At 46.7% G+C, this 51763-nt stretch carries 48 protein-coding genes (1 of these 48 running past the window's edge); 28 read left to right on the plus strand and 20 right to left on the minus strand.

The genetic code is table 11. The annotated features are described in order from the left end of the window. Both BEL04_RS23495 and BEL04_RS23500 read right to left on the minus strand, forming a co-directional pair. Positions 1–235 carry the 5' portion of a YifB family Mg chelatase-like AAA ATPase gene (locus BEL04_RS23495; protein WP_066008177.1) on the minus strand. It extends 1304 nt beyond the left edge of the window, so the window shows 235 of its 1539 coding nt (coding positions 1–235); it begins with the start codon at positions 233–235; the stop codon falls past the left edge of the window. 19 nt (positions 236–254) lie between these two features. Beyond that, positions 255–992 (minus strand): energy transducer TonB, encoded by a 738-nt coding sequence (locus BEL04_RS23500; RefSeq protein WP_066008178.1) that lies wholly within the window; start codon positions 990–992, stop codon positions 255–257. A gap of 160 nt (positions 993–1152) precedes the next feature. Here BEL04_RS23500 and BEL04_RS23505 point away from each other — a divergent pair, with 160 nt between their 5' ends. Continuing rightward, positions 1153–1518, plus strand: coding sequence for a hypothetical protein (locus BEL04_RS23505; RefSeq protein WP_066008180.1), 366 nt, complete (start codon positions 1153–1155; stop codon positions 1516–1518). A 103-nt stretch (positions 1519–1621) separates the two neighbouring features. On the opposite strand, the gene BEL04_RS23510 is transcribed toward BEL04_RS23505, so the two are convergent. From BEL04_RS23510 to BEL04_RS23540, 6 genes are all read right to left on the minus strand, one after another. After that, positions 1622–4114: a TonB-dependent receptor gene (locus BEL04_RS23510; protein WP_083228048.1), complete on the minus strand. Its 2493-nt coding sequence runs from the start codon at positions 4112–4114 to the stop codon at positions 1622–1624. Positions 4115–4271: 157 nt separating this feature from the next. Next, complete coding sequence (locus tag BEL04_RS23515) at positions 4272–4592, minus strand: hypothetical protein (protein ID WP_066008184.1); 321 nt, start codon at positions 4590–4592, stop codon at positions 4272–4274. 485 nt (positions 4593–5077) lie between these two features. Beyond that, complete coding sequence (locus tag BEL04_RS23525) at positions 5078–8812, minus strand: ATP-binding protein (protein ID WP_066008188.1); 3735 nt, start codon at positions 8810–8812, stop codon at positions 5078–5080. Between the two features lie 73 nt (positions 8813–8885). Next, positions 8886–9767 (minus strand): ACP S-malonyltransferase, encoded by an 882-nt coding sequence (gene fabD, locus BEL04_RS23530; protein WP_066008191.1) that lies wholly within the window; start codon positions 9765–9767, stop codon positions 8886–8888. Between the two features lie 118 nt (positions 9768–9885). After that, the gene (gene folE, locus BEL04_RS23535; RefSeq protein ID WP_066008193.1) at positions 9886–10524 is read right to left on the minus strand and encodes a GTP cyclohydrolase I FolE; all 639 of its coding nucleotides are present in this window, start codon (positions 10522–10524) and stop codon (positions 9886–9888) included. A 1-nt stretch (position 10525) separates the two neighbouring features. Then, positions 10526–10945 carry a 6-carboxytetrahydropterin synthase gene (locus BEL04_RS23540; RefSeq protein ID WP_066008270.1) on the minus strand — a complete coding sequence of 140 codons (420 nt, stop codon included), beginning with the start codon at positions 10943–10945 and terminating at the stop codon, positions 10526–10528. 109 nt (positions 10946–11054) lie between these two features. Here BEL04_RS23540 and mqnB point away from each other — a divergent pair, with 109 nt between their 5' ends. The 5 genes from mqnB to aat all read left to right on the plus strand — a co-directional run bounded on the left by mqnB (position 11055) and on the right by aat (position 17304). After that, positions 11055–11672: a futalosine hydrolase gene (mqnB, locus tag BEL04_RS23545; RefSeq protein ID WP_066008195.1), complete on the plus strand. Its 618-nt coding sequence runs from the start codon at positions 11055–11057 to the stop codon at positions 11670–11672. A gap of 7 nt (positions 11673–11679) precedes the next feature. Continuing rightward, complete coding sequence (locus BEL04_RS23550) at positions 11680–12525, plus strand: menaquinone biosynthesis family protein (RefSeq protein ID WP_066008271.1); 846 nt, start codon at positions 11680–11682, stop codon at positions 12523–12525. Positions 12526–12757: 232 nt separating this feature from the next. Continuing rightward, complete coding sequence (locus tag BEL04_RS23555) at positions 12758–14725, plus strand: DUF3857 domain-containing protein (RefSeq protein ID WP_175404143.1); 1968 nt, start codon at positions 12758–12760, stop codon at positions 14723–14725. Positions 14726–14728: 3 nt separating this feature from the next. Continuing rightward, the gene (locus BEL04_RS23560; RefSeq protein WP_066008199.1) at positions 14729–16663 is read left to right on the plus strand and encodes a DUF3857 and transglutaminase domain-containing protein; all 1935 of its coding nucleotides are present in this window, start codon (positions 14729–14731) and stop codon (positions 16661–16663) included. Between the two features lie 11 nt (positions 16664–16674). Then, the gene (aat, locus tag BEL04_RS23565) at positions 16675–17304 is read left to right on the plus strand and encodes a leucyl/phenylalanyl-tRNA--protein transferase (protein ID WP_066008201.1); all 630 of its coding nucleotides are present in this window, start codon (positions 16675–16677) and stop codon (positions 17302–17304) included. 180 nt (positions 17305–17484) lie between these two features. Here the strand turns inward: aat and BEL04_RS23570 are convergent, their stop codons facing one another. From BEL04_RS23570 to fucP, 7 genes are all read right to left on the minus strand, one after another. After that, positions 17485–18498 carry a zinc-binding alcohol dehydrogenase family protein gene (locus BEL04_RS23570; protein ID WP_066008202.1) on the minus strand — a complete coding sequence of 338 codons (1014 nt, stop codon included), beginning with the start codon at positions 18496–18498 and terminating at the stop codon, positions 17485–17487. Between the two features lie 182 nt (positions 18499–18680). Continuing rightward, a complete protein-coding gene (locus BEL04_RS23575) occupies positions 18681–19469 on the minus strand; it encodes an SDR family oxidoreductase (protein WP_066008203.1) in 789 nt (262 codons plus the stop codon). 22 nt (positions 19470–19491) lie between these two features. After that, entirely contained in the window at positions 19492–20322 is an 831-nt protein-coding gene (locus tag BEL04_RS23580; RefSeq protein WP_066008204.1) for an amidohydrolase, read from the minus strand. Continuing rightward, a complete protein-coding gene (locus BEL04_RS23585) occupies positions 20312–21166 on the minus strand; it encodes a fumarylacetoacetate hydrolase family protein (RefSeq protein WP_066008206.1) in 855 nt (284 codons plus the stop codon). Before BEL04_RS23585 ends, BEL04_RS23580 begins: the two co-directional genes overlap by 11 nt. A gap of 112 nt (positions 21167–21278) precedes the next feature. After that, positions 21279–22043, minus strand: a complete 765-nt coding sequence (locus BEL04_RS23590; protein WP_066008208.1) for an SDR family NAD(P)-dependent oxidoreductase — start codon at positions 22041–22043, stop codon at positions 21279–21281. Between the two features lie 100 nt (positions 22044–22143). Further along, positions 22144–22473, minus strand: coding sequence for an L-rhamnose mutarotase (locus tag BEL04_RS23595; protein WP_066008210.1), 330 nt, complete (start codon positions 22471–22473; stop codon positions 22144–22146). Between the two features lie 5 nt (positions 22474–22478). After that, entirely contained in the window at positions 22479–23759 is a 1281-nt protein-coding gene (fucP, locus tag BEL04_RS23600) for an L-fucose:H+ symporter permease (protein ID WP_066008212.1), read from the minus strand. Positions 23760–23936: 177 nt separating this feature from the next. Between fucP and BEL04_RS23605 the strand changes: the two genes are divergently transcribed. Next, entirely contained in the window at positions 23937–24809 is an 873-nt protein-coding gene (locus tag BEL04_RS23605) for an AraC family transcriptional regulator (protein WP_066008214.1), read from the plus strand. Between the two features lie 167 nt (positions 24810–24976). Here the strand turns inward: BEL04_RS23605 and BEL04_RS23610 are convergent, their stop codons facing one another. Continuing rightward, positions 24977–25789 carry an SDR family oxidoreductase gene (locus BEL04_RS23610; protein ID WP_066008215.1) on the minus strand — a complete coding sequence of 271 codons (813 nt, stop codon included), beginning with the start codon at positions 25787–25789 and terminating at the stop codon, positions 24977–24979. Between the two features lie 94 nt (positions 25790–25883). Here BEL04_RS23610 and BEL04_RS23615 point away from each other — a divergent pair, with 94 nt between their 5' ends. The 21 genes from BEL04_RS23615 (at position 25884) to BEL04_RS23720 (ending at position 47703) form a co-directional block, all read left to right on the plus strand. After that, the gene (locus tag BEL04_RS23615) at positions 25884–26573 is read left to right on the plus strand and encodes an OmpA family protein (RefSeq protein ID WP_139113165.1); all 690 of its coding nucleotides are present in this window, start codon (positions 25884–25886) and stop codon (positions 26571–26573) included. Positions 26574–26702: 129 nt separating this feature from the next. Further along, on the plus strand, positions 26703–27545 hold the full coding sequence (locus BEL04_RS23620) for a dienelactone hydrolase family protein (protein ID WP_066008221.1): 843 nt from the start codon (positions 26703–26705) through the stop codon (positions 27543–27545). Positions 27546–27710: 165 nt separating this feature from the next. Beyond that, complete coding sequence (rimP, locus tag BEL04_RS23625) at positions 27711–28187, plus strand: ribosome assembly cofactor RimP (protein WP_066008227.1); 477 nt, start codon at positions 27711–27713, stop codon at positions 28185–28187. A 4-nt stretch (positions 28188–28191) separates the two neighbouring features. Further along, entirely contained in the window at positions 28192–29427 is a 1236-nt protein-coding gene (nusA, locus tag BEL04_RS23630) for a transcription termination factor NusA (protein WP_066008228.1), read from the plus strand. A gap of 60 nt (positions 29428–29487) precedes the next feature. After that, complete coding sequence (gene infB / locus BEL04_RS23635; RefSeq protein ID WP_066008229.1) at positions 29488–32343, plus strand: translation initiation factor IF-2; 2856 nt, start codon at positions 29488–29490, stop codon at positions 32341–32343. A 155-nt stretch (positions 32344–32498) separates the two neighbouring features. Next, a complete protein-coding gene (locus tag BEL04_RS23640; RefSeq protein ID WP_066008233.1) occupies positions 32499–33485 on the plus strand; it encodes a DUF6427 family protein in 987 nt (328 codons plus the stop codon). A 45-nt stretch (positions 33486–33530) separates the two neighbouring features. Beyond that, positions 33531–34223, plus strand: a complete 693-nt coding sequence (gene purQ / locus BEL04_RS23645; RefSeq protein ID WP_066008235.1) for a phosphoribosylformylglycinamidine synthase subunit PurQ — start codon at positions 33531–33533, stop codon at positions 34221–34223. After that, a complete protein-coding gene (locus BEL04_RS23650) occupies positions 34223–34966 on the plus strand; it encodes a type III pantothenate kinase (RefSeq protein ID WP_066008237.1) in 744 nt (247 codons plus the stop codon). The genes purQ and BEL04_RS23650 overlap by 1 nt, the downstream gene beginning before the upstream one ends. Next, a complete protein-coding gene (locus BEL04_RS23655) occupies positions 34959–36284 on the plus strand; it encodes a hypothetical protein (protein WP_066008238.1) in 1326 nt (441 codons plus the stop codon). The genes BEL04_RS23650 and BEL04_RS23655 overlap by 8 nt, the downstream gene beginning before the upstream one ends. Positions 36285–36294: 10 nt before the next feature. Beyond that, positions 36295–36873: an LPS export ABC transporter periplasmic protein LptC gene (lptC, locus tag BEL04_RS23660; RefSeq protein ID WP_066008239.1), complete on the plus strand. Its 579-nt coding sequence runs from the start codon at positions 36295–36297 to the stop codon at positions 36871–36873. 108 nt (positions 36874–36981) lie between these two features. Continuing rightward, the gene (locus tag BEL04_RS23665; RefSeq protein ID WP_371327596.1) at positions 36982–39084 is read left to right on the plus strand and encodes a SurA N-terminal domain-containing protein; all 2103 of its coding nucleotides are present in this window, start codon (positions 36982–36984) and stop codon (positions 39082–39084) included. Positions 39085–39157: 73 nt separating this feature from the next. Further along, on the plus strand, positions 39158–39673 hold the full coding sequence (locus tag BEL04_RS23670; protein WP_066008243.1) for a DUF2480 family protein: 516 nt from the start codon (positions 39158–39160) through the stop codon (positions 39671–39673). Between the two features lie 28 nt (positions 39674–39701). Then, positions 39702–40478 (plus strand): DUF3108 domain-containing protein, encoded by a 777-nt coding sequence (locus BEL04_RS23675; RefSeq protein ID WP_066008247.1) that lies wholly within the window; start codon positions 39702–39704, stop codon positions 40476–40478. Between the two features lie 4 nt (positions 40479–40482). Then, a complete protein-coding gene (locus BEL04_RS23680; protein ID WP_066008249.1) occupies positions 40483–41046 on the plus strand; it encodes a DUF3109 family protein in 564 nt (187 codons plus the stop codon). 155 nt (positions 41047–41201) lie between these two features. Then, positions 41202–42074 (plus strand): glucose-1-phosphate thymidylyltransferase RfbA, encoded by an 873-nt coding sequence (rfbA, locus tag BEL04_RS23685; protein ID WP_066008251.1) that lies wholly within the window; start codon positions 41202–41204, stop codon positions 42072–42074. A gap of 13 nt (positions 42075–42087) precedes the next feature. Continuing rightward, the gene (locus BEL04_RS23690) at positions 42088–42372 is read left to right on the plus strand and encodes a hypothetical protein (RefSeq protein ID WP_066008253.1); all 285 of its coding nucleotides are present in this window, start codon (positions 42088–42090) and stop codon (positions 42370–42372) included. Between the two features lie 500 nt (positions 42373–42872). Continuing rightward, entirely contained in the window at positions 42873–43445 is a 573-nt protein-coding gene (locus tag BEL04_RS23700; protein ID WP_066008257.1) for a hypothetical protein, read from the plus strand. Between the two features lie 68 nt (positions 43446–43513). After that, positions 43514–45376 (plus strand): M61 family metallopeptidase, encoded by a 1863-nt coding sequence (locus BEL04_RS23705; RefSeq protein ID WP_066008259.1) that lies wholly within the window; start codon positions 43514–43516, stop codon positions 45374–45376. A 6-nt stretch (positions 45377–45382) separates the two neighbouring features. Continuing rightward, positions 45383–46726, plus strand: a complete 1344-nt coding sequence (locus tag BEL04_RS23710; RefSeq protein WP_083228050.1) for a M20/M25/M40 family metallo-hydrolase — start codon at positions 45383–45385, stop codon at positions 46724–46726. 4 nt (positions 46727–46730) lie between these two features. Next, entirely contained in the window at positions 46731–47408 is a 678-nt protein-coding gene (locus BEL04_RS23715) for a hypothetical protein (protein ID WP_139113166.1), read from the plus strand. 13 nt (positions 47409–47421) lie between these two features. Beyond that, positions 47422–47703, plus strand: a complete 282-nt coding sequence (locus BEL04_RS23720; RefSeq protein WP_066008261.1) for a pyrimidine/purine nucleoside phosphorylase — start codon at positions 47422–47424, stop codon at positions 47701–47703. Here the strand turns inward: BEL04_RS23720 and BEL04_RS23725 are convergent. The 4 genes from BEL04_RS23725 to BEL04_RS23740 all read right to left on the minus strand — a co-directional run. Continuing rightward, positions 47700–47912: a hypothetical protein gene (locus tag BEL04_RS23725; RefSeq protein WP_066008263.1), complete on the minus strand. Its 213-nt coding sequence runs from the start codon at positions 47910–47912 to the stop codon at positions 47700–47702. The two genes, BEL04_RS23720 and BEL04_RS23725, sit on opposite strands and share 4 nt — an antisense overlap. A 57-nt stretch (positions 47913–47969) precedes the next feature. Then, on the minus strand, positions 47970–48467 hold the full coding sequence (locus BEL04_RS23730) for a DinB family protein (RefSeq protein WP_066008279.1): 498 nt from the start codon (positions 48465–48467) through the stop codon (positions 47970–47972). Positions 48468–48547: 80 nt separating this feature from the next. After that, positions 48548–51112 carry a ligase-associated DNA damage response DEXH box helicase gene (locus BEL04_RS23735; RefSeq protein ID WP_066008265.1) on the minus strand — a complete coding sequence of 855 codons (2565 nt, stop codon included), beginning with the start codon at positions 51110–51112 and terminating at the stop codon, positions 48548–48550. A gap of 79 nt (positions 51113–51191) precedes the next feature. Further along, the coding region (locus tag BEL04_RS23740) for an OmpA family protein (RefSeq protein ID WP_139113167.1) at positions 51192–51763 on the minus strand (572 nt) is incomplete at its 5' end.

A 51763-nucleotide genomic window follows, 5' to 3' on the forward strand; every position in this document is an offset into this window, starting at 1 on the left:
AAGCCGAGCCTTCCTTGCGCACATCGGCCGGAGCCATATTGACCACCACCTGCTGGCGCGGCATTTTAAAGCCGCAGTTTTTCAAGGCCGATTCGATGCGGAAATAGCTTTCTTTTACCGCTACATCGGGCAGGCCCACTATAAAATATTTGGTGCCGGCAGCAATATTTACTTCAACGGTTATGGTTGTAGCTTCGATACCGTAAACTGCGCTGCCAAAGGTTTTTACTAACACGTATTATATTTTATATTTATTATCTATCAGCTAATGTAAAACTCAAAGGCAGTGTGCCTTCGGCAATTACAGGTTTGTTGTTTAAAATTGCAGGCAACCAATCACCCTCCACACTTTTTATAACCTTTAGGGCTTCTTCGCTCAAGCCATCTTTAATGCCCACTTTAACCTGGTAATCGGTTGGTCGGCCATCTAAGTCAACAATAAACGCAACTATTACCTTCCCTTGCGTATTGTTTTCCAGAGCTCGCGCCGGATACCTTACCCTCGTAACAAACAGCCTTGAAAGTTTGCCTTCCCCGTCAAGATATAGCGCAGGTTTATCCAATTTAGTTTTCAGTGTATCCGTTCCGTTTATTACAATATACTTTAAGGTATCCTCCGGCATATCCTTATGGAAAATATATATACCTTTATCAAAATCGTATTTATCACTCAACTCATATTTATAGTTGTAGCACTCCCAAACGCCTACCTTTTTGCCGTTTTTATATTGTCCGGATCCTGAGATCTTCCCCCTAAAACCATAACTTGTCCAAACGCTATCTTTTAAATTGTTTTTGTAATATCCCCGGGTAATTATACCGTAATTATCGTTTAGGGTATACAAGCCGTTTTTTACAGAGGTATCAGCCTCTAAAACTTCATATATCTCCCTCGTATGCAGTTGCGGGTTGGCTTTGGTTATTTTTTTGGTTTGGGCGCTTAGTCTACAAACCGCAAGCAACAGGCATAGCAATATTAAAAAGTACTTCATCAATCTATGGCTTTTTTATGACGAATAAACATAAATAAAATTTAGCATTCTAATACGTCCCTTTTGCAATAGGGTAATTTATTAATTACATTTTATTTTGAATTATGCCGTTTAAGCAAAAACTCTTTATTTAGAGCAAAACACATCAATACAATTCGATATGAAAAAGATCGGCATAGCTTTATTGATAGCCTTTGCGGCGATGAAAGCATCGGCACAAACCAGCATCAGCGCAAAAGACGCGGCCAAACACATCGGCGAAGAGGTAACCATCTGCGATAAGATCTTCAGCGGCAAATACCTGTCGAACTCGAGCCTTACCCTGCTCGATGTCGGCGGCAGCCATCCTAACGAGGTGTTGAGCCTGGTGATCAAAGGCGACGACCGCAAGAAATTCAGCACCGCCCCTGAAGATAAGTTTAAAGGCAGACAAGTTTGTATTACCGGTAAATTAGTCGACTATAAAGGCAAACCCGAGATCATGATCACCGATACGGCCCAGATCAAGATTGATCCGAGGATGTAAACCTGTTTTTTTAAGAAAGCCCTCTCCGGTTTAACTCGGGAGAGGGCTACAGGTAGATATAGGATCAAAAAATAGATGCTCTTTCAAAAACGCTTCGTCGTTTTTACGACTTCGCTTTAGGCGACAAATCAAACGGCACCACCAGCTTAAAGCTGATGTTGCGGCCCATGTTAAATATGCCCGGCTGTACGCCCGGGCCCGGGTCGGCATTGTCAAAATACTTCAGCCTGCTCATATTCGATTGGTAGTTCACATCGCCCAGGTTGGTGCCTTCGATAAACAGTTTAATCACCGGCTTACCAGCGGCGTCCATCAGGTTGGCTCCAAGCCCGGCGCTGATCAGGTTGTAGCCTGCAGTATAGGTTTCGGTGCCGTAGGCGGCAAAATACCTGTCCTGCGCGCTGTAATGATCAAAGCCAACACTCACATATACATTTTTCAGCCTGCCGAAGCCTTTGGTAAAATTACCGCGCAACTCGCTGTGTGTATGCAGCGGCGGTATAAACGGCAGGTATTTTAAACTGTCGGGAACTTTAGCGCCTGTGCCTTTGTTCTCGCCGTAGGTCAGGCCAATGGCATTTTCAAAATGCAGCCAGCTAAAGGGGTGTATATCCAGGTTGGCCTCTCCGCCATAGATGCGGGCATGGCTTTGTACATAGGTAAACTCGTTGTAGCCCTGGTTGGTCACGGGTGCCCCGGCAGCATCCAGTACCTGTTGCTGGAAGATATAGTTATCAATGTTGTTATTAAACGCCTCAATGCTGGCTGTTACGGTTGGCAGGGTTAAAAAAGCGCCCAGGTCTTCCTGTACACTAAATTCGGGTTTAAAATTGCTGTTGCCAACGTGGTATATCTGTGAGCCGGGATCGGGGCCGTTGGCCGATAGCTCGGCAATACTTGGCGCCCTGAACCCGCGGGCAATATTACCCTTCAGCAAAAAGCTGTTCGAGAAATTGTAAGTCGCGCCAAAACTGCCCGAGAATCCCGAAAAGGTTTTATTCAGGGCATCAAATTGCCTGGCCACATTGGGTGCCGTTTCGGGGCTGCTGCCGGTGTACAGTACCGGAAAGAAAGCGTTGGTGGTATCGATGTAAGCTGCCTGGCCGATAAACGACCGGCTGTCTATCCGGGCTCCCCCCGAAAGGTCAAGCTTACCGAAACTTTTCTTCACAATAAAGAACGGGCCCACATCAAACTGGTGATATGCAGGTATGGGGAATGCGGTAGCATCGCCGATGGTATTGTTCTGGTACTGCCCGTTTACGCCTAAAGTGGTTTCGTAATCGCCTAAGTTGAAGTTGTATTTTACATCATAGGTATACGTGGTCAGGTGCAGGTTCAATCCCGGTGTTTCGGGTTGGGTGGGATGGGTAAACTCGCGGCGGTGGCTAAACTGGTAACCGAGGTTCACCAGCAAGCTGCCTTTTCCCAAATTAAAGCTGCTGTTGTTGTAAATGCGGTAAAGCTGCACATGCTGGTGCAGTACCGGGATGGTGTACGAGTTCAGCTCATCTGCCGATACGATAGGCCTGAACAGGTCGGCCTCGGTTACCTGTTTGGTGAATGCCCGGCTAACCGAATCGCGGCTGCCATCGGGTATGGCCTGCTCATCGTCGAAAACCGAGGCATTCAGATATGAGTAACCCCACGATTTATTGATACCGACCATGAAGCGGGCGTCTTTTTCCTGATAGTTGGTGCCATACACGCGGCCGTCGTGCTGATCCCGGTAATCTTTGGCAGCTTTTGCCGATATCACAGTTCCCCAAACAAAACCGTTGTTATTGCCCTGCAACCTGAACGATCCGCCAAATAAACCTTGATTCGTACCGTAATTGCCGGATATATCGCCCTGTATCTTTCCTTCGGGCAATGGAGCGGCAGTAATCAGGTTAACCACTCCGCCAATAGCGTCTGAGCCGTACGATAAGCTGGCCGGGCCTTTCACCACTTCAATCCGGTCGATCGAGTTCTGATCAACCTCGATACCATGCTCGTCGCCCCATTGCTGGCCTTCCTGGCGTATGCCATCCTCAAGCGTTACCACCCGGTTATAGCCCAGCCCGTGGATGAACGGTTTAGATACGTTCGGCCCGGTAGTTACTGCGCTTACTCCGGGCAGGTTGGCAATCTCGTCTATCACGTTGCTGGCTGCGGCGCGCTCGTCGATAAAAGTTTTGCTTACGGCTGCCATGGGTATCGGGCTGCGTTTTATTTCTGTTGCTTTCGATACACCGGTGATCACTACCTCGCTCGCTTCGATAGAGGATACCTGTAACTGGAAATCGAGCGAGTTGGTTTTCGAAAAATCAACCTTTTGAGTAATGGTAGCATAACCAATATAGCGCACCTGCAACAGGTAAACGCCTTTAGGTACATGATTCAGTATGTATTTGCCGTTGGCATCGGTTACGGTGCCGTTGTGCAGGTCGGGTATAATAACGGTTACACCGATCAGGGCTTCACCGGTGGCTTTGTCGGTAACTTTACCGGTCAGGGTTCCGTTTCCTGCCGGGTCAGAATCTGTTGCCATGGCATGCAGCACCGGCAACAGCATCATATATAGTAGCGCTAATAATTTGAGTTTGAATTTCATTTTTGTTATATCATGATCAATGAGCGCATCAGCTTAAAAGCGTTGATCCCGGGGTAACCCGGAACGATGGTTCATTTACAATAAATAATGTGATTAAATAGCCGCTTAGGGCTGAAGTTTGTTCGGCATAACAATTAGCCAAACAATCAAACAAAAATTACGCAAGGGGCGGAGAGCGTCCCGCGGACAAGATAAGCGCAATACCGATGTAGTCGTGTTCACATTTGTATTGGGTATCGCTGACGGTGTAATCGGGTATCAACGGCAAATCGGTAAACAATGCCATTGGCGTATGGTGCATCATATCGCACACATAACATTTTTCGGCTACGGTTTGCTGTGGGAACTGCTTTGCTACATGATAAACCCGCTGGGTATAACCGGGTACGTGCTGGTGCACTATAGCGGTTATCTGGCCTGTAACAAAACAGATCAGCACAATCCATGCAAAGGTGATATGGCGCTTATAACTCTTCAATTAACTAAATGATGCCAGTGTTAACTCATTCAATTGATATCAAAATACATGTTCTGATATCAAATTGTTAACAAATATAACTCATAGTTTTAAACTTTGTTTTTTTAAGATTATACAACAGGTAACATTTTTGTGAATATGTGAATAGGTTGACACGGCGATGACAGTTATTATTTGTGCCAACATAGGGCAGGCAAAAAACACAAATGAACGAATGACCGGTGAACCAATGACCGGCCAACACAGGCTTCTTCGGTATTTTCGATCAGTTATTGATTTTTTACCGATGCAAATCAAAACAATCATTTATCAATTCAATCCCTGCCTGCCGGCAGGCAGGCTTCAATCATTGACAGCAGGGGGGAAATTGTAAGAAATTTTTCGGGGTTTCCGCAGCTTTTAACCTTGCGTTTTTAAGCATGCAGCCCGGTATACAATATACTCATTTTTTGCAGGAATTTCAAATATTTGCAGCCCGGTTCATGCTACGTCGCAGCCTGAAAACTGATATAAAAAGTGGTGCCCTTACCCAGTTCGGTATCAAACGATATGGTGCCGCCTGCATATTCGATGGCGTTTTTTACAAGCGCCAACCCAAGGCCGGTACCCGAGCTTTTGGTAGTAAAGTTCGGGGCGAATATCCGTTCGCGCAAAGCTTCGGGTATGCCGCTGCCATTGTCGGTAATCCGGATGTGTATTTCGTTGCCGGCTATGTTATAATCAATCCTGACCACGCCGCGCCTTTCGGCCGGAACGGCTTCAATGGCGTTTTTAAGCAGGTTGTTAAAGCAGCGCAATATCTGGTCTTTATCTGCCATGATATAAAAATCGCTGTTTGCGGGTTCGTAAACGATATCTAAATTATCGGTTTGTTTAAAAATGTTGGTCGCCTGGGTTATGATGTCAAAAATATTAAAACGCTCTACCCTGGTTTCGGGCATTTTGGCAAAGTTGGAGAATTCGCTCGCGATGCGCGACAGGCTGTCGATCTGCTCCACAAACGATTTACTGAAGCGCTCAAACTTCAGGTCGAATTTGGGGTCTTTATCCCGCCAGGCTTTTTCGAGCAATTGTAAACCTAATTTTAACGGGGTTAGCGGGTTCTTGATTTCGTGCGCTACCTGCTTGGCCATTTCGCGCCAGGCGTTTTCTCTTTCTGATTGGGCCAGCTTTTGGGCGCTGTTCTCCAGCGCAGCTATCATTTTATTATATTCTTTGATCAGCGACCCGATCTCATCATTATGCTGCCATTGTATCGGCTCGTTTTTGCGGCCGTAAATGGTGTTGCTTAAGCTTTGCTGGATAAGCGTTAACGGCGTAGTGATCTGCCGGGCCACAACTATCGCAAACAGGCCTATGGCAATAAATACCAGCGCATACACATTGATCATGGTATTTAAAAAGGCGCCCACGCGCTCGCGGTACTCGGCTTCATTGGCAAAATAAGGCAGCTGTAAAAAACCGATGATATCGTGTTTGGCGGTCCTAAGGGGCGCGTAAGCCGCCTTATAATCCAGGGTGCCTATAACCTCGGGGTTTATAAAGCCCGATTTTTGTAACCGGCTCGAATAAATAAATGCTTTGGCATTCATTCGGGGTTCGATCAAACCGGCTTCGTACAGCTTGGGTTGGGTGGTCAGCAGTTCCCTGCCTTCCTTATCATACAGGGTAAGGTCGGCCGAGTAAGTGTTGGCAAAAGTGTTGAACTCCAGTTGAGCCGATTCGGTACCGGCCTCCGAGATGTTTTTGGCGAGGCTTAATTTTTCGAATGCGATGGAAATGCGTGCCATCTTATCGTGAATGATCTCGTCCTGCTGGCTGATATACTGGTTACGGACTGACAAAAAGGTAATAACTCCAATGATAAACAGTGTGATCACTACCGCAAAAACCATCGAAACCTGGATACGCGTTTTGTACAGCACCTTGTCAAAGTTTTCCCAGAACATCCATTTAACCGATTTTATCTTGATCAGGGTCCGGTAGTTTTTCCATAAATAGATAAGCCCCAATAAGATCAGCGTGAATGCAAGGAACACCAGGAAGAAAAAGGTGAGCGATGTGATGCCGCTGTAAAACATATCGTCTTCTTTCGTGATCACAATAATATCCCGCTCCGATGGCTGGTAGATCAGGTGCGAATAGTGCGTCTTATCAGCGCCGGAGCCGCCATCACCAACAGTGCTTTTGTACACATATTGTTTAAGCTTGCCCGAAAAATCGAAGTTGGCGAGGCTGTAAATATACTTGCCGCTTTGATTAAGCAACTTGCCATCGCTGTAAAAGGCGTACGAGTATCCTTTAAAATCATCGGGCTGGTTTAGCGGGCTCTCGGTAAGCAGTTCGGGAAACGGTTCTGTACTTCTGAAAGGCTTCGATTCGAGCCCGATGACCAGTGTGCCCAGTGTCGACGAGTCGGTCTGTATCGGGATCATGGCGAAGTAGTTCTGAAACCCGAAAGTATTATTGGGCTGATAAAAATACCGGGTATGGGCAACTTTGATGGCACTTACCTGTACCAGCTGCTTAAAATCGTTCAGGTCGAACAGTTCGCTGCCCGATATCCACCTGTCCTGGTTGTCGTACTCGTAGGTTTTAACATCATATTTTGAAAGATAGCCATCAAAGTATAATTTTTGAAACCTGTTGTGCAGGTAGCCCTGGTTGTGCGAATGATCTTTAAAGTACTTAAAAACCACACTGTCGGTCAGTATCTGATCTTCTATCTGGGTAAAGAGGTATTCGGCGGCCGGATCGCTGGCCGATTCGAGCTTTTGTGCCAGTATTTTACGGGTTTCTTTTTCTTTGGCCGATTGAAATACATAAAGTTTAACCGACGAAACCGATGAGCAGATAATGATGATGCCGATATAGGTTAAGGCGCTGAACTTTCCCGAATCGTAAAAAACTGCGTAACCCCGGATAATAACCAGCAGCGACCATAGCAGGTAAAAATCCGAATAGTCTTTCCGGATGATCTGGTATGCTGTAACGGTAAAGATGAGCGACAGGAAAATGATCAGTTTGTGCACATGGGGCACATTCAGCTTCAGGTTCAGATATAAAACCGTCTCGCTAAAAAGGACAAAGATCAGAAACCCAAAGCATAAGGTGATGACCCCGACGATACTGAACGAGGTGAGATTGAGCACATTATTAACATCGAAATTGATATTCGAGTTAAATATCAGGGTTTTAAATAAGACAAGCAGCGCCGTGGAAATGCCTATTAAAAACAACACGCACCCGACGCATATGGCGTAACTGCGGACCTTGTCCTGCACCGGCCGGATAAGCCTCGTGCGGTTAAGGTAAACAAATACCGAAAACCAGGTGAGCAGCAAAACGTTGATGACAAAATCGCCGAGCGAAGGGAACCCTGTATTTGAACCGTAATAAGACGGGTCGAATAAAGGTAAGTCGCTATAGATATCGGGCCACTTGTAATACAGGTTAATAAACCGCAATGCGATGATAAAAACCCCGATAATACCGAATGAGCTGAATATGTATCCCCTTTTTGCTACGCGGTGCGCCAGGTTATGCGTAAGGGCGCAAAGCAGCAGCAGGCCGGATAACCAGAGCAGTATCTGGATACGGGAAAAAAAAGGATTCGGGTTGTTGGCGATCAGTTTTACCGAAAACAGGTAGCGATGATCATAACTATAAATATCGTAACCCTTTTTATCACTATCATCGGTAAGGGCAATATTATCGTCCTGCAGCAGGTCGGTCGAAAAGGTATTCCGCAGGTAGGTGTTCTGGTAATTATATTTGTTTTTAACCGGGATAAAAAAGATAGCCGAAAAATCGCCAGCCGTTTTTTTAATCGCTTCGTAATAACCATTCGGCTGCCTGATGAACGAATGCCCCTCGCTGACCAGTGATGCATCATCGGGCAGTACCCGTATGCCGCTCCAATAGCTTAGCTGGTTATGGTTATAGGTAGCGGCATATATCTTTTCGCTCTTGGCGACATCAACTAACTGCAAGGCGAAAGTCTCATCGTTATTGACGTTTTTTAAACGGTTAAAATTATCCGGATCGTTCAGGTAGCCGGCTACAAATTCTTCTTTCTGGTGTAAGTGCGTCTCGAGCGTTTTGGCGCTACTCGCGAGGTTATTGCCCGGGCTGTAGGTTTTGCGTGCTATAATCGCTGTTAAGAACAGGCTTAAGCAAATAAGCGCTAATAACCAGCGTATTTTAGCAGCAGAGTTCAATTGTTTTTTTACAAGATAGGCCGAATATAAACAGTACGCGATAAATTAACTAAAAGTTACCGCACCCTATAAACTACAAAGAGGCGCTTTCTGTTTGCACGGCACGGTCAACTTTTTTAACCAGGCCCTGCAAAACATTACCCGGGCCAACCTCAATAAACTGGGTGGCGCCATCCTGCCGCATGCGTTGCATGGTTTGGGTCCATTTTACGGGACCCGTCAGCTGTGCTATCAGGTTGGCTTTGATGCTATCGGCATCGGTATAAGGTTTGGCATCAACGTTTTGGTAAACCGGGCAAACCGGGCTCTTAATTTCGGTAGCCAGGATAGCGGTTTCCAGTTCTTTTTTGGCCAGCTCCATCAATGGCGAGTGGAAAGCACCGCCTACATTTAATTTAAGCGCACGTTTTGCACCGGCGGCAAGCAGCAGTTCGCAGGCATGGTCGACCCCGGCAATCGTGCCCGAAATAACCAGCTGGCCAGGGCAATTGTAGTTTGCGGGAACAACCACGTCGCTCACGCGTTCGCAAATGTCTTCAACCGTAAAATCGTCCAGACCTAAAATGGCTGCCATAGTTGATGGCTGCACCTCGCAGGCTTTTTGCATAGCGTTGGCACGTGCCGCAACCAAACGGACGCCATCCCCGAAAGATAATGCCCCGGCCGATACCAGCGCCGAAAACTCGCCCAGCGAGTGGCCGGCTACCATTTCGGGCTGAAACCTGTCGCCCAAAGTTTTGGCTAAGATTACCGAGTGTAAAAATATGGCGGGCTGGGTAACGTTGGTTTGTTTAAGGTCCTCATCGGTACCGTTAAACATCACGTCGGTTATCCTGAAGCCCAGTATCTGGTTGGCTTGTTCAAAAAGTTCGCGTGCGTATGCAGATGCTTCGTAAATATCTTTACCCATGCCCACAAACTGGGCGCCTTGTCCTGGAAAAATGTATGCTTTCATGTGTTAGTTAGCCCCCTAACCCCCTAAAGGGGGAACAAAAGAGCATAATTGGTTTAATATTTTGTTAGTTAATCATTGTTGATTTTCATATTACCCCCTTTAAGGGGTAGTGGGCCTTTTAGCTCAACTTAGACGATATCAAATGTAAAAATTCGGCGCGGGTTTTATCCTTCAAAAATTCGCCCGTAAATGCCGATGTGGTGGTTACCGAGTTTTGCTTTTGTACACCGCGCATGCTCATGCATAAATGCCTGCACTCCATAACAACGGCAACGCCCAGTGGTTTCAGCGTTCCCTGTATGCAATCGCGTATCTCGTTGGTTAAACGTTCCTGTACCTGCAGGCGGCGGGCAAAGGCATCAACCACGCGCGGTATCTTGCTCAACCCAACTACGTGCCCGTTAGGGATGTAGGCAATATGGGCCTTGCCAAAAAACGGCAGCATGTGGTGCTCACACATCGAGTATATTTCAATATCCTTCACTACAACCATCTGGCTGTAGTCTTCGGTAAACATGGCCGAGTTGAGTATCTCGGTCGGGTTCAAATCGTAGCCGTGCGTTAAATACAGCAGGGCCTTGGCTACGCGCTCGGGGGTTTTTAATAAACCTTCGCGTTGCGGGTCCTCGCCCACATGTTTTAATATCTCCTGGTAATGGCTCGATATGCTGCTGATCAGATCGGGGTTATAACGGTCTATCTTTACATAGCCGTCAAGTTCTTCGCCGGCTAAATGATGGTGGTCGTGATTGCTCATATTATTCTTCGCCAAAATACTCGGCGCTGTTATTTTCGGTTTCGTATAGTTTTACCGAGTGTAAAAACACGCCCTCGTGTGCCTCTATCGGTGCTTTTAACTGGTTAAATATTTCGATGCAAAGCAACTCTGTCGAAGCCATTTTGCCTTTCATAAACTCCACATCGAGGTTAATGTTCTTGTGGTCGAGTTTCTCGATAACGTGCTCGTTAATGATCACCTTCAGATCTTTCAGGTCGATCAGGTAACCTGTGGCGTGCGTAACATGCCCTTTAACGGTAACAAACAAATTGTAATTATGCCCGTGCCAGTTAGGGTTGGCGCATTTGCCAAATACTTCGAGGTTTTTTTCGAGGCTCCATTCGTCGCGGTACATTTTGTGGGCCGCGTTAAAATGCTCTTTTCGTGTAATGTAGATCATCATAACAATTGTGCTGCAAACTTACGTAAAATATTTACCTATAAATTCGTGCCCGGTATCATTACCCTGTAAAAAACCGGATGATAGTTTTACCTTAGCTTTAATGCCCATGCAAATATTAATAGTTGCCGCTACTGCGGATGAGATAAGCCCATTGGCCAGCCATTGTGGTGATAACCAGCCATTTGCCGTTTTGATTACCGGCGTGGGTATGGTTGCCACGGCTTTTGCTTTGGGCCGGCATTTGGCTGTAAACAATTACGATCTGGTGGTCAACCTGGGTATTGCCGGTAGTTTCGACCGGAGCATCGGGCTTGGCGAGGTTGTCGAGATTGCCGAAGACCGCATTGCCGAACTTGGCGCGCAGGACGATGAGGCGTTTTTATCAATCGAAGCTTTAGGTTTCGGCGAAAGCGATTTTTATCCTGAAAGGATGATCACCCAACTGAGAAAGGTAAGAGCTATCACTGTGAATACCGTTCACGGGAACGAGGCGAGTATCGCAAAGATCAGTAACCGGTTGCAGCCGCAATTAGAGAGCATGGAAGGCGCTGCATTTTTTTATGCCTGCAAACAGGCGGGTGTTGCCGGAGTACAGATCAGGGCTGTGTCAAATTACGTCGAAAAGCGCAACCGCAATGCCTGGAAGATAGGCCTTGCCATTAAAAATTTGAATAGTTTTGCCGTTGATCTGCTACAGCAGTTACTGGCAGACGATGATAAATAACACCGCCATGCAACTCACCCTCGGTTTTTCGCCCTGCCCTAACGATACTTTTATTTTCGACGCGCTTATCCACCATAAGATCGACACCGAAGGATTAGAGTTCGAGGTGTTTTTTGACGACGTGGAAACCCTCAACCAAAAAGCGTTTAAAGGTATGTTGGATGTGACCAAGCTCAGCTATCATGCCCTTGCCTATGTCACCGATCAGTATGCGTTACTGGATTCGGGCAGCGCTTTGGGCTTTGGTGTGGGGCCAATGCTGATCTCGAAAGAGCAAATCGCAGCCGCAGATTTAGAGAGAGAGCCTTTAGGTTATAAGATAGGTATCCCGGGGAAATATACCACCGCCAACTTTTTATTGGGATTGGCTTTTCCGGAGGCAAAGAACAAACAGGAACTGGTTTTCTCTGAGATCGAAGATGCTTTGTTAAATGAGCAGATCGATATCGGCCTCATCATCCACGAGAACCGCTTTACCTACCAGGATAAAGGCCTGCATAAGATCATCGATCTGGGCGATTACTGGGAAAAGCAAACCGGCTGCGCTATACCTTTAGGCGGTATCGTAGTTAAACGCTCGCTGCCGTCGGATGTGCAGCTAAAACTAAACCGCGTACTGCGTAAATCCGTCGAGTTTGCTTTTGCCAATCCAAAGTCGGGATTGGATTTTATCCGTCAGCACTCGCAGGAAATGAGCGAGGAAGTGATGTACAAGCATATCGGCCTTTACGTTAACCAATACTCGGCCGACTTGGGTACCGAGGGCCGCAAAGCCATCAGGCTGATGTTTGATAAAGCGCTGGAGAATAAAGTTATCCCGCCAATCACACAAAAAATATTCCTGACAGAATAGCGAATCCACAAAATAAAAAAGGTTGCAGTAACCAGCTGCAACCAAACCAAATTAAACTAAATAATGTATTTCACCTTTTACGTGTGGATCGCATTTAAAGTTTCAGTGTGAAGCTAAAAATGCGTACGTATGGTTGTTTGACCCTGCCTTTGAGCCATGGTTTAATTCAATGAATAAATATTTCTGAATTTCGGTTACAATGGTTATTTTTCCGGGGAATAATAACCCCGAAATGAAAAAAACTATTACGCTGATTACCTTTTGCCTGGCTACGTGTACAGCTTTTGCCCAGTTGCAAAAAATAACCTATGGTAAAGTCGATATAGCCGATCTTGAACTGAAGCAGTGCGATTTTGAGAAAGACGCAAATGCGATGGTGCTTTATGACAAAGGAGAGGTGTACTATGATGACCGCTTCAACATCATTATGGAGCGCATAAAGCGCATCAAAATATTTAACGATAAAGGTAAGGATGAGGCCAACATCCGCATACCGTATTATGCCTTCTTTAGTAACAATGGTGTCCGCGAATCGATAACCGGCATACAAGCCGAAACCATAAACGAAGTAAATGGCAAAGCCGAGATCACTAAGCTCGACTCGAAACTTATTTACAACCAGGTGGTCGATAAAGTTGAAAAAGCCATTGTGTTTACCTTCCCTAATGTAAAACCAGGCTCGGTGCTTGAGTTTAAATACCGCTGGCAAACAAGCGTATACTCCGATGTGCCCGATTGGTATTTTCAAACCCAGATGCCTGTGCGCTACAGCGAATACGATACAGAGATACCCAACTGGTTTTATTTTAAAAACCAAAGCAAGGGTTATATTCCTTATGTATACAACAAAACAGAATCGGGCGACGCCAAAAGCATTGGGCAATATACCATTCTTACCACCAGGCAAACCCGGGCAATGGCTTCAGTGCCTTCTCTTGTCGACGAGCCTTACATGCGCTCGAGAGCGGATAACCTGGCCTGCGTTTTATTAGAGCTGGTGTCTGTACAGGCCGAAGGCGATTTTGTTCATACCGTACCCAATAGCTGGCCTAAAGTTGGCGGAGCGCTTGCCGATGACGAAGATTTTGGCGATCAGCTGAAAAAGAAACTTAAAGGCGAAGAAGAAATTATTGCCAAAGCCAAAACCATGCATACTGATGATGAAAAGATAGCTTACATTTTTAATACGGTAAAAAACCGGATGAAATGGAACGAGGTCGACCGCTGGTATACTAACGATGGTACGCCAAAAGCCTGGGAAAAACAAACCGGTAACGCAACCGAAATCAACATCATCGTATACCATTTGTTAAAAGCTGCCGGCGTAAAAGCTTACCCTATGGTAGTAAGCACCCGTAATCATGGAGTAGTGAATGGTGCCTACCCCTATCTGTCGCAATTTAACCGTGCTGTAACCTACGTGCCGGTAGACAGCGCCCGGCGTTATATATTAGATGCCAGCAACAAGTACAATACGTATAACGAAATACCCGACGAGCTTTTAAACTCATCGGGCCTGTACATCAGTAAAGATGACAAGGTGTTCGATATTTTATACCTAAATAAAGATCAGCCTGCTCGCCAGATCGTAATGGTTACGGCCGAAATTAAACCTGATGGAAAAATGGAAGGCAATGCCGAGATCAGCAGTAGCAGTTATTTTAAACAAAAACGTACAGAGCAATACAAAAAGGATGGCGAGGAAAAGTACAGGGCATTCCTGAAAGATAATGATAACAACCTTAGTATAGCCGATCTGAAACTCGAGGACCTGGACGTCGACACATTGCCTTTAAGTCAGAAATTAAACTTTAAGCTCGCCCTTACCGGATCAGACGATAATTACATTTACTTCAACCCCAATCTGTTCAGCGGGCTTAAAACTAATCCCTTTTTGAGTGAGACGCGCGCCACCAACATCGACTTTGGCTACCTCACAAATTATTCTATCAACGGCTCGTACAAGATACCGGCTGGCTACAAGATAGACGCTTTACCCAAGAACATGACCCTGGTGATGCCTGACCAGAGCATTTCTTTCAGGCGCATTGTGATGGAGCAGGATGGGGCAATAATAGTCCGATACGTGATCAATTCCAAAAAAGCGATCTTCCTTAAAGAACAGTATCCCGAGTTCTACAATTTCTATAAAAAAATGAACGAGATGCTCAACGAACAGATCGTGTTGAAAAAAGGCTAAATAATGTGTCAAAGTTTTATCAAACGGGTCGCCATAACTGTAATACCGGCTATACTTTATGCTTTAACTATTTGCGGACAGGACAAGATACCTGCTGATCTGTACAAAGCCGCGACTATTCCTGATTCCTTAAAAAAAGACGCCAACGCAGTAGTGCGGTATAGCTACAACGAGATTATCGTCAAGGCAGCAGGCAAAGCAGTCTTCAAATCGCACACCGTAGTTACTGTTTTAAACGAGAAGGCTGCGGAAAAAGCGACGATGCTATTATTTTATCAGAAAAAATTCAGCAATGTTGCCGCCGCCGATATGATTGTTTATGATGCCGACGGTAAAGTGATCAAAAAATACCACAAGGGCGATATGTACGATCGTTCGGCTGTGAGCGCTGAGTCCATCATCGACGATGAGCGCCTGATGGTTGTTGAGCACAGCATCGTCAATTACCCGGTCACCATCGAGCAGACTACGGAGCTCGACCGCAACAGCTACCTCGATTTGTTTTCGTGGCAGATACTGGAACCAGAGCTGTCTGTACAAAACTCAACCTACAAAATAACCGTCGGCCCCATGCTTGGGTTCAGGTATAAAAACAGCAACACCACCATTACGCCCAGAAAGGAAGCGGCAAATGGATTGGATACCTATACCTGGACCGCCGGCAACCTTAAAGCTGTAAAGCTCGAAGAAGACTGCGTAGCCTGGCGCGTGCTGCCAAAAATTTCGTTTGCTACCGATGCATTCGAGTATAATGGCATCGCCGGCGATATCAGCAGCTGGGCCAGTTACGGTAAATGGCAACTGGCACTAAATGCCGATGTATGCTCGTTAAGGCCTGCGCGCGAAGAAGAGGTGCGACAAATGACGGCCGGCATTGCCAACGATAAGGATAAAGTGAAGTTTTTGTACGGATACCTGCAAAAAAACATGCGGTACGTGAGTATACAATTAGGGCTTGGCGGACTTAAGCCGTTCCCGGCAACATTTGTCGATGAGAAGAAATACGGCGATTGCAAGGCACTGGCAAATTACATGGGCGCTTTGCTCAAAGCGGTAAATATACCATCGTACTACGCTATTGTACGCGCAGGTGAAAACGAAGAACCTGCCGATCCGAATTTTCCTTTCGATCCTTTTAATCACATTATTCTTTGCGTACCGTTAAAGGGCGATACTACCTGGCTGGAGTGTACCAGCAACACACAGCAATTTGGCAAACTGGGCGCTTTTACCGAAAACCGCAACGCGTTGCTCATTACACCGGAAGGTGGCAAACTGGTTAACACGCCGAGAAGCACCATGGCCGATAACCAATTTAAAAGCGAAGTACACATTATGCTGAACCCCGACGGCGGCGCCAGGGCCGAAGTAAAGATCAATACCAGCGGCGAATACCGTAACGCCTACCTGTCTTTAATGCAATTGAAGCTTGATGAGCAGAAGCAGGCGCTTATCCGTACGCTGAACATGAAACAGCCATCGGTTTTAAACATTCAGCCCGGTGATGATAAAGACGGCATCAATCAGCTTACGCTGAATTTGGAGTACGAAACCTTTTTTGATATGGCTGCAGGTAACAAGCAGTTTTACCGACCGCGCGTGTTCGATCTGTGGCGCTTAACGGTACCGCCGCTCGAAAAGCGAAAGACGGATTATTATTTCGATCACCCTATGGCTAAAACCTGCGTTACCACGATTGATCTGCCGCCCGGTTTTGAAGTGGATGCTTTGCCTGCCAACGCCAGTTTAAAGTTTAGCTATGGCAGTTTCAGCATCAGTTATAACTACGATGCGGCAAAAAACCAGGTGATCAGTACTACTACATTTAACCTGACAGACCATATCATACCTGCCGCAAAATATACAGAGTTGCAGGAGTATATGGATAACATCAATAAAGCGCAAAATAAAAAACTGGTGATCCGCAGGAAGGCTTAATTTTGTGCCTGATGATCTTCAGGCTCGATGAACGTGTAATTTTCCCTGATCCGGCTTTAGCCGAAGAGGATGGCCTGCTGGCTATCGAGGGCGACCTGTCGCCCGAGAGGCTGATCCTGGCTTATCAAAACGGCATCTTCCCCTGGTACAGCGAAGGCGACCCTATCCTGTGGTTCGCTCCGCACCAAAGGTTTGTTTTGTTTCCTCATGAATTGCGTATCTCCAAAAGCATGAGGCAGGTCGTGCGCTCAAACAAGTTTAAGGTAACATTTAACCAGGCTTTTGCCGAAGTTATAGTGGCTTGCGCCGACGCCAGGCGCGAAGGACAGGATGGTACCTGGATAACCGCTGAAATGCAACAAGCCTATATCAACCTGAACAAATTAGGCATAGCACATTCGGTTGAAGTGTGGCAGGATGATGTATTAGCCGGCGGACTTTATGGCGTGGAAGTAAACAACATTTTTTGCGGCGAAAGCATGTTTAGTAAAATAAGCAATGCCTCAAAACTCGCGCTTATCACCCTGTGCCAAACCGGTAATTACCAGATGATCGACTGCCAGGTGTATACCGAACACCTCGAATCGATGGGCGCGAGGATGATACCGCGCGATGAATACATGGCTATGCTTAAATCGTAAAATCTGCTTTTTAACTCCACCATATCATTTCGAAGGAGCAAGGGACGGAATGAGCGGTAGCGTGACTGAGAAATCTTTTGCAAGCAGTATATACCGCACATCGCAGAAGGTTTCTCCTCATCCCGGCACTTCGCCCACCTTTATTCGTCGAAATGACACGAGGTAATTACCCTTAGGAAATTACAGCGATACCATCGCCTTAATCACCCCATTCACCGGGTCGAGCCAGTTTGCGAAATCATCCTTCACCTGGTCAAAATCAACCCGGTGGGTAATGTAGTTGGTCGGGTCGACCAAGCCTTTTTTCATCGACGCGATCACATGCTCAAAATCGGCCCTGGTTGCATTACGGCTGCTCATCAGCGTAGCTTCGCGTTTGTGAAACTCGGGGTGGCTGAAACTGATCTCGCCTTTTTGCAATCCTACCAAAACATACCTTGCGCCATGTGCCATGTATTGGAAAGCATTGGTAATAGCTTTCAAATTGCCGGTAGCGTCGATAACCACGGTTGGGTAATCGTTATTGGTGATGCGTTTCAATTCCTCATCCACATCCTGGCTTAAAGGATTAATGGTGTGATGCACCTTTAATTTATTCTTACAAAAATCAAGGCGGTTCTCGTTAATATCCATCGCAATAACCTGTGCGCCCGCAATGCGCGCAAACTCCATAATACCCAAACCGATGGGCCCTGCGCCTACCACCAATACAAATTCGCCCGGCTGCACATCCGCACGGCGGACGCCATGCGCGCCGATAGCCAAAGGCTCAACCAAAGCCAGCTCATCGGTGCTTAAACCCTCGCCATGGATGAGCGAGTACGAGGGCACCGAAACATATTCGGCCATGCCGCCATCGATATGCACCCCAAAAACTTTAATGTTGCTGCAGCAATTGGGCTTTCCGGAGCGGCATGCGATGCATACGCCACAATTAAAGTAAGGGATAAAAGTTACCGCTTCGCCCTTGGTAAAACCGGGCGCATCGTCAAAATCAATCAGCTCGCCACCCAACTCATGGCCCAAAATGCGCGGGTACGAAAAGAAGGGCTGTGTACCCTCGAAAGCGTGCAGATCGGTACCGCAAATGCCTATCCGGTTTATTTTGATGATGGCATGCCCTGGAGTTAATACGGGTTTAATTCCCTGCTGGTATTCAAAACTCCCCGGGGTGGTGCATACTAATGTTTTCATTGTATCAAGTGTTATATCAACAATTAAAAGATATTAAATAAAAAAATGTCATCCCGAACGATAGTGACAGATCTTCTGGTTCAGGCTCATAAGCTTTGCATGTACCAGAAGATTTCTCTTTCGCACCGACGCTCTATCCCACCGCTTGCTCTATCGAAATGACAATTTTTTTATGACCCTGCTTATGCGTTCGCCAGCGCCCGGTCCAGGTGCACATAGCCGCCATCCACGTGGATGATCTGCCCGGTAGTATGGCTCGATTTGGACGAAAGCAGGAACGCCGTTGCATTGGCAATCTCTTCGGATGTTGTCATGCGGTTCTCCAGTGGTATCTTCGAGGTGATCTCTTTCAGCTTTTCGTCCGGATTAGATAACGTTTTTATCCAGGTATCGTAAGCAGGTGTCCAGCATTCGGCAACAACAATGGCATTTACCCGGATGCCGTATTTCAGCAGCTCAACCGCCCACTCGCGGGTTAAGGCATTACGCCCGCCGTTGGCTGCGGCATAAGCCGAGGTATTGCCCTGCCCGGTTTCGGCAGTTTTCGAAGTGATATTCAAAATAGAGCCCTTGGATTTTTTCAACTCCGGCAATGCATAGTGCGCCATCAGGTAATAATGCACCACATTTTTATGCAGCGATTTCATAAAGGCTTCGTACGTGCCGTTCTCTAACCCAACACCATCATTTACGCCTGCATTATTCACCAGGCCGTCAATCCTGCCAAACTGTGCAACAACAGCTTCAACAGCTTTTTTGCACTCTTCAGGTTCGGATAATTCGGCCGCTACCTGGAAGGCTTTGCCGCCTGTGGCAGCAATGGCCGAAACCACCACTTCGTTATCAGCGGCATTGCGGCCCACAACTACAGGTATCGCCCCCTCATCGGCTAATACTTTGCATATGCCTTCGCCAATCCCTTTGGCGCCGCCCGTTACGATGATCACTTTATTATTGAGCTGTAAATTCATTGTTTTTGTTTTGATAGGATGACTATTGAATATTGTAAAAATTAACCGCGTTCTCGCCCCAGAAAACCGATTGTTCGCTTAAGGACAACGTCGAGGTATACTGCCTCACTATGTCGGCCATTTCGCTGTAGCTTGCAGCTACCTGGCAAACCGGCCAATCGGAGCCGAACATGACTTTCTCAACCCCGAACGATTCGAAAACTACATCCAGGTAGGGTTCAAAATCTTCGGGTTTCCATTTCGCCCAGTCGGCTTCGGTCACCATGCCCGATACCTTGCACCACACGTTATCCAGCTCGGCAATGGCGCGCATTTCTTTCGCCCAGTCAGCAATTTTATGATTTTTAATATCTGGTTTGGCAATATGATCGATCACGAATTTTTGATCAGGGAAAGCGTTCACAAATTCGGGAATGTATTGCAACTGATCGGTATAGATCAGGATATCGTATGTAAACCCATGTTTTTTTAATTTGCCGATGCCATTCATAAACTCCGGTTTCAGCATCAGCGCACGGTCTTCTTCGCCCTGCAATACATGTCGAAAACCTTTCATGTCGGCAAACTGACTGTAATAATCCAGCCGCTCCTCGATGTTTTTAGCGCGCAGATCAACCCAGCCTACCACACCTTTAATAAAATCGTTCTCGCTGGCAAGCTCCAGCAAAAAACTATTTTGCATTTCTGTTTGATCGGCCTGCACCGCAATACAGCCGTCGATATTGTTTTGCTGTAAGACAGGCGCCAGGTGGGCAGGGATAAAATCCCGCTGAATGGCCGCCATATCATCCGTTATCCAGCTATCTCTAACCGGGTCAAATATCCAGAAATGCTGGTGTGCATCAATCCGCATATGCTTTTAAGGTTTGTTTAGAAGTGCCCAAGCCATCTATGCCCAGCTCCACAACGTCGCCTGCTTTTAAATAAACAGGCGGGTTAAAGCCCAGGCCAACGCCGGCAGGCGTACCTGTTGATATTACATCGCCTGGCAGCAAGGTCATAAACTGGCTGATATACGAAATTAAGAAAGGTATTTTAAAGATGAAGTTAGATGTGTTGCCATCCTGCATTTTTTTACCGTTCACCGTCAGCCACAGGCGCAGGTTGTTTACGTCCTTAACTTCGTCGGGAGTAGCCAACACCGGGCCAAGCGGCGCGAAGGTATCACAGCCTTTGCCTTTATCCCAGGTACCGCCGCGCTCAATCTGGAACTCGCGCTCCGACACGTCGTTATGCAGCACATAGCCGGCTATGTAATTTTCGGCATCAGCTTCGCTTACGTAGGTGGCTTTTTTGCCGATAACAACAGCAATTTCTACTTCCCAATCGGTTTTAACCGAGTTTTTAGGGATGATGATATCATCGTTAGGGCCAACCAAAGCCGTGGTGCTTTTCATAAAGATGATCGGCTCGGGCGGGATGGCCGCACCGGTTTCGCGGGCGTGATCGGCATAGTTTAAGCCGATACAAACGATTTTTGATGGACGGGCAATCGGGCTGCCTAAGCGCGAGCCGGCAGGTATCTCGGCCAATTTGCCAGCATGCTGATCTAAAAATGCTTTCAGGCGATCAAGGCCGCCTGTCTCAAAAAAGCGTTCGTTATAATCTTCGCCCAAAGCCGAGGTATCAAAATATTTTCCATCCAGTTCAACACCTGTCTTTTCCTGGTTCAGCTGTCCGTATCGTATAAGTTTCATAAAGCCCCTCCTAAATCCTCCCCAGTAGGGAGGACTTAAAAAATTTAATTGTTATATAAGTTTTGTTGGCACCACCTTTCACCTCCCCTTCCGGGGGAGGCTGGGAGGGGGCCTAATTATTCAGTTTTATAAATCCCCCATCAATAGGGTAATCGCAGCCGGTGATGAACGATGCTTCATCCGAACATAAGTATAATATCAGGTTGGCGATCTCTTCGGGCGTGCCCATCCGGCCTATAGGCTGCGATTTGGATAGCTTATCAAACATTTCGGCTTCCTTGCCGGGATAGTTTTTGGCGATAAAGCCATCTACAAAAGGGGTATGTACCCTTGCCGGGGATATCGAATTACAACGGATGCCATCGTGAATATAATCGCGGGCCACAGATAAGGTCATGCCGTGGACGGCGCCTTTGGTCATAGAGTAGGCAAACCTGTCGGCAATGCCCACCACCGCGCCGATGGATGACATATTTAATATAGTTCCTTTACCACTACTCTTCATTAAAGGCAAAGCAGCATGCAGGCAATTGTAAACCCCTTTAACGTTGATATTGAACAAACGCACAAAATCTTCTTCGCTTGTGGTATCGGCCTTACCAACGTGGGCAACACCGGCGTTGTTCACCAAAATATCGATGGTTTGGATGTGATCGAACACCGCGCTCACCTGCTGCTGGTTGCTTACATCGCAAGCGTGGGCGTAAGCGATACCGCCGGCAGCTTCAATCTCGTCGACTACGTGCTGGCCGTTCTCCAGGTTCAATTCAATAATGTGCACCGCAGCACCCTGACGTGCAAAAACAGTGGCCACAGCTTTACCTATCCCGCTGCCGCCGCCCGTCACTACCGCTGTCTTTCCTTTTAGATCTAACATAGAAGCACCCTCTAAATTGCGTTAGCAATCATGAATTCCATGAAAAGCTAACATTTTATGAATAATCCCCCCCAAGGGGAGACACCTTTTTTATTGATTATTATAATTGAAAAATCTTATCCATAAACACCCACTTTTCGCCGGGTTTGGCGCCGGGTATAGCCTGCTGATATTTCCACATCAGCTGCTCCCACTCCTGCACCTTTGGATTTGCAGCGTCCATAGCAGCCTTACGTTCAAAACTGAAAGTATCGTCGGTCTCCATGGTCATAAACAAACGGTTACCAAAACGGTAGATCTCCATATTGGTAATGCCGGCATCCTTAATGCTGGCAATGATCTCGGGCCATACGTTGCGATGGTATTGTTCGTATTCGGCAATCAGTTGCGGGTCGTTAACCAGGTCGAGCGCTAAGCAGTAGTTGTTCATTATCCTTATCCTAAATTACCGGGGTCTAACGCTGTTTCAACTTCGGTTTTATTAACAACCTTATAGCCTTTTAAACCGAAGAAAGCAACAACAATAAAACAAACTAATGGTACTATATAGCCATTTTGAATATTACTGGTAACATCGCTTATCCAACCAAAAACCAAAGGAAGAAGCGCGCCCCCTACAATCGACATGACCAATAAGCTGCTGCCATATTCGGTATCACCTTTTAAATCTTTAATACCTAAAGAAAATATGGTTGGGAACATGATAGACATAAAAAAGCAGATACCAACAACGGTATATACCGCTATCATCCCATGGGCAAATATTGCCACCAGGCATAAACCGGCGTTAACCAATGCATAAATAGCTAAAAGGTTATTGGCTTTATAAAAGCGCATCAAAAACGTGCCCACGAATCTGCCTATCAGGAATGCTAAACCACATGCTCCAGCATAAACACGAGCCTCGACCTGTGTGATACCTGCTGATTTGGTAGCATATAAAATGAATAAGCTAAACACACAAACCTGTGCTCCCACATAAAAAAACTGCGCAACAACACTCCAGGATAAATGACTGTGTTTAAATGCATGAAAAATATTTTTGCTCGCCACATGGCCTTCAGTATCTTGAATTTTAGGGAGCTTTGTAAACGCAAATGCAATAGCTACCACAACCAAAATAGTTCCTAATATTAAGTATGGGGTTTTTACTGTGGATGCTTCTGATGCCAAAGCCAATTTGCGCGCGCCCTCGCTCATCACTTTTAATTGATCATCGGTAAGCCCCTTGTTTAAAATAAGCGCTCCACCAACAACAGGTGCAAGTGCTGCTGCAAGGCCATTAAATGATTGTGCGAAGTTTAGTCGTTGTGGGCCAGTTTCCGGATCGCCAAGTGCAGTGGCATATGGATTTGCTGCTGTTTCTAAAATGGTTAAACCACAAGCTATGATAAACAATGCGATCAGAAACGACGAGTATTGCAATGTGTTGGCTGCTGGAATAAACAAAAACGAACCGATAGCGAAGATTAGTAGACCAGTAATTATCCCATTTTTATAGCCAAATTTTTTCATAATAAAACCCGCAGGCAGCGCCATAACAAAGTACGCTGTAAAAACGGCCGAGTCGACCAGTGCTGCCTGTACAGTGGTCAGTGTGAACGACCTTTTTAAGTGTGGGATCAATACCGGATCGAGGTTGTGTGCAAACCCCCATAGAAAAAACAAAGAAGTGACAAGGATAAAGGCAAAGGTCTGGCTGGTCTTTTTTTCCATCTGCTGGTTTAGGTTAGGTAATTGTCGCTAATTGGTTCAGAAAAATTAACTATTGATAATTGGTATTACAAAGAAAGAATGTTTTGCGCTACATTAACTTTTTTGATTTGTCTAATTAATAAACTATTTTGGCATATAATTAACAACTCTATTCATTAGTAACGAATTTATAGTTTAATGAAGCCGCAGCTGCTAAAAGTTAATAATGCACCCGCGCATTCTTTCAGCGTAAGGCAGGATATTCATCCGTATATCAACAACCTCTGGCACTACCATCCGGAGGTCGAGCTGATACAGATCAACAAAGGCAGCGGCACGCAATTTGTTGGCGACAGCATCAAGCGTTTTTCGCCCGGCGATATCGTGTTGATCGGTTCGCAGTTGCCGCACTACTGGCGGTACGACGATGATTATTTTTTGCCGGATACTACGCTGTCCGCCAATGCTGCCGTGATCCATTTTGCCGAGAACTTCTGGGGCGAGCATTTTATGAATCTGCCCGAAAGCAAGCCTATCAAAACCTTGCTCGAAAAGGCACGCAGGGGTATACACGTTCAGGGCCAGACGGCCAAAGCAGCCGGGATGCTGATCCGCAAAATGATGAACAGCGACGGCATGCAGCGCATCATCGTACTGATGAAGCTGCTATCGGTCATCGCGGCGAGCGATGAGTTTGTATTCCTGTCATCCATCGGCTTTAGCCACGATCTGAACGATATGGAGAACGAGCGCATTAATGCTATTTACGAATACTCGCTGGCCAACTTCAGGCGTAAGATACAGTTGAGCGAAATTGCCGAAGTGGCCCGCATCAGCGAAAACTCTTTTTGCCGGTATTTCAAATCGCGCACACGCAAAACCTACTCGCAGTTTTTAATCGAGATACGGGTAGGCGATGCCTGTAAGATGCTCATCGAAAACAAATTGAGCATTAAGCAGATCTGCTTTGAATGCGGCTTTCAAAACCTGGTTGGTTTTCACAAATACTTTAAGCTCATCACGGGAAAAAGTCCGTTGAATTACCAGCGGGAATATAATAAGGTGGCCTAAAAATTGAGATTCGGTCAAAACTCCTTCCTTGGGGAAGGGTGCGGATGACTGTGAAATGGCGGGAAGGGGTCATTTTTCGGTATGAATGTTCAACAGACCCCTCCCTACACCCTCCCGTTAGGAGGGAATCGCACAGCCCCAATGCTTTTTCTTATGAACAACTATCATTACCAGCAAGCTTCGTTCGTAATACACCGTGGTAAATCCGGATGAATAAACTCATAATCCAGATCGTGCTCCAGCTTTAACGGATCGATGATCTTCCAATCATTTAATTCATCAATAAATTGCGGAGCTGGCAAACCGGCTGTTTCGGTTGCCAAAGTATAAAATTCCTTTCTGGATGGATGACTCGGCGCGGCCGCATGGTAAGTGCCTATAAAGTTCGGGCTCTTCAAAACCACTTCGATAATACCGATGCAATCATCCAGGTGGATGAGGTTTACCGGCGCCTGACCATTCGGGACACCGGTTTTACCTGCAAAAAAACGCCCCGGGTGCCGCCCCGGGCCAATCAATCCCGCAAAGCGGATAACAGTTGTTTTGAAGGTGGCACTTTGGTTAAACAGCTGCTCGGATTGGTAGAGTGCGTTTTGAAAATCTACAATGCCGGTATCAGTGATCTCTGAATTACTATCCGGGTAAACCGAAGTTGAGCTGATAAAGATCATCCGTTTAACCGGCGATGCTTTTACCTGCTCAAGCAAAAACTGCATCTGGATCAGGTATGCCCCGGCGCTTTGTTTTTTTAGCGAGGGCGGGACGTTGATGAACAGGATATCGCTGTCAAAAAAAACTGCCGGCAGTAGCGTATCGGTGCTTAATTGTACTAAATACGGGTCAATTTGGTAGGTACGCAGTAACCCTAACTTAGCTTCTGTAGTAGTAGAGCCCTTAACCTGCCAGCCTTGCGCTATCAGCCTGATAGCTAAGGGCAAGCCCAGCCACCCGCAACCTAAAATACTTATACTTTTGTCCAAAACGTCTCGTTTTATATATTTACAAAGGTATTTAAAAACTATTTGGCACTTACTTTGTAATTTTGTACCCGAACACCAACCCTTATAAATAACAATGAAGATCGTTAATTTAAAATTCGCAACACTAAGCATAGCCTGTGCAATGGCTTTAACCGTGGCTACCAGTTGCAACAGTTTAACCAAAACCCAAAAAGGCACGGCTATTGGCGCCGGCGCGGGTGGTACCATTGGTGCCCTTATTGGCCGTAAAGCCGGTAACACAGCTTTGGGTGCCATTATTGGCGGCGCTATTGGCGGCACTGCAGGTGCTTTTATCGGCCGTAATATGGACAGGCAGGCTGCCCAGATCAAACAAACCGTACCTGGCGCCGAAGTTGTGCGCGAGGGTGAGGGTATCATCGTGAAGTTCAGCTCGGGTATTTTATTCGATATCGATAAAACCAACCTGCAGCCGCAAGCCAAAACCGATATTACCCAATTGGCAGCATCGCTGCGAAGCAACCCCGAAACCAATATTTTGGTGGTTGGCCATACCGATAATACCGGTACAGCTGCGCATAATATGGACCTTTCTGTACGCCGGGCCGAAGCTGTTAAAGCTTATGCTATATCTGCCGGGGTCGATCCTGCGCGTTTAACCACACAAGGCAAAGGCGATACTGAGCCCATTGCCGATAACAGTACAATTGATGGCCGCGCGCAAAATCGCCGGGTGGAGATCGTGATCGTTGCTAACGACCAGATGAAGAACCAGGCCAAACAGCAAAGCGGCGGTTCAAACTAAACAAACCGATATAACGTATTTTAAAAGCCCTGCCGGCAACCGGCCGGGCTTTTTTTGCGTAAGGGTTGTGGTGGTCAATTCAAACAGATCCATTACTTTTAATTGTTATCTTATCAAACAAATCAAACTATGAAAAAGCTGTCATTACTCATCGTTGCCGTTTTATGTTACACGGCAGGTTTCGGCCAGGCTAAAAGCGTTGCTGTCTGCCATTCGCCAACACAGCAGTTTGCCATGCTGGCATCCGACAAAAAATTTGTCAGGGCTCATCCCAACCCGCGCCCTTTCCACTTCCAAAGCAGTATAGGTAAAACTATTAATTATCCCTGCGCCGACGGCAAAACCGCCGATGCTTACGAACTGAAGGCCAAAAAACCGACCAATAATTACCTGCTGGTAGTACACGAATGGTACGGCCTGAACGACTTTATTAAACAGGAAGCCGAAAAATTGTATAACGATATCGGCAATGTAAATGTGATCGCTCTCGATCTTTACGATGGGAATGTGGCCACGAATAGCAGCGATGCCGGTAAATATATGGCCGCCGTTAAGGAAGACCGGGCTGTGGCTATCATTAAAGGCGCCATTGCCTATGCTGGCCCGAAGGCACGTATCGCAACCATCGGCTGGTGCTTTGGCGGCGGCTGGAGCCTGCAAACCACGCTGCTCGCCGGCAAGCAGGCTATTGGCTGCGTAATGTACTACGGCATGCCCGAAAACGACCTGGCGAAGCTAAAAACTTTAAATACGGACGTACTGGGCATCTTCGGCAATAAAGACAAATGGATAAACCCCAAAGTGGTAGCTACCTTTGCCGATAACATGAAAAAGGACGATAAAAAACTAACATTGTACCAGTACGATGCCGACCACGGCTTTGCCAACCCGAGTAACCCGATCTATAATGCCGATGCCACCAAAGATGCTTATATGCACACCATCGCGTTTTTGAAACCAAGGATGAAGTAATGTGATCCCGCGTCATTGCGGTGGAGTAACGGGATATTTGCACATTATCAAATCCGAAATTACCTCACCCTCTTGACTTTCAAATAATAATCCGTATATTTGTATCGTAATTAAAAAAAAGGAAGAGGGGGCATTAGTCCCCTCTTTTATTTTTCAAAAAAATAAATGTCTGAAAAGAAATTAGAGAAATACGTAGCGACGCTGGTGGAAGAGAAAATTTCCGACAGGCCCGACCTGTTTTTGGTCGAGGTAAAAATGCTGCCCAGCCGCAAGCTGATGATTTTGGTTGATGGCGATAAAGGTATAGGTATTGCCGATTGCGCCGCCATAAGCCGCTTTGTGGGTTTTAAGCTCGAAGAGGATAACATCATCGGCGAAGCCTATAACCTCGAGGTATCATCGCCCGGGATAGATGCAGCACTTACCCTGCCAAGGCAGTATACCAAAAACATTGGCCGCAACGTTGGCATTAAAATGCTCGATGGCAGCAAACGCGAAGGCACTTTAAAAAATTTAGATAACGATAACCTAATAATCGAAGAAAAAGTAAAAGGCGAAAAAGGGAAGAAAGCCGTAGTAACAGAAAGCAGCATCCCTTTGAGCCAGGTTACAGAAACAAAAGTTTTAATATCATTCAAGTAGTACAATGAGCAATATTAATTTAATTGATTCCTTTCAGGAGTTTAAAGATTTCAAGAACATCGATCGCCCGACGATGATGAGTGTATTGGAAGATGTTTTCAGAAGCATGATCCGTAAAAAATACGGCACCGACGAAAACTGCGACGTGATCGTAAACACCGACAATGGTGACCTGGAGATCTGGCGCACACGTGTGGTTATGGAAGACGGTTTCAGCGAAGATGATGACCTGGAAATAGAATTGTCAGAAGCTAAATTATTGGATCCTGACCTGGAAGTTGGCGACGAGCATATCGAACTCATTACCCTCGAAAGCTTTGGCCGCCGCGCTATTTTAGCTGCCCGCCAAACACTGGTATCTAAAATCCTGGAGCTGGAAAAAGACGAGATCTACAAAAAATATAAAGACCGCGTTGGCGAAATTGTTACCGGCGAGGTTTACCAGGTTTGGAAAAAAGAAACTTTGGTGCTGGATGACGAAGGCAATGAATTGCTGTTACCGAAAACCGAGCAGATTCCTGCCGATTACTTTAAAAAAGGTGACACCGTTCGCGCCATCGTTCACAAGGTTGATATGATGAACAGCAACCCGAAGATCATCATTTCGCGTACAGCGCCCGAGTTTTTACAGCGCTTGTTTGAGTTAGAGGTACCTGAGATTTTCGACGGGTTGATCACTATCAAAAAGATCGTTCGCGAACCGGGCGAGCGCGCTAAAGTTGCCGTTGAGTCGTACGACGACCGTATCGACCCGGTAGGCGCCTGCGTGGGTATGAAAGGCTCGCGTATACACGGTATCGTTCGGGAGTTGAAGAACGAAAATATCGACGTGATTAACTACACCAACAACCTGCAGTTGTACATTCAGCGTGCTTTATCGCCGGCCAAGATCACGACGATTAAATTAGACGACGAGAAAAAAACCGCTGCAGTTTATTTAAAACCCGACCAGGTATCACTGGCGATAGGCCGCGGCGGCCACAATATAAAACTGGCAGGAAAATTGACGGGATACGAAATCGACGTTTACCGCGAAGCGGATGAAGAAGAGGAAGATGTGGACATCGAAGAATTCTCGGACGAAATTGATGGCTGGATATTAGACGAATTTAAACGTATCGGTTTAGATACGGCTAAATCTGTACTGGCACTCAATGTAGGCGAACTGGTAAAACGTACCGACCTGGAAGAAGAAACCATCAGGGAAGTAATTTCAATTTTGCAGGCCGAATTTGAATAAAACAGAATAACAAAAATTAAAAACGTATTTTTGTAAAAAAAAGCGGATAACAACTATTAAATGTCAGAAGACAAATCGATAAAATTATTTAAAGCAGCAAAAGAACTGAACATTGGTACAGGCACCATTGTCGATTTCTTGGCGTCTAAAGGTTACAAAATCGAAAAGCAACCTAACGCTAAGATTGAGGGTGAAATGTACGATGCTCTGCTGAAAGAGTTCCAGGGCGACAAGATCATCAAGGAAGAAGCCAAGCAGATCAGCATCGGAAAAATTCGCCGCGAAGAAGCCGGCGTGCCCGAAAAAGCGGAGCACCATCCGCGTGCCAAGGATTTTGAGCACGAAGAAATTTTAGTTAAAAATTTACATTCCTATACTCCGCCGCCGGCACCGGTTGAAAAACCGAAACCCGTTGTTGAGGAGCGTGATGAGGCAAGCTTGCCGGGTGTTAAAGTTGTCGGTAAGATCGACCTCGACAACCTTGGCAAAAAGGTTGAGAAAGAACCCGTTGCCGAAAAACCGGCACCGGTACCTGTCGCCGAACCTGTAAAACCCGTTGAGGTAAAACAGCCCGAGCCTGTTGCGCCGCCACCACCACCAGCCCCGGTTGCCAAACAACCAGAGCCGCAACCAGCCCCACAGCCCGAAGCAGACGAAGAGGATAACGGCGAAGGCGAGGTTATCCGCGCCAAAGCCGAGCGTTTAACCGGTCCGAACGTGATCGGTAAAATAGAATTGCCCGATGCGCCTAAGCGTAACCAGCCCATAGCATCATCGGGTGCGGGCAGCGCTGCCGATCAGCGCCGCAAACGCAAGCGTAAAGAAAACGCCCCGGGCCAAAGGCCACAGGGCGGGCAGCAGGGCCAGGGCGCTCCCGGTCAGCAAGGTCAGGGTGCACCGCAACAAGGCGGCCGTCCCGACTTTAAAAAAGGCGGCAGTAATATCCCTCGTCCCGATTTCAGGAACAAGGGCCAGCAACCTGCGCCAAGCTCTAAAGAAGAGCCGTCAGAAAAAGAGATTCAAGATCAGATTAAGGCCACCCTTGCCCGTTTAAGCGGTGCAGGTAAGTCGGGCAAGTTCGCTCAGCGCGCCAAATTCCGCCGTCAAAAACGCGATGACGTGGCCGCAGCTTCCGAACAGGACGCTTTAGAGCAGGAATTGCAATCGAAGGTTTTAAAGGTAACCGAGTTTGTAACCGCGAACGAACTGGCATCGATGATGGATGTACCCGTTACACAGATTATCTCAACCTGTATGAGCCTGGGTATGTTCGTATCCATCAACCAGCGTTTGGATGCCGAAACTTTATCTATCGTTGCCGAAGAGTTTGGCTACGAGGTAGAGTTTGTGAAACCACAGGACGAAGAGGCTAACCTCGACGAACCGGATGATCCGGAAGACCTGATCCCGCGTGCGCCGATCGTAACGATTATGGGCCACGTCGACCATGGTAAAACATCATTGCTCGATTTTATCCGTAAAACAAACGTAATTGCCGGCGAGGCGGGTGGTATAACCCAGCACATCGGCGCTTACGAGGTTAAGCTGAAGGATAATCAAAAAATAACTTTCCTGGATACGCCGGGTCACGAAGCGTTTACCGCTATGCGTGCACGTGGTGCCCAGGTTACCGATATCGTGATCATTGTGATCGCTGCCGACGATAGCGTGATGCCGCAAACCCGCGAGGCTATAAACCACGCACAGGCTGCAGGTGCTCCTATCATCTTCGCTTTCAATAAAATTGATAAGCCTGGCGCTAACGCCGATAAGGTTCGCGAGCAGTTATCAACCATGAATATTTTGGTTGAAGAATGGGGCGGTAAATATCAAACCCAGGAAATTTCGGCAAAAACAGGGTTAAATATCGACCTGCTTTTAGAGAAAGTGTTGCTCGAGGCCGAATTGCTTGAGTTGAAAGCCAACCCGAACAAACGTGCCGTGGGTACAGTTATCGAGGCTGCTTTAGATAAAGGCCGGGGTATTGTAACCACCATTTTGGTACAGGCCGGTACGCTGCGCGTTGGTGATCCTATCTTGGCAGGCTGCTACAGCGGCCGTGTTAAGGCATTGACTAACGAACGTGGCCAGCGTGTTGAATCGGCCGGCCCATCTACACCGGTACAGGTACTGGGTATGCAGGGTGCGCCTACAGCGGGCGATAAGTTTAACGCTTTAGACAGCGAGCCCGAAGCACGCGAGATTGCCAACAAACGTTTGCAGTTACAACGCGAGCAGGGTTTACGTACACAGAAACACATTACGCTCGATGAAATTGGCCGCCGCTTAGCGATAGGCAACTTTAAAGAGCTGAACATCATCGTAAAAGGCGACGTGGACGGTTCGATCGAAGCGCTATCCGATTCGTTACTGAAACTATCTACCGACCAGATCCAGGTGAACATCATCTCGAAAGCTGTAGGGCAGATATCCGAGTCGGACGTATTGCTGGCTTCGGCATCCGATGCGATCATCATCGGTTTCCAGGTTCGCCCTTCAGGCAGTGCGCGTAAGCTTGCCGAGCAGGAGCAGATCGATATCCGTTTATACTCGATCATTTACGATGCAATAAACGAGATCAAAGCCGCGATGGAAGGCATGCTTGCACCAACCTTTGAAGAGAAGATTGTGGCAAACGTCGAGATCCGCGAAACCTTCAAGATCAGCAAGGTTGGTACCATTGCCGGCTGTATGGTGCTGGATGGCAAGATCACCCGTAACAGCAAGATCCGTGTTATCCGCGAAGGCGTGGTTATCTATACCGGCGAGCTGGCATCGTTAAAACGCTTTAAGGACGATGTTAAGGAAGTATCGACAGGTTACGAGTGCGGCTTGAATATCCAGAACTTTAACAACATTGAAGTAGGCGACATTGTTGAAGCTTATGAGAACGTTGAAGTAAAACGCAAGCTGTAATCAACATTAAAATATCAAAGCCCCGTCCCGACATGCTGTCGGGACGGGGCTTTTTTGTTGGATAAACGCTATTGTATAAAATGCTCTGCTAAACCATCGCTTTCCCACCTTGCTTAATTTTCATTAATATTGCGTTAAATACACACCATATACCGATGATCAAATTTTTCAGGGTACTTAATCCGGTTAATATTGTTTGGCTTGGCGTGTTTTTATTTGTGCTGCGTATTAACTACATAGTTAACCTGCCCGCACATATCGAGTTTACTTTTCTGGAGCCTTTTGCCCACTCGCTGATACCGCTCTCGTACGAGAACTTTTTTTCATCGATAAATAACCTGCTGGTTGCCGCGGTACTGGTGTTTATACAGGCGCTGTGGCTCAACCAGATCGTTAACAAGTATAACCTGCTGGGTAAGCCTACCTTTTTGCCTGCCTTGATGTATATTACAGCATCGGGCATGTTTGTGCCTTTCCTGATATTGAGCCCGCCGTTGATCTGTAATTTTCTGATCATCCTGATGGTTGATAAGCTGTTTAACTTTTATAAAAACGAAAGCGCTAAAACCACGGCTTATGATCTGGGTATGATAGTAGGTGTAGGCACCATGATCTACTTTCCGTTTATTTACATGTTTTTAGCGGTGTGGATAGCGCTCATCATCTTCCGTCCGTTCAACTGGCGCGAGTGGGCATCGGTACTTGTTGGGTTCGTCACCATCTTCTTCTTCCTGGCGGTATATTACTACTTAACAGACCGTATCCGTCAGTTCTATACCATCTGGCTACCGCTGGGCCGCAGTTTTCCGAGTAAAATACACATCGATTATTACAATTATATCGTGTTAATACCGGTAATCATTATCCTGAGCCTGGCATTTTTGAGCCTGCGCGAAAAGTATTACAAAAGCTTTATCCAAACGCGTAAATCGTTCCAGTTGCTGTTTATTATTTTTATTATCGGGCTGCTCTCCTTTTATATCAAGGCCAATTTCAGGCTTAGTCACTTTATTTTGTGCGCAGTGCCCGCAAGTATATTTTTTGCCTACTATTTTTTGTATGCCACCAGGCGCTGGTTTTACGAAACCCTGTATATTTTGCTGGTAATTAGCATAATTTACTTCCAGTTTAACAAATTTTAACTTTTATATTAGCTCATATGTGCCCGCATGTGTTAGTTTTGTAGCATGAAGTTCGGCGTAGTCATTTTTCCGGGATCCAATTGCGATGAGGATATCATTTATGTATTGGAAAAAATAATGGGTCAGCAGGTTGTTCGCCTGTGGCATAAAGACCATGATCTGCAAAATGTTGATTTTGTTATACTGCCCGGCGGTTTTTCCTTCGGCGATTATCTGCGTTCGGGCGCGATAGCCCGTTTTTCGCCGATCATGCAGGAAGTGATACAGTTTGCCGCCAGGGGAGGTTATGTTTGGGGTATTTGCAATGGTTTCCAGATACTGGCCGAAGCCGGCCTGGTGCCCGGGGCATTACTGCACAACAGCCAGCGTAAGTTTATCTGCAATAATTTTTACATTAAGGCACAAACCCAAAACTCGCTGCTTACCTCGCAGGTCGACCCGGCAAAGGCCCTGAAAATACCTATCGCGCATGGCGAGGGTAACTTCTTTGCCGATGCCGATACTCTGAAGCAAATAAACGATGACGACCAGGTGCTTTTCCGCTACTGCGATGCCGGAGGCAATATTACTCCCGAAGCCAACCCTAACGGAGCTATCGAAAATATTGCCGGTGTATGCAATAAGGCGCGCAATGTGTTTGGTATGATGCCGCACCCCGAGCGCGCGGCCGACAGCCTTTTAGCCAATGAGGACGGCCTGGCCATATTTGAATCGATACTGGCATTTGTTAAGGCCTGATGGCTAACCTAGTAGCTGATATTGGCAATTCGTTTACCAAACTTGCTGTTTTCGATGGTAATAACCTGGTTTGGATGGAAAGCTATGCCAATATCAATGCCGAAATACTGAGTAAGGTTCTAAGCGCATATAAACCCCTGAAAGCTATCGTTTCTTCGGTAAAGAAAAACCCCGAAAGCTGGGAGCAATACCTGGCCGGCCAGGTTGGAACGGTGAGGTTTAATACGGCGATGGCAAAATCGGTAAAGAACCATTATAAAACACCGCAAACCCTTGGGGCCGATCGCGTGGCTGCTATAACAGGTGCACAGGCGTTGTATCCGGGCAAGGCCAGTTTGGTTATTGATGCAGGTACCTGTGTTACTTACGATATGATCGATGCCGGGGGGAATTATTTTGGAGGGAGTATATCACCGGGGCTGAATATGCGTTACAAAGCAGTGAACCATTATACATCGGCGCTGCCGTTGTTAACACCCGATGCCGGGTTCGACAGCGTTTACGGCGATGATACCGAGTCGGCCATACGTTCGGGCGTACAAAACGGTATCAGGTTTGAGATACTCGGCTTTATTGAAACATACTTTAAAACAGAAAAACATCTAAATATTATACTAACCGGGGGCGACTCGATTTTTTTTGATACTGTATTGAAAAATAGCATCTTTGCCCCTCAAATTAAAATCGAACCGCATTTGGTTCTGGCAGGATTAAACGCAGTTATACAACAGCATAATGATTAATTATAGTAAGCTTTTTATACTACTTATACTTTCGACCATTGCTCTGGGTGCGGCAGCACAAACATCGGCTACTACCAGCTCGCCGTATTCAAAATATGGTTTTGGCTTATACCAGGAACCGCTTTTGCCGCAAAACAGCGCGTTAGGCGGTTTAGGAACGGCAGTAGGCAAAACAGGCGGTTTTAACGATATCAATATCGTAAACCCTGCAACATACAGCAATATTAATTTAACCACCATTGATATGGGTGCGTTTATTAACAGCACTACATTGAGCCAAAATTCAGTATCGCAAACAAGCGGCAATTTCAGGCTTAATCACGTTGCGATAGCTATCCCAACCGGTAAACATGCGGCTTTTAGTTTTGGCCTTACCCCCTATGCCGATTTAGGATACAATTACACAAAAACCGCTTTAGTTAAACTGAATAACAGCGCAACCGGCGGTGTTGATACCACAACCACTGCCAGCTACATGTATACAGGCGAGGGTGGCTTATCAAAAGGTTATATTGGCTACGGCATCGGTTTGAAAAACCTGCACGTTGGTGTTAACGTGGCATATATTTTTGGTAATGAAAAGCAATACCGCACTACCCAGTTTACCGACCTGCCGTCGGTGCTGAACACCAGTATTGAGAACAGCATGAGCGTTGGCGGATTGAATTACGATTACGGTTTGCAGTACGAGATCCCCCTTAAACAGGATGCCCGTATTACTTTGGGTTACTCTGGTTCGGCAAGTACCATGCTCAGCACCAACGCAAAATTTGTAACGAGCCAGTATACTTTAAGTACCGATGGTACACCCAACACTGCTCTCGACAGCTTGAGGAGCGAACAAACCGATGGTAAAATAAAATTGCCTTTGATTAACCGTTTCGGTATAACTTACCAAAAAGATAATAAGTTTATGATAGGGGCCGAATATAAAATGGCTTCGTGGTCTGATGTAACCATTAATGGTACCAACGCCGGCCTGCAAAACAGCCAGACCTTTGCTTTAGGTGGTCAGATCACCCCTAACATCAACTCAATAGGCAGTTATTGGGCCGTGGTGGATTACCGTTTTGGTGTTAATTACGATAAAACTTACATTAACGTTAACGGCACCGATATTACCCAATACGGCGCAAGCATTGGCCTGGGCATGCCTATCCCCAACAGCTCCCGTACAAGCTTCTATAAGATTAATTTTACCGTCGAAGCCGGCCAAAGAGGAAGCCTGCAGAACAACCTGGTACGCGAAACGTTTTTTAACTTTCGTTTAGGCTTTACCATCAATGATAAGTGGTTCCAAAAATTTAAGTTCGATTAATTTTCATCGCATGGGGCAGGCAACAAAATGGCTAACCGGTTCTCTGATTCCGGCAGTACTGATGGCCGTGCTTTTGTCTGCATGCGAGAACGACCTGAAAAATGTCCGTGCCATATCGGCTAAGCAATTTACCAACCCGGTAGATAGCAGCCTGGCCGTTGAAGTTACCTACAGCGATTCGGCACACGTAAAGGCAGTTTTAAAAACGCCCCTGCTTTTGGATTATAAAAACGCCAAAAAACCATACAAAGAAATGCCCCGCGGTATCAGGGTAACTTTTTACGACAAAAATTTAAACGTATTAAGCACGGTGGTAAGCGATTATGCCGTTACAAGCCAGGAAGACAAAATAATCACCTTTAAAAGAAACGTGGTAGTAACCAATGCTGAGGGCGATACCTTTAAATCGAGCGAGCTGACCTGGGACTCGATACAGAAGCAGATATACTCGAATCAGCCTGTCGAGCTTAACAAGATCGACGGCACACATTTAAATTTCAGTAACTTTAAAAGTAACGAAAACGGCACCGATTATTCGGGCGATAACGGGTATGGGCCAATAGTAACCAAAGGTAATATCACACAATGATTTAGGTAAAAAAAGAGGGTAAAAATTTGTGTTATAAATTTTTACTAAAAGTTGTATCTTGCGCCCTCTTTTCAGAATATATAAATATAGAAGTATACAATGGGTATAATGAATTTTTTACGCGACAGGGGCGGAAAGATCGTGGTAGGAGCTATCGGATTTTCGCTTGTCGCTTTCCTGGCTACCGAAGTAATTACTTCGGGCAGGTCGTTTCTGCGTGGATCGGCCAATGAAGTGGGCGAGGTTAACGGCCAGAAAATAACCATCGAGGATTTTAACAAACGGGTTGACCAGCAGGTAAACCAATATAAACAGCAAACCGGCCAAAGCAGCCTGAACCCCCAGTTTACCGGGATGATACAGGATAATGTATGGAACCAGATGCTCACCCAGGATATCGTACAAAAAGAGATCGACAGATTGGGCATTTCTGTTGGCGATGCCGAAACCCAGGACATGGTGAGCGGCCCTAACCCGGCTCCGCAAATTGCGCAATACTTTACCAACCCGCAAACCGGCCAGCTCGACCGTGCCGCCCTGGTTGAAACACTGCGCAACATGAAAACCGCAAAAGCCGGCGACCCGAGAAGACAAGAGTGGGATGCTTTTATCGATCAGCTGATCAATGGTAAAAAAGCTGAAAAATACCTGGCGCTGATCAAAAACGGCGTTTACGTAAACAGCCTCGACGCGCAGGATGATTACGAAGCTAAAAACCGCCTGGTTAATTTTAAATATGTAACAGCCGATTACGCTTCGGTGCCTGATGCTAAAGTTACCCTGACCGACGACGATTACAAAAGCTATTACGACGAGCATAAAAACCTGTTTAAAAACCAGCAGGAACTGCGCAGTATTGATTATGTAGCTTTTAACGGCGCTCCGTCGAAAGAAGATTCGGCTGCCGTAAAAGAAACAGTTGCAAAACTTATCCCCGATTTTAAGGCCAGTACCAACGATTCGAACTTTGTGGCCATCAACGCCGAAACCAAACAGCCTTTGGTTTATCAAAAGAAAGGCCAGTTGGAGCCTAAAGTTGATACTGTGATGTTCAACTCGGCTAATGGCACTGTTTATGGCCCTTACTATTCTAACGGTGCGTACAAAATTGCCAAACTGGTTGATTCGCGCGTTGGCCCCGATTCGGTTACGGCCCGCCATATCCTGATACCTATTACTACCGATGCTGCGGCCGCTAATGCCAAAGCCGATTCGTTAAAAAAACTGATCCAGAGTGGTAAGAAAACTTTTGCCGAGCTGGCTACCACCAATTCGGTCGACAAGAACTCGGCTGTTAAAGGCGGCGACCTGGGTACCTTTGCGCGTGGCGCCATGATACCTGTTTTTGAAGATGCCGTATTTAACGGTAAAAAAGGCGATCTTAAAATCGTTACTTCTCAATACGGCGTTCACCTGATCGAGATCATGAACCAAAAAGGTTCGTCAAAAGTGGTTAAGGTGGCCATAGTTGATAAGCCATTAACCCCAAGCACCAAAACGCAAACAGCAGCCTACTCGAAAGCGCAAAGCTTTTTGGCTTCGCTCACTAAAGATAATTTTGACGAGGAAGCTAAAAAAGAAGGCCTGACCAAGAAGACCGCCGAAGACCTGACCGGTACTGCCGGTAGCGCCGGCGAGCTGCAAAGCGCACGCGACCTTGTTCGCTGGGCGTTTAACGATGCCAGCCTCGGCGATTTTACCGATAAGGTTTATACCTCGGGCGATACTTATGTTGTGGCCCGCTTAGCCGCTATCAAGCCTAAAGGCATATTGAGCCTCGAGAACGTTAAAAAGCAAATTAAACCGGCTGTTTTAAACATTGCCAAAGCAAAAATACTTACACAGAAGTTTGAGGATGCTTTAAAATCGGCAACTACGATCGATCAGGTTGCTCAAAAAACAGGCGGTACGGTTACCCCGGTACAAAACATTGTGTTTGCTAACCCGGTAATACCCGGCACCGCGCAGGAGAATAAACTGGTAGGTACTATTTTTGCATCGCAGCCGAACAAATTGTCGAAACCGGTTGAAGGCGAAAAAGGCGTGTATGTTTTTGTTGTAGATAACTTTGTGAACCCTGCAGCGCTCACCAATACGCTCCGCCAGAAAGAGCAAATGAGCCAGACTTTATCGCAACGTGCCGAAAATTCGATTTTAGAGGCCTTAAAAGATAAAGCTGTTATAAAAGATTACAGAGCAAAGATGTTATAATCAGCATAATCAAGTAATTTTGTATCCGGAAGAGGTGATTGAACCCTTCCGGATTTTTTTTGTCTGATCAACAATGGATATACAAGAGCAAATAGTAAACAAGGTTGCGCAGAGCGGTTTGGTGAGTGTCGACCCGGCAAGCTTCTACCCGGCAGGCGACCGCGTGTTATACGATATTAAAGATAACCTGTATATGGGCCTGATATTGCGCGAGAAGGATTTCAGGGACTTTGTGAAGGAGCACGACTGGGCGCAGTATACCGGCAAATATGTAGCCATTACCTGTACCGCCGATGCCATAGTGCCTACCTGGGCCTATATGTTGCTGGCAAACCGCATGGCGCCGTACGCCAAAGAAATTGTTTTTGGAAATTTAGATACCCTGGAAACGATTTTGTTCGAAAAAGCGTTAAACACATTAGATGTTGAACAATACCGGGATAAACGTGTTGTAATTAAGGGCTGTGGCGATGTTGCTGTGCCAAACTCGGCATATATCGAGTTGACCAGTAAGTTAACGCCGGTAGTAAAAAGCCTGATGTTTGGCGAACCTTGTTCAACCGTCCCGATATATAAACGAAAAGATTAAGGCCTCACACTATTGCAAGGCGCTATATATGAAGAAATATTTGTTTTTATTTATACTCACAGCGCTTCTGCAAACCAGTGTATTTTCGCAAGAACCTGAAAAAGAAAGCCAGACAGCCTTTCAACCAGGCGAAAAACTTCATTATAAGTTAAAGTACGGGATATTTACGGCTGCCGAAGCCGATCTGCAGATACTCACAGGCGATACGCGGTATGACGGTAAACCCATCTATCATATCATTGCCGATGGTAAAACGACCGGTACCTTCGATATTTTTTACAAGGTGCGAAACCGTTACGAATCGTATATCGATTGTAATACGCTGTTGCCTTATCTGTATACCGAAAACCGCCGCGAAGGCAAATACAGGCATACCGATCACGTAGTGTTTGACCACGAAGAACATAAAATAACAGCCGATAAAGGCGTGTTCCCGTTCACGGGGAAAGTTTTTGATTTCCCGGCCGCTTATTATTATGCCCGCTGCCTGGATGTAAGCAACCTGAAAGTTGGCGAAAAGATCGTATTCCGCTACTTTTTGGAAGATAAGATACAAGAGCTTACCATCACCTACCTGGGTAAGGAAACCGTCGAATGCTCGATGGGCAAGTTCAACTGCCTTAAATTTAATCCTACGATTATTCCCGGTAATATTTTCAGAAAGGATAGTAAGCTGTACCTTTGGATAACCGATGACCGCAACCGCATCCCTGTAAAGGCCAAGGTTGAGGTGATTGTGGGTAGTTTAACCATGGACCTGGCAGATGCGAGCGGGTTGAAATACCCTTTAAACAATCAGAAATAAGTTGATGATCGAAGTTTTAAATACACTGGTGCATGAGGATGTTGTGCGCGAGAGTTTTGTATGTAACCTTAATAAATGCAAGGGCGCCTGTTGCCTTGAGGGCGATTCGGGCGCGCCGCTCGAAGCATCGGAGCTGGACATCCTGAAAGAAATATACCCTAAAGTTAAGCCGTATATGACGGCCAAAGGCATTGCTACCATCGAAGAAGTTGGCACCCACGTTACCGATTTTGAAGGCGATTATACCACCCCCTGTGTTGATGTGAATAAAGAATGCGCCTACGTGATATGGGAGAACGGCATTACCAAATGCGCCATCGAAAAAGCATATGAACAGGGTGATATCGACTGGCAAAAACCAATATCCTGCCACCTTTATCCCATACGCATTACCAAATACCCCGAGTTTGATGTGCTGAACTACGACCGCTGGAGCATTTGCGCGCCGGCCTGTACCTTCGGCGCCGAGCTCAATGTGCGTGTACACGAGTTTTTAAAAGTGCCGCTTATCCGTAAGTATGGCGCGGAGTGGTACGCTGAGCTGGAAAACCAGGTTGCGGGGTTATGAGCTGATTTCAAACCTAAGAGACAGCAAAATATGGATTTGATAAATCCGAAATAGAACATTCGAAACGGCGAAGCCCTCTTGAGCTCCATTGAAACAAACACAAGCGAGAAATCCGAAATTATTGATATTATTGTATACACATACACCCAACAGCCGTGAAAGGAATTATACTCGCCGGGGGATCTGGAACCAGGTTGCATCCCTTAACTTTAGCAGTTAGCAAACAATTGATGCCGGTTTACGATAAACCGATGATCTACTACCCGCTTTCGGTATTGATGCTTGCCGGTATTAAAGAGATACTGATCATTTCGACCCCGCACGACCTGCCCCAGTTTGAAAAACTGCTGGGCGACGGCAAGCGCCTGGGATGCAAATTTGAGTATGCCGTACAGGCCGAGCCTAACGGGCTTGCGCAGGCGTTTGTAATCGGCGCTGATTTTGTTGGGAAAGATAAGGTGGCGCTGATCCTGGGCGATAATATTTTTTACGGCGACGGCCTCTCGCACCTGCTGCAGGAAAGTAACAACCCCGATGGCGGGATGGTATTTGCCTACCAGGTATCGGACCCGGAGCGTTACGGTGTAGTGGAGTTTGATCAGAACAACAAAGCCATCTCGATAGAGGAGAAACCTAAAGAGCCAAAATCGGACTATGCTGTACCGGGTTTATATTTTTACGATAACTCGGTAGTCGAAATTGCAAAAAACATTAAACCATCGCCGCGCGGCGAATACGAGATAACCGATGTAAACAAGGAATACCTGCGCCAGGGCAAATTGAAGGTAGGTATTTTAAGCCGCGGCACCGCCTGGCTGGATACCGGTACCTTTGCCTCGCTGATGCAGGCAGGCCAGTTTGTACAGGTGATCGAAGAGCGCCAGGGCATGAAGATAGGCTGCATCGAAGAGATTGCTTACCGCATGGGCTTTATTGATGCCGCGCAATTAGAGAGCATAGCTGCGCCGCTTGTTAAGAGCGGTTACGGCCAGTATTTGTTAAAACTGTTGAAAAAAGACCGGAAATAACCGCTTTGTTGTTTTGGAAGAAACACGCGAAATAGCTTTTAATGTGGCCCAGATTGCCACCGGCCGGCAGGAGTGCCTTTATACCGGCAACCTGGATGCATTGTACCCGGGCAGCGACGTTACCATGCGCGAGTTTGTACGCCAGTGTTTTGCCGAGCTGGGCATCGAGATCGAGTTCAGTGGGAAGGATAGGCACGAAAAAGGCGTGGTGATTGATATGGACGAGGATAAGATAGCCGGGTTAGGTCTGAATGCCGATACCCTGCGCTTTGGGCAAACGGTGGTACGTGTGAAATAGATACTTGATAGTCTGGCGTTTTTTTGTTATATTGTTTTTTGAGCCGGAAGCTTATGGCGCGAAGCCGGAAGCGGAAATGTTGCGAGAATTTCTTACAATTCCCCCCCTGTGAAGGAAGTCGTGAGCCTGGAGCCCTGAGCCCAAAAAGACTCCCGACTCCGGGCAAATGCGTTAGGGATAGCAGCGGATACCGGCCTGTGGCTAATGCCTGTGCAGTATGAGCGGATAGCCCGGCCGCAGGCAACGCCCTTGAAAAATTGATTGAAGGATTGATTGCCTGAATGATTGAATAGGCACAAGTAGCAAGCTATACCACAATCCAACCCGACATACTTGCCAGTAATGAGAATCATGTTCTTGAAAATATACTCGTTTGCTTGTGCTGAGAGGTGCTGAAACAAGTTCGGCATGACTTTTTTTTAACACCCATAAATACCCATGAGCCATCCGAAACCGATAACCAAAACTGCTGACCACTCATTACTCACCGCTCACTAACCATGTCATCTCATCACATTGTTCGCGAAAAGCAGGAACCGGCCCTGGTGATCTTAGGGATGGAAAGCTTTACCAATGAGCTGCTGGGACAATTGCTCGAGTGGAGCCCGACGGTGATTGTTGCTGCGGATATTGCCGAACAACTGACCTCGGCGGATATCAAAGTAGATATCATTATCGGGAGTGCAGGCAATATCGCTACACAGTCGGATGTTAAATCTATTCAATCTGATAGCAGCAGTGAGGTGCAGGCAGCACTTAACTATCTTACCGCAACCCATTACCCTGCCGTAAATATTATCACCGATGACTTTGTGCTCGCGGATTATTTAGCTTTCGCTGACAAGATCGGCCTTGTGATTTACTGTGGCAACAGCAAAATATACCCTGTAAGCAGTGGTTTCAGCAAATGGAAGCCTGCTGGTGAAGCTGTCAGGATATTAAATCCCGGCGATGATGTTTCAGCAGCCGGTCTTCAAAAAACGGCAGATGAAAACTACATCATGCTGCGCGATGGCTTTTTTAGCCTGCAATTTGAACGGCGATACCTCTTCATTGCCGAAGATATCCTGTAACAATCATAAGGGGTATTGTCGCATAGCGTAATTTTTAATAATTTCAAGCTTTTATAACTGGTCTCTGCATGAAAAAAACCTATCTCCTTATCCCTGCTTTGCTTGCCGGTTTTGCCAGCCTTGCACAAAAGCCCGTATTTTACGAAGTGAATTTTCCGAATGCCGCTCATCACGAGGCGCAGATCATCATGACCATTCCCGAAGCGCCGGCCGGCACTATCCGGGTACGCATGAGCCGTTCGTCGGCAGGCAGGTATGCCACGGCCGAATTTGGCAAGAATATTTATAATGTAAAGGCTTTTAATGTCGATAGCAGCGCTTTAGCGATCAGGCAGGTCGAAGGCGATGTGTACGAAATACCAGAGCATGATGCCACGGTTAAGATAAGCTACACGCTATATGCCAACTGGGTCGACGGTACTTATGCCGGTATCGATCAAAGCCACGCGCACCTCAATATGCCGGCAACCTTTATGTGGTATATCGGCCAGGAAAAAAGGGGGGCTAAATTTCAGTTTAACGACCTGGATAAATACGGCTGGAAAGTAGCCACACAGTTAAAACACGAAGGCTCCAATGTTTACAGCGCGCCGACTTTTCAGTATATGATGGACAGCCCGACCGAACTGTCTGACTATAAGATGGCGACCTGGGATGTGACCAATGCCGATGGTAAAAAGGAGACGCTGCACGTGGCCATACACTCGGCCGATACCCAGCCGGTGGTGGATAATTTTGCCAGAATGGTACAAAAAGTGGTGCTGGAGGAAAAAGCCGTTTACGGCGAACTGCCGGCTTACGATTTTGGCGAGTACACTTTCCTGGACGATGTTTACCCGACAAACTCGGGCGATGGCATGGAGCACCGCAACTCTACCTGTATCGTATCGGGAGGTACCGACAGGATTGAGGGCAATGAGGTACGAATGCTGGGCACTTTTTCGCACGAGTATTTTCATAGCTGGAATGTGAAGCGCATCAGGCCGAAATCGCTGGAGCCGTTCAATTTTGAGCATGCCGATATGAGCAACGAACTTTGGTTTGCCGAAGGTTTCACCCAGTACTATGGCGAACTGCTGTTGGTCCGCGCAGGCTTCCATACCGCGGATGATTATACCCGCACGGTAGCCGGTTTGGTAAACAGTGTACTGAACACGCCCGCCGCCGCCCGTTATACACCCGTACAAATGAGTAACTACGCCGTATTTGCCGATGCGGGCGTATCGATCGACCCGAACAACCAGGGCAATATGTTTATCAGTTATTATTATTATGGCGGCGCTACCGCGTTGGCGCTCGACCTGCGTTTGCGCAGCGAGTTCAATATCACACTCGACGATTTTATGCGCCAGGTTTGGCTCGACTATGGTAAGCCATATATCCCTTACACCATTGCCGATCTGCAAAAATCGCTCACCAAGGTAACCAACAAAGTTTTTGCTGCCGACTTTTTTAAACGCTATATCAACGGTATTGAAAAGAACGATTATGCCGCTTTGCTGGCAAAAGCAGGCTTTGAGCTGCGCAAGGCTCAGCCTGGTAAAGCGTGGGCAGGTTCGCTGTTTTTAAATAACCAGCGCGGGCGTTCGGGGCAGGTGCGTGCCACTACCGATAATGGTTTTGCTATTACCTCGAACACAACCATTGGTACGCCAATTTATAAAGCAGGGATCGACGTTGGCGACGTGATCACCAAAGCCGACGGTAAGGATATCAAAGATGCGCAGGCTTTTGCGGATGTGATTGCCGCTAAACAGATCGGCGATAAAATTGCGGTTACCTATACCAACCGCGCAGGCGAGCATCAAACTACGATCACCTTAGCCGAAAGCCCGGCCCTCGAAGTAGTTACTTTTGAAAAAACCGGCAAAACCTTGACCAAAGACCAGGAGACTTTTCGTACCAACTGGCTATCGACCAAAGTAAAATAAATTCTGATGAAGAAATATTTACCACTTGCTGCCTTATTGCTTCTGTACAGCTCACTGTTGCATGCACAGCATAAAACCAAACACAAGAGCAGCAAAGCATCGCATTCTGTTGATGTAAATACACTCATCGACACTAAGGACGTTGACCGCATCATTAAAACGCTTAGTGCGGATGATATGCAGGGCCGGGCAACGTTTACGCCCGGTATTGAAAAAGCAGCGCAGTTTATCGAAAATGAATTTAAGCAAACTGGTTTGAAACCCCTGCCAGGCAATGCTACCTACAGGCAGAATTTCAGCATGACGCGCTCAAAACCAGTTAAAACTTTTGCAAGCATCAACGGTAAGATCATCCCGAAGGACAGTGTGTTCGCTGTCTCGGCATCGGCAGGTTTTGAATGGAGCAACAATGCCGATGTGCAGATCGTTAAACTAAGTTCGGATAAAGATTTCCGGAAGGAATATACCGGTTATTTGAACAGCGGTAAAAAACTGCTCGTATTAGTCGACCAGATCTTTACAGCTAATTTTAACCAGTTGGTAAACCGCTCCACGCGCGGCAGGGTAAGTTTCACCGATGCCAATAAGGATCAGACTGTGGTATTTATATTGGGAAATCATGATGATATCAAATCGTTTTCGGTAAAATATGAAGGCAAGGTTGAGCAGTTGCCTTTATTCAATATTGCGGGTATCATCTCAGGTAAAACCAAGCCAAACGAGTATGTGATTTTCTCGGGCCACTACGATCACTTAGGCATTCTGAAACCAATGGCCGGCGACAGTATTGCCAACGGCGCCGATGATGATGCCTCGGGCACTACGGCCATGATCACGCTGGCCAAATACTACAAAAAACTCAACAGTAATGCCCGTACCCTGGTATTTGTTGCCTTTACGGCCGAAGAGATCGGCGAGTACGGTTCGCAATACTTCTCCAAACAAATGAACCCGGAGCAAACCGTGGCGATGTTCAATATCGAGATGATCGGCAAGCCCTCCAAATTCGGCCCTAACTCGGCATTTATTACCGGTTACGAACGATCGGATTTTGGTAAGATATTGCAGAATAACCTGAATGGCACCGAATTTAAGTTTTATCCTGATCCGTACCCGGCTCAAAATTTATTTTACCGCAGCGATAACGCTTCGCTGGCCAAAGTGGGTGTACCTGCGCATACCATCTCGACAGACCAGATCGATACCGATAAACTTTATCACACTGTGGGCGATGAATACGGTACCCTTGATGTTACAAATATTGTTTCGACAATTAAGGCAATTGCCTTAAGTTCGCGCAGCATTGTAGACGGGAAAGATACGCCTGCAAGGGTAGCGATTGAAAAGTAGTGGCATGAGCAAGAAAATTCTGCTGCTCTTTTGTATGTCGGTTATTTTATCAGCTGCTGCACAAAACAGAAAGCGCACAGAAGGTAGTCGGCTAAACGTGGAGTACCCAATAGCTGAAGCAAATGCCAAAGAGCTGGGATTGAAAAAGCTGGCAGATTCAGAACATCGGCATCATTATCGATTTTCCACAGAAGGGCAAATTGTGGAGATATGGACAGACGATGATGTTACCTACCAGGGGTTTTTACTCAATTACATTTATCACAGGAAGGGTAAAGGCGGGTATCAGCATAATATACTTAGTAAAAAAGAAAGTGTATACACTGATAAAGCGAAACAAATAATAGCAATGTATGATTCTCTGGCATTAAACGGGATACCAACAGAAGAAAGAATAGCGAACTGGCAGAAAGGTCTGGATGGCGGGGATGATATTGTTGAATTTGCCGACCGTGACTCGTATTCTATCAAGACTTACTGGGAGCCAGCTGTTCAGGAACGGATCCCTGGAATTTATATTAAGAAGTTTTTTAACCGATTAGAAGTCGTGTTCCAGTTGGGAAGAAAATACAAGTCATTTCAAAACGAACTGCCAATTGGAAACTACTACATCGGAATGATGATGGTGACGAAAACTGTAAAATTTGGCGCCAAGGGTGGGAGTAGTTTATTCCGGAAATAAGAATACAACAACTATGAGTATAAAACACAATACCTATTTTGAAGGCAAGGTGCAAAGCCTTGGCCTGGATACCGAAGAAGGCAAAGCCACCGTTGGCGTGATGCTGCCGGGCGAATACCGGTTCAACACCTCGAGCGATGAGGTGATGACCGTTATTTCGGGCGAACTGAATGTAAAACTGCCCGGCGCCGGCTGGGAAATGTATTACCCGCAGGAAACTTTTGAGATAGCCGCCGGCCAGGCCTTTGATGTAAGCTGCGAAAAGGATGTGGCTTATATATGCTATTATAGCTAATCCAGTTCCTCACAAAAATACCCTGCGTATTGAATTTTATTGCGTATGGCTTCGCTGTCGTTATCGGTTGATCCAATGCGCAATACTTTGTCGATATCCTCCCGGTCGACGTTCCAGAATGCTACCGAGGGGATATTACGCATTACCTGTGTAAGGTTATGCAGGTCCTTTTTGTATCTGATATTGGTTTTGAAGATCAGGATGTTCATGGCGAATTTGATTTAAAAGGGCTGTTCCTTTAACCGGGGAGCAGCCCTCCGGATATTTTAGAAATTCATTTCGTCGGCACTCGGGCCGTAGCTTCCGGGGATCGGGATATCCAGTAAGCGTAAAAACACGCCCAGTTGCGCCCTGTGATGCACAATCTGGTTCAGCGACATCCGGATCACTTCGGCTTTCGTCGAAACACTGAGTACGCGGTCTCCATTGCGCAGGGTCCACTTCTCGCCGAGTTTAGGTTCATTTCCCTCTACCAGTTGCGAACGGCCGTCTACCAGCGATTTTTCGAAAAGTTCCATCAGCCCGGCGGTGTTGTTGATCTGCGGAGGGTTGTAGGGGCTGCTTGCAAAGTCCAGCTCGTCGGTAGTGAGCGTCATGGTTATCCAGGTAGGCAGTTCGGCAATGTGTGTGGCCAGGCTGCGGATGGTCATGCTCTTTGGATGCGGGCGCCAGTCGTATTTATCGTCGGGTATACGGCTGAGCATTTTACGGGTGGTTACCGATTCGTTCTCCAGTTCTTTTAAAAAAACATTGATTGTTGACATAATTGTATCGTTTTTGGTTTGCTGATACAAATAAACAAAGGGCCGGTGACAGCCCTATGTCAACAAGTTTTGAGAAATTTTTAAAAAGGCCGTTTTTTCGAAACCCGTCCTTTCGGAGCGGGTTTACTTTCCCACTCGGTATCCTTTTCGTACTGTTTAGCCATTTTAGCTACCCGCTCTTCGAGCGATTCGGTAGTGAACCTTTCACGGCCAAGGCTGTCCACCAGTATCGGGAAAGCGAATGGCGTGGGTTTATCGGTTTTTTTAATGATGATCTTTTGTTTGGCGATACGCTGCAGCGCAGCACGAAGCCTGAACTCTTCTAACTGGAAAGCCAGTGCTTCGTTATAAGCTTGTCTTACCAATAAGTTGTTCGGCTCATACTCGCTGAAGACATCGAACAATAAAGAGGATGAAGCCTGCAAGTGCCGGCTTTTTACCGGTTGCCCGGGATAACCGGTGAAGATCAGACCGCCGATATGTGCAATATCGCGAAAGCGGCGGCGGGCCATTTCGTTAGCGTTGAGGCTGTGCTGTATATCATCGAGCAGGTTATCAATCGTGAACAGGTCGTGATTCAAAGCTTCCTGCAAAAGTATCTCATCATCGGTAAGCAGCTCGAAACCGTAATCATTCATGGCGATGGAGAAACTGGCCGTTTTGATCCTCGAGATGCGATAGGCAAAAAGCGATGCCATGCCCTCGTGCACCAGCCGCCCCTCGAAAGGATAGAAAAACAGGTGGTGCCCCTCGCGCGATTCGAACGATTCGATCAAAAACTCATCCCGTTTGGGCAGGTGCGATTCGGCGGCCTGAATATTGAATAAAGGGCGCAAGGCTTCAACCTCAACACCCTTTTCGGTGCCGCGGGCAACCTCATCCAGTTTATCGCGCAGCACTGCCGAGAGCTGCGAAGATAAAGGCATACGGCCGCCCATCCAGCTCGGTATCATGCCTTTCTTTTTAGTCGATTTTTGTACGTAAGCGCTCATCTCCTTAAACCGGACGAACTCTAAACTACGGCCGGCGAACCAAAAATTATCGCCTGGTTTTAATCGGGATATGAATGATTCTTCGATACTGCCCAAGCTGCCGCCGCTTAACCAGCGCACGCGGATGCTGACATCGCTGGTAATGGTGCCGATACTTAAGCGGTGCCGCATGGCCACCCGGCGGCTGTTCACTTTGTATACCCCGTTTTCCAGCTCAACTTTCAAAAACTCGTCGTACTGGGCAAGGGTTTTGCCGCCATTGGTGATGAAGTCGAGCAGCTCATTGAATTCGCTGCGTTTCAGATCGGCAAAGGCAAAGGTTGTTTTCACTTCATTGAACAGCTCGTTCGCTGTAAATCCATCGGATACAGCGAGGGTAACCATGTATTGTATCAATACGTCGAGGGCGAGCAGGATAGGGTCGCGGCTTTCATAAACGCCGTTAACCAGGGCTTGCTTTAAGGCAGCGCCTTCCAGCAATTCGAGTGAATGCGTCGGCACAAAATAAGCTTTGGATATAGCGCCGGGATGATGCCCGCTGCGGCCGGCCCGTTGCATAAAACGCGCTACGCCTTTCGGGCTGCCAATTTGGACAACGGTATCAACCGGCCGAAAATCGACACCCAGATCAAGGCTCGAAGTACAAACTACCAGTTTCAGCGCTTCGGCATGCAGGGCCTGTTCAACCCAGTTGCGCAGCTCGTTATCGAGCGAGCCGTGGTGCATAGCCATGATACCAGCGTATTCGGGGTATTTATCTAAGATGGCATGGTACCAGATTTCGCTTTGTGAGCGTGTATTGGTAAATATCAGGGTGGTTTTGCTGCGCTCTACAATATCGATCACCTGCGGCAACAGTTTTAGCCCGATATGCCCGGCCCAGGAGTAAGTCTCCACGTTCTCCGGTATTACCGATTCGATGAGGATCTTTTTCTCAAGATTCGCACGCACCATTCTGATCTTACCTGCAGGCATATCGTTACCCAGCAAAACCTGCGAAGCTTCTTCCAGATTGCCTATAGTTGCGCTGATACCCCAGATTTTTAGTGGTGAGTGGTGAATAGTGAGTGGTGAGTCGGTATTTTCATAACTCACTTTCCGGCTCAGGGCCTTTAGTCGCGATAGCCCTAATTCAACCTGAACGCCGCGTTTGGTGCCTAAGAGCTCGTGCCATTCGTCGGTTACTACAACCTGCAGGTTTTTAAACATTTTAGGGTATTCCTTTTGGGCCAGCATCAGGTGCAGGCTTTCGGGAGTAGTGAGCAGTACTTCGGGTAGTTTTTTTCTGAGCGCCTGTTTCTCAGCAGCGGGCGTATCCCCGGTCCGCGTGGCTATTTTCCAGGGTATTTGCAGGTCGTCGCAAACCTCCTGCATGGCTTTGCGGATATCGTTGGTCAGGGCTCGCAGCGGCGTTATCCACAACATCATCAAACCATTATCCTGCCGGGTTTTGTAAGTTTCGGGATAAGTGTTGATGTATTCGGCAAGGAAAGGCAAAAACATGGCGAATGTTTTACCACTGCCAGTGGGCGCATTTAACAACCCGGAGCAGCCGGAAAGATAGGCTTCTTCCATCTCCAGTTGGAAAGCAAATTGTTTCCAGTTTTTTTCGCTGAACCATTGCCTGATTCTTTGCTGCCCGGGCGAATTCATCTTTTGTATATTCTCTGTAAAATAAAAAAGTCCTGCCGGATATCCGGCAGGACTTTTAAGAATTAGTTTTTAAAGCTAATTATTTTTTGAATTCAACGCGGCGGTTTAATACACGGCCGTCTTCAGTTGAGTTATCAGCAATCGGGTGAGTTTCGCCATAACCTTTTACTTTAAGGTGTTTAGCATCAACGCCAGAGTTTACTAAGTAAGTTTTAACCGAGTTAGCACGGTCTTTTGATAATTGCATGTTGTGAGCAGCAGTACCTTCAGATGAAGCGTAACCGTTAACCCAAACAGTTTTACCAGATGCGCGCAAGTCGGCAGAAGTAGCATCTAAGATTGGGTAAGACGAAGTACGTAATACTGAGCTATCAAATTCAAACTGGATGTTTGCATAAGCAGTACCTGTTACTGATCCTTTGTTACCGCCATTACCACCGTATTTGTTGATCATGTCGTGAACTTGTGCAGTATCCAAACCAACTTTCAACGGGCAACCTGAGCCATCAACTACAGTACCAGCCGGAGTGTTAGGGCATTTGTCGAACTGATCAGCTACACCGTCGCCGTCGCTGTCTTTTTTCAGGTCGTCAACTGCTTTCTCAACATTTGATACACGGCCTTTTAAAGCTTCAACTTCTTGTTTCAGGG

The sequence above is a fragment of the Mucilaginibacter sp. PPCGB 2223 genome, from assembly GCF_001705515.1.
Lineage (GTDB): Bacteria > Bacteroidota > Bacteroidia > Sphingobacteriales > Sphingobacteriaceae > Mucilaginibacter.

Bases quoted from the DNA above. Each gene is read 5' to 3' on its own strand.
- BEL04_RS23500 (WP_066008178.1), bottom strand. From the start codon at position 992: ATGAAGTACTTTTTAATATTGCTATGCCTGTTGCTTGCGGTTTGTAGA.
- BEL04_RS23505 (WP_066008180.1), top strand. From the start codon at position 1,153: ATGAAAAAGATCGGCATAGCTTTATTGATAGCCTTTGCGGCGATGAAA.
- BEL04_RS23510 (WP_083228048.1), bottom strand. From the start codon at position 4,114: ATGAAATTCAAACTCAAATTATTAGCGCTACTATATATGATGCTGTTG.
- fabD (WP_066008191.1), bottom strand. From the start codon at position 9,767: ATGAAAGCATACATTTTTCCAGGACAAGGCGCCCAGTTTGTGGGCATG.
- folE (WP_066008193.1), bottom strand. From the start codon at position 10,524: ATGAGCAATCACGACCACCATCATTTAGCCGGCGAAGAACTTGACGGC.
- BEL04_RS23540 (WP_066008270.1), bottom strand. From the start codon at position 10,945: ATGATCTACATTACACGAAAAGAGCATTTTAACGCGGCCCACAAAATG.
- mqnB (WP_066008195.1), top strand. From the start codon at position 11,055: ATGCAAATATTAATAGTTGCCGCTACTGCGGATGAGATAAGCCCATTG.
- BEL04_RS23550 (WP_066008271.1), top strand. From the start codon at position 11,680: ATGCAACTCACCCTCGGTTTTTCGCCCTGCCCTAACGATACTTTTATT.
- BEL04_RS23555 (WP_175404143.1), top strand. From the start codon at position 12,758: ATGAAAAAAACTATTACGCTGATTACCTTTTGCCTGGCTACGTGTACA.
- BEL04_RS23560 (WP_066008199.1), top strand. From the start codon at position 14,729: ATGTGTCAAAGTTTTATCAAACGGGTCGCCATAACTGTAATACCGGCT.
- aat (WP_066008201.1), top strand. From the start codon at position 16,675: ATGATCTTCAGGCTCGATGAACGTGTAATTTTCCCTGATCCGGCTTTA.
- BEL04_RS23570 (WP_066008202.1), bottom strand. From the start codon at position 18,498: ATGAAAACATTAGTATGCACCACCCCGGGGAGTTTTGAATACCAGCAG.
- BEL04_RS23575 (WP_066008203.1), bottom strand. From the start codon at position 19,469: ATGAATTTACAGCTCAATAATAAAGTGATCATCGTAACGGGCGGCGCC.
- BEL04_RS23580 (WP_066008204.1), bottom strand. From the start codon at position 20,322: ATGCGGATTGATGCACACCAGCATTTCTGGATATTTGACCCGGTTAGA.
- BEL04_RS23585 (WP_066008206.1), bottom strand. From the start codon at position 21,166: ATGAAACTTATACGATACGGACAGCTGAACCAGGAAAAGACAGGTGTT.
- BEL04_RS23590 (WP_066008208.1), bottom strand. From the start codon at position 22,043: ATGTTAGATCTAAAAGGAAAGACAGCGGTAGTGACGGGCGGCGGCAGC.
- BEL04_RS23595 (WP_066008210.1), bottom strand. From the start codon at position 22,473: ATGAACAACTACTGCTTAGCGCTCGACCTGGTTAACGACCCGCAACTG.
- fucP (WP_066008212.1), bottom strand. From the start codon at position 23,759: ATGGAAAAAAAGACCAGCCAGACCTTTGCCTTTATCCTTGTCACTTCT.
- BEL04_RS23605 (WP_066008214.1), top strand. From the start codon at position 23,937: ATGAAGCCGCAGCTGCTAAAAGTTAATAATGCACCCGCGCATTCTTTC.
- BEL04_RS23615 (WP_139113165.1), top strand. From the start codon at position 25,884: ATGAAGATCGTTAATTTAAAATTCGCAACACTAAGCATAGCCTGTGCA.
- BEL04_RS23620 (WP_066008221.1), top strand. From the start codon at position 26,703: ATGAAAAAGCTGTCATTACTCATCGTTGCCGTTTTATGTTACACGGCA.
- rimP (WP_066008227.1), top strand. From the start codon at position 27,711: ATGTCTGAAAAGAAATTAGAGAAATACGTAGCGACGCTGGTGGAAGAG.
- nusA (WP_066008228.1), top strand. From the start codon at position 28,192: ATGAGCAATATTAATTTAATTGATTCCTTTCAGGAGTTTAAAGATTTC.
- infB (WP_066008229.1), top strand. From the start codon at position 29,488: ATGTCAGAAGACAAATCGATAAAATTATTTAAAGCAGCAAAAGAACTG.
- BEL04_RS23640 (WP_066008233.1), top strand. From the start codon at position 32,499: ATGATCAAATTTTTCAGGGTACTTAATCCGGTTAATATTGTTTGGCTT.
- purQ (WP_066008235.1), top strand. From the start codon at position 33,531: ATGAAGTTCGGCGTAGTCATTTTTCCGGGATCCAATTGCGATGAGGAT.
- BEL04_RS23650 (WP_066008237.1), top strand. From the start codon at position 34,223: ATGGCTAACCTAGTAGCTGATATTGGCAATTCGTTTACCAAACTTGCT.
- BEL04_RS23655 (WP_066008238.1), top strand. From the start codon at position 34,959: ATGATTAATTATAGTAAGCTTTTTATACTACTTATACTTTCGACCATT.
- lptC (WP_066008239.1), top strand. From the start codon at position 36,295: ATGGGGCAGGCAACAAAATGGCTAACCGGTTCTCTGATTCCGGCAGTA.
- BEL04_RS23665 (WP_371327596.1), top strand. From the start codon at position 36,982: ATGAATTTTTTACGCGACAGGGGCGGAAAGATCGTGGTAGGAGCTATC.
- BEL04_RS23670 (WP_066008243.1), top strand. From the start codon at position 39,158: ATGGATATACAAGAGCAAATAGTAAACAAGGTTGCGCAGAGCGGTTTG.
- BEL04_RS23675 (WP_066008247.1), top strand. From the start codon at position 39,702: ATGAAGAAATATTTGTTTTTATTTATACTCACAGCGCTTCTGCAAACC.
- BEL04_RS23680 (WP_066008249.1), top strand. From the start codon at position 40,483: ATGATCGAAGTTTTAAATACACTGGTGCATGAGGATGTTGTGCGCGAG.
- BEL04_RS23700 (WP_066008257.1), top strand. From the start codon at position 42,873: ATGTCATCTCATCACATTGTTCGCGAAAAGCAGGAACCGGCCCTGGTG.
- BEL04_RS23705 (WP_066008259.1), top strand. From the start codon at position 43,514: ATGAAAAAAACCTATCTCCTTATCCCTGCTTTGCTTGCCGGTTTTGCC.
- BEL04_RS23710 (WP_083228050.1), top strand. From the start codon at position 45,383: ATGAAGAAATATTTACCACTTGCTGCCTTATTGCTTCTGTACAGCTCA.
- BEL04_RS23715 (WP_139113166.1), top strand. From the start codon at position 46,731: ATGAGCAAGAAAATTCTGCTGCTCTTTTGTATGTCGGTTATTTTATCA.
- BEL04_RS23720 (WP_066008261.1), top strand. From the start codon at position 47,422: ATGAGTATAAAACACAATACCTATTTTGAAGGCAAGGTGCAAAGCCTT.
- BEL04_RS23725 (WP_066008263.1), bottom strand. From the start codon at position 47,912: ATGAACATCCTGATCTTCAAAACCAATATCAGATACAAAAAGGACCTG.
- BEL04_RS23730 (WP_066008279.1), bottom strand. From the start codon at position 48,467: ATGTCAACAATCAATGTTTTTTTAAAAGAACTGGAGAACGAATCGGTA.
- BEL04_RS23735 (WP_066008265.1), bottom strand. From the start codon at position 51,112: ATGAATTCGCCCGGGCAGCAAAGAATCAGGCAATGGTTCAGCGAAAAA.